General features: G+C 67.9%; 59 protein-coding genes and 1 riboswitch (2 of these 60 cut by a window edge). Of the genes, 31 read left to right on the top strand and 28 right to left on the bottom strand.

What is annotated here, in order from left to right; translation table 11 throughout:
* Positions 1–107, bottom strand: partial view of a cytochrome P460 family protein gene (locus K2X73_RS00240; RefSeq protein ID WP_294107429.1) — the start only. 511 nt of this gene lie to the left of the window's left edge; the window shows 107 of its 618 coding nt (coding positions 1–107); the start codon lies at positions 105–107; its stop codon lies off the left edge, out of view.
* A gap of 427 nt (positions 108–534) precedes the next feature.
* Positions 535–924, bottom strand: coding sequence for a VOC family protein (locus tag K2X73_RS00245; RefSeq protein ID WP_294107431.1), 390 nt, complete (start codon positions 922–924; stop codon positions 535–537).
* A 69-nt stretch (positions 925–993) separates the two neighbouring features.
* Here K2X73_RS00245 and K2X73_RS00250 point away from each other — a divergent pair, with 69 nt between their 5' ends.
* Positions 994–1,560, top strand: a complete 567-nt coding sequence (locus tag K2X73_RS00250; protein WP_294107432.1) for a TetR-like C-terminal domain-containing protein — start codon at positions 994–996, stop codon at positions 1,558–1,560.
* 8 nt (positions 1,561–1,568) lie between these two features.
* Here K2X73_RS00250 and K2X73_RS00255 read toward each other — a convergent pair whose 3' ends face one another.
* Positions 1,569–2,825, bottom strand: coding sequence for a cation:proton antiporter (locus tag K2X73_RS00255; RefSeq protein ID WP_294107434.1), 1,257 nt, complete (start codon positions 2,823–2,825; stop codon positions 1,569–1,571).
* 347 nt (positions 2,826–3,172) lie between these two features.
* Between K2X73_RS00255 and rplJ the strand changes: the two genes are divergently transcribed.
* Together rplJ and rplL are read left to right on the top strand one after the other, a co-directional pair.
* The gene (rplJ, locus tag K2X73_RS00260; protein ID WP_294107436.1) at positions 3,173–3,694 is read left to right on the top strand and encodes a 50S ribosomal protein L10; all 522 of its coding nucleotides are present in this window, start codon (positions 3,173–3,175) and stop codon (positions 3,692–3,694) included.
* Between the two features lie 48 nt (positions 3,695–3,742).
* Positions 3,743–4,126: a 50S ribosomal protein L7/L12 gene (gene rplL / locus K2X73_RS00265; protein ID WP_294107437.1), complete on the top strand. Its 384-nt coding sequence runs from the start codon at positions 3,743–3,745 to the stop codon at positions 4,124–4,126.
* A gap of 157 nt (positions 4,127–4,283) precedes the next feature.
* Here the strand turns inward: rplL and K2X73_RS00270 are convergent, their stop codons facing one another.
* The 4 genes from K2X73_RS00270 to K2X73_RS00285 form a co-directional block, all read right to left on the bottom strand.
* Complete coding sequence (locus K2X73_RS00270) at positions 4,284–5,696, bottom strand: DNA recombination protein RmuC (RefSeq protein WP_294107438.1); 1,413 nt, start codon at positions 5,694–5,696, stop codon at positions 4,284–4,286.
* Between the two features lie 139 nt (positions 5,697–5,835).
* A complete protein-coding gene (locus tag K2X73_RS00275; RefSeq protein WP_294107440.1) occupies positions 5,836–6,564 on the bottom strand; it encodes a cytochrome c biogenesis CcdA family protein in 729 nt (242 codons plus the stop codon).
* Between the two features lie 3 nt (positions 6,565–6,567).
* Positions 6,568–6,957 carry a thioredoxin family protein gene (locus tag K2X73_RS00280; protein WP_294107441.1) on the bottom strand — a complete coding sequence of 130 codons (390 nt, stop codon included), beginning with the start codon at positions 6,955–6,957 and terminating at the stop codon, positions 6,568–6,570.
* A 93-nt stretch (positions 6,958–7,050) separates the two neighbouring features.
* A complete protein-coding gene (locus K2X73_RS00285; RefSeq protein WP_294107443.1) occupies positions 7,051–7,749 on the bottom strand; it encodes an ABC transporter ATP-binding protein in 699 nt (232 codons plus the stop codon).
* A gap of 632 nt (positions 7,750–8,381) precedes the next feature.
* Here K2X73_RS00285 and K2X73_RS00290 point away from each other — a divergent pair.
* The 9 genes from K2X73_RS00290 (at position 8,382) to K2X73_RS00330 (ending at position 17,698) form a co-directional block, all read left to right on the top strand.
* Positions 8,382–9,188, top strand: a complete 807-nt coding sequence (locus tag K2X73_RS00290) for a universal stress protein (RefSeq protein ID WP_294107445.1) — start codon at positions 8,382–8,384, stop codon at positions 9,186–9,188.
* Positions 9,189–9,305: 117 nt separating this feature from the next.
* Positions 9,306–10,826, top strand: coding sequence for a PAS domain S-box protein (locus tag K2X73_RS00295; protein WP_294107447.1), 1,521 nt, complete (start codon positions 9,306–9,308; stop codon positions 10,824–10,826).
* Positions 10,819–11,427 (top strand): response regulator transcription factor, encoded by a 609-nt coding sequence (locus tag K2X73_RS00300; protein WP_294107449.1) that lies wholly within the window; start codon positions 10,819–10,821, stop codon positions 11,425–11,427. The genes K2X73_RS00295 and K2X73_RS00300 overlap by 8 nt, the downstream gene beginning before the upstream one ends.
* Before the next feature lie 183 nt (positions 11,428–11,610).
* Entirely contained in the window at positions 11,611–11,970 is a 360-nt protein-coding gene (locus K2X73_RS00305) for a response regulator (protein WP_294107450.1), read from the top strand.
* A gap of 10 nt (positions 11,971–11,980) precedes the next feature.
* Positions 11,981–12,688 carry a Crp/Fnr family transcriptional regulator gene (locus K2X73_RS00310; RefSeq protein ID WP_294107451.1) on the top strand — a complete coding sequence of 236 codons (708 nt, stop codon included), beginning with the start codon at positions 11,981–11,983 and terminating at the stop codon, positions 12,686–12,688.
* Positions 12,689–12,784: 96 nt separating this feature from the next.
* Positions 12,785–13,237: a DUF2231 domain-containing protein gene (locus tag K2X73_RS00315; protein WP_365980114.1), complete on the top strand. Its 453-nt coding sequence runs from the start codon at positions 12,785–12,787 to the stop codon at positions 13,235–13,237.
* Positions 13,234–14,538 (top strand): sorbosone dehydrogenase family protein, encoded by a 1,305-nt coding sequence (locus tag K2X73_RS00320; RefSeq protein ID WP_365980115.1) that lies wholly within the window; start codon positions 13,234–13,236, stop codon positions 14,536–14,538. Before K2X73_RS00315 ends, K2X73_RS00320 begins: the two co-directional genes overlap by 4 nt.
* A gap of 23 nt (positions 14,539–14,561) precedes the next feature.
* Positions 14,562–17,228 (top strand): phosphoenolpyruvate carboxylase, encoded by a 2,667-nt coding sequence (gene ppc, locus K2X73_RS00325; protein WP_294107670.1) that lies wholly within the window; start codon positions 14,562–14,564, stop codon positions 17,226–17,228.
* Between the two features lie 65 nt (positions 17,229–17,293).
* Positions 17,294–17,698: a hypothetical protein gene (locus K2X73_RS00330; RefSeq protein WP_294107453.1), complete on the top strand. Its 405-nt coding sequence runs from the start codon at positions 17,294–17,296 to the stop codon at positions 17,696–17,698.
* A 1-nt stretch (position 17,699) separates the two neighbouring features.
* Here the strand turns inward: K2X73_RS00330 and K2X73_RS00335 are convergent, their stop codons facing one another.
* Both K2X73_RS00335 and recF read right to left on the bottom strand, forming a co-directional pair.
* Complete coding sequence (locus tag K2X73_RS00335; RefSeq protein WP_294107454.1) at positions 17,700–18,221, bottom strand: TetR/AcrR family transcriptional regulator; 522 nt, start codon at positions 18,219–18,221, stop codon at positions 17,700–17,702.
* Between the two features lie 191 nt (positions 18,222–18,412).
* Complete coding sequence (gene recF / locus K2X73_RS00340) at positions 18,413–19,462, bottom strand: DNA replication/repair protein RecF (protein WP_294107674.1); 1,050 nt, start codon at positions 19,460–19,462, stop codon at positions 18,413–18,415.
* Positions 19,463–19,551: 89 nt separating this feature from the next.
* On the opposite strand from recF, the gene K2X73_RS00345 reads away from it, so the two are divergent.
* Positions 19,552–20,118 (top strand): carboxymuconolactone decarboxylase family protein, encoded by a 567-nt coding sequence (locus tag K2X73_RS00345; protein WP_294107455.1) that lies wholly within the window; start codon positions 19,552–19,554, stop codon positions 20,116–20,118.
* Positions 20,119–20,342: 224 nt separating this feature from the next.
* On the opposite strand, the gene K2X73_RS00350 is transcribed toward K2X73_RS00345, so the two are convergent.
* From K2X73_RS00350 to K2X73_RS00375, 6 genes are all read right to left on the bottom strand, one after another.
* On the bottom strand, positions 20,343–21,722 hold the full coding sequence (locus K2X73_RS00350; protein WP_294107456.1) for an alpha/beta fold hydrolase: 1,380 nt from the start codon (positions 21,720–21,722) through the stop codon (positions 20,343–20,345).
* 83 nt (positions 21,723–21,805) lie between these two features.
* On the bottom strand, positions 21,806–22,003 hold the full coding sequence (locus K2X73_RS00355) for a helix-turn-helix transcriptional regulator (protein WP_294107457.1): 198 nt from the start codon (positions 22,001–22,003) through the stop codon (positions 21,806–21,808).
* Between the two features lie 22 nt (positions 22,004–22,025).
* Positions 22,026–22,454, bottom strand: coding sequence for a hypothetical protein (locus K2X73_RS00360; protein WP_294107458.1), 429 nt, complete (start codon positions 22,452–22,454; stop codon positions 22,026–22,028).
* A gap of 499 nt (positions 22,455–22,953) precedes the next feature.
* On the bottom strand, positions 22,954–23,397 hold the full coding sequence (locus K2X73_RS00365) for a hypothetical protein (protein ID WP_294107459.1): 444 nt from the start codon (positions 23,395–23,397) through the stop codon (positions 22,954–22,956).
* A 10-nt stretch (positions 23,398–23,407) separates the two neighbouring features.
* A complete protein-coding gene (locus K2X73_RS00370) occupies positions 23,408–24,049 on the bottom strand; it encodes a histidine phosphatase family protein (protein WP_294107460.1) in 642 nt (213 codons plus the stop codon).
* The gene (locus K2X73_RS00375) at positions 24,049–24,246 is read right to left on the bottom strand and encodes a DUF465 domain-containing protein (protein WP_294107461.1); all 198 of its coding nucleotides are present in this window, start codon (positions 24,244–24,246) and stop codon (positions 24,049–24,051) included. Before K2X73_RS00375 ends, K2X73_RS00370 begins: the two co-directional genes overlap by 1 nt.
* A 180-nt stretch (positions 24,247–24,426) precedes the next feature.
* On the opposite strand from K2X73_RS00375, the gene K2X73_RS00380 reads away from it, so the two are divergent.
* Entirely contained in the window at positions 24,427–24,582 is a 156-nt protein-coding gene (locus tag K2X73_RS00380) for a YdcH family protein (protein ID WP_294107463.1), read from the top strand.
* Between the two features lie 118 nt (positions 24,583–24,700).
* Here K2X73_RS00380 and K2X73_RS00385 read toward each other — a convergent pair whose 3' ends face one another.
* The 4 genes from K2X73_RS00385 to K2X73_RS00400 all read right to left on the bottom strand — a co-directional run bounded on the left by K2X73_RS00385 (position 24,701) and on the right by K2X73_RS00400 (position 27,103).
* The gene (locus K2X73_RS00385) at positions 24,701–25,072 is read right to left on the bottom strand and encodes a PilZ domain-containing protein (protein WP_294107466.1); all 372 of its coding nucleotides are present in this window, start codon (positions 25,070–25,072) and stop codon (positions 24,701–24,703) included.
* A 143-nt stretch (positions 25,073–25,215) separates the two neighbouring features.
* The gene (gene dksA, locus K2X73_RS00390; protein ID WP_294107676.1) at positions 25,216–25,581 is read right to left on the bottom strand and encodes an RNA polymerase-binding protein DksA; all 366 of its coding nucleotides are present in this window, start codon (positions 25,579–25,581) and stop codon (positions 25,216–25,218) included.
* 418 nt (positions 25,582–25,999) lie between these two features.
* Positions 26,000–26,884, bottom strand: a complete 885-nt coding sequence (locus K2X73_RS00395) for a hypothetical protein (RefSeq protein WP_294107468.1) — start codon at positions 26,882–26,884, stop codon at positions 26,000–26,002.
* A gap of 12 nt (positions 26,885–26,896) precedes the next feature.
* Positions 26,897–27,103 (bottom strand): hypothetical protein, encoded by a 207-nt coding sequence (locus K2X73_RS00400; protein ID WP_294107471.1) that lies wholly within the window; start codon positions 27,101–27,103, stop codon positions 26,897–26,899.
* A 66-nt stretch (positions 27,104–27,169) separates the two neighbouring features.
* On the opposite strand from K2X73_RS00400, the gene serS reads away from it, so the two are divergent.
* The 5 genes from serS to K2X73_RS00425 all read left to right on the top strand — a co-directional run bounded on the left by serS (position 27,170) and on the right by K2X73_RS00425 (position 32,407).
* Positions 27,170–28,594 (top strand): serine--tRNA ligase, encoded by a 1,425-nt coding sequence (gene serS, locus K2X73_RS00405; RefSeq protein WP_294107473.1) that lies wholly within the window; start codon positions 27,170–27,172, stop codon positions 28,592–28,594.
* A gap of 143 nt (positions 28,595–28,737) precedes the next feature.
* Positions 28,738–29,496 carry a 5'/3'-nucleotidase SurE gene (surE, locus tag K2X73_RS00410; RefSeq protein WP_294107475.1) on the top strand — a complete coding sequence of 253 codons (759 nt, stop codon included), beginning with the start codon at positions 28,738–28,740 and terminating at the stop codon, positions 29,494–29,496.
* A gap of 37 nt (positions 29,497–29,533) precedes the next feature.
* Positions 29,534–30,583, top strand: a complete 1,050-nt coding sequence (locus K2X73_RS00415) for a LysM peptidoglycan-binding domain-containing M23 family metallopeptidase (protein WP_294107477.1) — start codon at positions 29,534–29,536, stop codon at positions 30,581–30,583.
* A 167-nt stretch (positions 30,584–30,750) separates the two neighbouring features.
* Positions 30,751–31,980 carry a tyrosine--tRNA ligase gene (gene tyrS, locus K2X73_RS00420; RefSeq protein ID WP_294107479.1) on the top strand — a complete coding sequence of 410 codons (1,230 nt, stop codon included), beginning with the start codon at positions 30,751–30,753 and terminating at the stop codon, positions 31,978–31,980.
* A gap of 109 nt (positions 31,981–32,089) precedes the next feature.
* Positions 32,090–32,407 (top strand): PilZ domain-containing protein, encoded by a 318-nt coding sequence (locus K2X73_RS00425; RefSeq protein WP_294107481.1) that lies wholly within the window; start codon positions 32,090–32,092, stop codon positions 32,405–32,407.
* Between the two features lie 5 nt (positions 32,408–32,412).
* Here K2X73_RS00425 and phaZ read toward each other — a convergent pair whose 3' ends face one another.
* Positions 32,413–33,633 (bottom strand): polyhydroxyalkanoate depolymerase, encoded by a 1,221-nt coding sequence (phaZ, locus tag K2X73_RS00430; protein ID WP_294107483.1) that lies wholly within the window; start codon positions 33,631–33,633, stop codon positions 32,413–32,415.
* A gap of 197 nt (positions 33,634–33,830) precedes the next feature.
* Between phaZ and K2X73_RS00435 the strand changes: the two genes are divergently transcribed.
* The 3 genes from K2X73_RS00435 to K2X73_RS00445 all read left to right on the top strand — a co-directional run bounded on the left by K2X73_RS00435 (position 33,831) and on the right by K2X73_RS00445 (position 37,360).
* Positions 33,831–35,627: an ABC transporter transmembrane domain-containing protein gene (locus K2X73_RS00435; RefSeq protein WP_294107485.1), complete on the top strand. Its 1,797-nt coding sequence runs from the start codon at positions 33,831–33,833 to the stop codon at positions 35,625–35,627.
* Positions 35,628–35,668: 41 nt separating this feature from the next.
* Positions 35,669–36,073, top strand: coding sequence for a hypothetical protein (locus tag K2X73_RS00440; protein WP_294107486.1), 405 nt, complete (start codon positions 35,669–35,671; stop codon positions 36,071–36,073).
* 114 nt (positions 36,074–36,187) lie between these two features.
* Positions 36,188–37,360, top strand: a complete 1,173-nt coding sequence (locus tag K2X73_RS00445; RefSeq protein ID WP_294107488.1) for a saccharopine dehydrogenase NADP-binding domain-containing protein — start codon at positions 36,188–36,190, stop codon at positions 37,358–37,360.
* A gap of 314 nt (positions 37,361–37,674) precedes the next feature.
* On the opposite strand, the gene K2X73_RS00450 is transcribed toward K2X73_RS00445, so the two are convergent.
* Together K2X73_RS00450 and K2X73_RS00455 are read right to left on the bottom strand one after the other, a co-directional pair.
* Positions 37,675–37,971, bottom strand: a complete 297-nt coding sequence (locus tag K2X73_RS00450; RefSeq protein WP_294107489.1) for a hypothetical protein — start codon at positions 37,969–37,971, stop codon at positions 37,675–37,677.
* A 284-nt stretch (positions 37,972–38,255) separates the two neighbouring features.
* A complete protein-coding gene (locus tag K2X73_RS00455; RefSeq protein ID WP_294107492.1) occupies positions 38,256–40,469 on the bottom strand; it encodes a VacB/RNase II family 3'-5' exoribonuclease in 2,214 nt (737 codons plus the stop codon).
* A 107-nt stretch (positions 40,470–40,576) separates the two neighbouring features.
* Between K2X73_RS00455 and glpD the strand changes: the two genes are divergently transcribed.
* The 6 genes from glpD (at position 40,577) to K2X73_RS00485 (ending at position 46,272) form a co-directional block, all read left to right on the top strand.
* Positions 40,577–42,097, top strand: coding sequence for a glycerol-3-phosphate dehydrogenase (glpD, locus tag K2X73_RS00460; RefSeq protein WP_294107494.1), 1,521 nt, complete (start codon positions 40,577–40,579; stop codon positions 42,095–42,097).
* Positions 42,094–42,900: a rhodanese-related sulfurtransferase gene (locus K2X73_RS00465; RefSeq protein ID WP_294107496.1), complete on the top strand. Its 807-nt coding sequence runs from the start codon at positions 42,094–42,096 to the stop codon at positions 42,898–42,900. Before glpD ends, K2X73_RS00465 begins: the two co-directional genes overlap by 4 nt.
* Positions 42,901–42,927: 27 nt before the next feature.
* Positions 42,928–43,860: a c-type cytochrome gene (locus K2X73_RS00470; RefSeq protein ID WP_294107498.1), complete on the top strand. Its 933-nt coding sequence runs from the start codon at positions 42,928–42,930 to the stop codon at positions 43,858–43,860.
* 43 nt (positions 43,861–43,903) lie between these two features.
* Positions 43,904–44,374, top strand: coding sequence for a hypothetical protein (locus tag K2X73_RS00475; RefSeq protein ID WP_294107501.1), 471 nt, complete (start codon positions 43,904–43,906; stop codon positions 44,372–44,374).
* 62 nt (positions 44,375–44,436) lie between these two features.
* Entirely contained in the window at positions 44,437–45,549 is a 1,113-nt protein-coding gene (locus tag K2X73_RS00480; protein ID WP_294107502.1) for a hypothetical protein, read from the top strand.
* A complete protein-coding gene (locus K2X73_RS00485) occupies positions 45,550–46,272 on the top strand; it encodes an ATP-binding cassette domain-containing protein (RefSeq protein WP_294107505.1) in 723 nt (240 codons plus the stop codon). It abuts the gene before it with no gap.
* Positions 46,273–46,280: 8 nt separating this feature from the next.
* Here K2X73_RS00485 and K2X73_RS00490 read toward each other — a convergent pair whose 3' ends face one another.
* From K2X73_RS00490 to K2X73_RS00505, 4 genes are all read right to left on the bottom strand, one after another.
* A complete protein-coding gene (locus K2X73_RS00490; protein WP_294107507.1) occupies positions 46,281–48,173 on the bottom strand; it encodes a S9 family peptidase in 1,893 nt (630 codons plus the stop codon).
* Between the two features lie 60 nt (positions 48,174–48,233).
* Positions 48,234–48,542, bottom strand: a complete 309-nt coding sequence (locus K2X73_RS00495; RefSeq protein ID WP_294107509.1) for a hypothetical protein — start codon at positions 48,540–48,542, stop codon at positions 48,234–48,236.
* An 89-nt stretch (positions 48,543–48,631) separates the two neighbouring features.
* Positions 48,632–48,982 (bottom strand): glycine zipper 2TM domain-containing protein, encoded by a 351-nt coding sequence (locus K2X73_RS00500; protein ID WP_294107512.1) that lies wholly within the window; start codon positions 48,980–48,982, stop codon positions 48,632–48,634.
* A gap of 79 nt (positions 48,983–49,061) precedes the next feature.
* Positions 49,062–49,448: a hypothetical protein gene (locus tag K2X73_RS00505; RefSeq protein ID WP_294107514.1), complete on the bottom strand. Its 387-nt coding sequence runs from the start codon at positions 49,446–49,448 to the stop codon at positions 49,062–49,064.
* A 311-nt stretch (positions 49,449–49,759) separates the two neighbouring features.
* Between K2X73_RS00505 and K2X73_RS00510 the strand changes: the two genes are divergently transcribed.
* From K2X73_RS00510 to K2X73_RS00520, 3 genes are all read left to right on the top strand, one after another.
* Complete coding sequence (locus K2X73_RS00510; protein ID WP_294107516.1) at positions 49,760–50,530, top strand: enoyl-CoA hydratase/isomerase family protein; 771 nt, start codon at positions 49,760–49,762, stop codon at positions 50,528–50,530.
* A gap of 17 nt (positions 50,531–50,547) precedes the next feature.
* Positions 50,548–51,165: a glutathione S-transferase N-terminal domain-containing protein gene (locus K2X73_RS00515; RefSeq protein ID WP_294107518.1), complete on the top strand. Its 618-nt coding sequence runs from the start codon at positions 50,548–50,550 to the stop codon at positions 51,163–51,165.
* A 29-nt stretch (positions 51,166–51,194) separates the two neighbouring features.
* Positions 51,195–51,402: riboswitch (cobalamin riboswitch) on the top strand.
* A 106-nt stretch (positions 51,403–51,508) separates the two neighbouring features.
* Positions 51,509–53,461 (top strand): TonB-dependent receptor, encoded by a 1,953-nt coding sequence (locus tag K2X73_RS00520; RefSeq protein WP_294107519.1) that lies wholly within the window; start codon positions 51,509–51,511, stop codon positions 53,459–53,461.
* 1 nt (position 53,462) lies between these two features.
* Here the strand turns inward: K2X73_RS00520 and K2X73_RS00525 are convergent, their stop codons facing one another.
* Positions 53,463–54,098, bottom strand: coding sequence for a beta-phosphoglucomutase family hydrolase (locus K2X73_RS00525; protein ID WP_294107520.1), 636 nt, complete (start codon positions 54,096–54,098; stop codon positions 53,463–53,465).
* A protein-coding gene (locus tag K2X73_RS00530) for a glycosyltransferase family 9 protein (protein ID WP_294107522.1) crosses the window boundary here: on the bottom strand, positions 54,095–54,896 show its 3' portion. It continues 224 nt past the right edge of the window; 802 of the gene's 1,026 nt are visible here — the last part of the coding sequence; its start codon lies beyond the right edge, outside the window — the gene reads right to left on this strand; the stop codon is at positions 54,095–54,097. Before K2X73_RS00530 ends, K2X73_RS00525 begins: the two co-directional genes overlap by 4 nt.

Here is a 54,896-nt window from a genome sequence, read left to right on the forward strand (position 1 = left end):
GCGGCGGCCCGTCCGGACGCTTCGCCGCGCGTCGATAGCGCGAGGTCGGCGACACCCGCGACGATGATCGCGCCGGCGAAGGAGGCGCTCAGCAGGATGCGACTCATAACTCTTCCTTTTCGTTTTGTTGCAAAAACTGCATATTAGAGTTGCCGACTTGGTTCTTGTCGAAATGGTGCAACAAGCATCGGCATCGGGCCGGCCGAATCAAAATGGCGGCATTTTCGTGCTTATCGCTTTGTTTTTCTGGTAAATTACTCACGACTATCCCTGGCAGGCAATGGATGCCGGCCACACCTGGCGTGCCTTAACCGCCCGAAACCGCATGGATGCGGCTGATAATTCTACAAGACGCCCTCGAGATCGCCGGCGGCCCACGGCGGCGCTCTTCCGCCAGGCTTGAAGTCGCCACGATGTTCGCGGCCGACCATGAACGAAAGCGCGACCGGCCGGCGGCGCTACGTCGGCGGATGATCGCCTAGCCCCGTCACCCTCACGGAACCCGCTGGCTCGCGACAAGCGGCGATGCCGCGATCAGCTGAGTTCGGCGAACAGATCGACGCGGTTGCCATCGGGATCGGTGAGCATCGCGTAACGCTGTCCCCAAGGCGAATCCCACGGCGCCTGCCGCCCCTGATACCCCGCCGCGACCACGGCCACGTACACCGCATCCACCTCCGCCGCGTTGTCGCAGCGACAGGCGAAGGTGACGCGCTGACCCACTGGTTGCACCCAATCGGGATAGACCTGACGCATCATCGCCTCTGTCAGGAACCCCAGCGTCGCGCCACCGGGCGTATCGATCTGCACCTGCGGCGCCTCCCCTGCCCCATCAGGTACCGCCAGCCCCAAAGCGCGATAAAAGCCGAGCGCACGCGCCATGTCGGCGACGACGATATCGATGCTATGCGGAACGACGGCCATGGTAGTTCTCCAAAAGTTGAGTCGGGATTTAGCGATACGGTAGCGTCTCACATGTCAGGGTCAAGAGTTATGGGACGCCCACGTAGCGAAACCTCGCGTCAGGCGATCCTCAATGCGGCGTTCGCGCTGCTCGCCGAGCGCGGTTATGCGGGCTTCGCGATCGAAGCAGTCGCAGCCGCCGCCGGGGTCGGGAAAACGACCGTCTATCGATGGTGGGAAAGCAAGGCCGCGCTGGCGGTCGACGCCTTTTTCCATGCGACCGAGGCCGAACTGCGCTTTCCCGAGACGGGTCGGGCCGAGAGCGACTTTCGCGCCCAGATCGGCGAGCTCGCGACACTGCTACGGGGTGCGCGCGGCCAGGCATTTGCGGCGATGCTCGGCGGCGCGCGCACCGATCCGGAGCTTGCCCACGCGCTCGGCGAGCGCTGGCTCGAGCCGCGCCGCCAATGGGGCATCGCACGGATGACGGCGGCCGCCGCGGCGGGCGAGCTGCTGCCTGAAACCGACATCGGCGCCGCGCTCGCCCTGCTTTACGGACCACTCTACACACCGCTGCTGTTCGGCGCTTCGGTGCCGGAGGCGGCGGCGGTGACGGCTTATCTCGACCTTGCCTGCCGGGCGATCTTCAAGGGATAGCGCCCCACTCAACCACCCGACGCCGCCGCATCGGGGTCGCGGCCCTGGCGGCGGTCGATCGATCGCATCACTGGCGTCACCGTCAGCCCGTGAAGCAGGATCGAGAGCAGCGCGACCAGCCCGACGATCGCCCAAAGCCGCCCGCCCTCGGCCAAGGGCAGGTGGTTCAATCCATAGGCCAGATAGTAGAATGACCCGACGCCCCGGATGCCGAAAAAGGCCAGCGTCAGCTTCTCGGTCCAATCGGCGCGCAGGCCGATCATCGCGATCAGGCCGCTGGCCGGGCGCACGAACAGGATGATCGCCAGCGCCGCCAGCCAGTCCATCAGCGTAAGCGGCGCGAGCAGCCCCGACACCAAAGCGCCGCCGAACAGCAGCAGCACCAGCATCATCGCCAGCCGTTCGATCTGTTCGGCGACATTGTGCAGCTGATGGTTGAAATCATGGTCGCGATGCGCGTGGCGCAGCGTAAGGGCGGCGACGAACACCGCGAGAAATCCATAGCCCTCGATCATCTCGGTCACGGCATAGGTGATCAGCGTCACCGCGAGCGCGATCAACCCATCACCCGTCTGAGCGAGCTTGGTTTCGGCGGGCATGTGAAAGGTGAGCCAACCGAACGCCCAACCGATGACCCCGCCCGCGGCGATGCCCGCAACCCCTTCCCACAGGACGTGATGGAGCAGCCACGGCCCAAACCACGCCGCGCCCGGCTGCGCCACCCCAAGCGCCAGCGCGAGGTTGACGAAGGGAAAGGCGAGACCATCGTTCAACCCCGCCTCCGACGTCAGGCCGAAGCGAACTTCATCCTCCTCGCCGGTCTTGGGTGGGCCTACCTGCACATCGGCGGCGAGCACGGGATCGGTCGGGGCGAGCGCCGCGCCGAGCAGCAGCGCGGCGACCAGGCTGAGCCCCAGCCCCGCCCAGCCGACCAAGGCGATGCCGGCAATACTCAGCGGCATGGTGATCGCGAGCAAGCGCCAGGTAACCCCCCAATGCCGCCAGTTGAACGGCCGGTCGATCTTCAGTCCCGCGCCCATCAACGCGATGATGACGACGAACTCCGTCAGCCGCTCGGTGATGAGCGGATAGGCAAGCGGCATCGGGCGCAGCGGCGTGGCAGGGCTCGCGAACAAGACGCCGCCAATCGCGATGCAGATGATCGGCACCGACAGCGGCAGGCGGCGCAGCGCGAGCGGCAGCCAGGCGACGAGCGCGACCAGCAGGCCGGCGCCGGTAAGCCACAATAAATAGGGAGCAGGCATCGGATACCAACCGCCGCCGCGCCGATCCGTTCATCACCCTTTTGCGCCGCGCGAGCGCTTGACTTGAGCCGGCTTTCCGCTATGTGCCGCGCCCTGACTTCGCCCCCCGGGCGAAGCCGCCGTCCGAGACGACAGGTGCGGGCTTCCCGCTTAATTTCCTGTCTAGACGGGGAATGGAACTCACCGTCCGCCGGGCCTTTGGTCCCGCGCTCGGTTTGCCGTGGCCGCGCCACTCCCATGCCCCTTTGACGGACAAACGCCGGTGTCGGCGGGTCCGCCCGCTCGCGCCGGTTCATCCGGTTCCGCCTCGGTTCACCGAGACGGGGCTTGTTTACGTGGAGAATGGCATGGATCGTGCTCAAAAGGCCGAACTCGTTGCCGAGCTGAACCAGACTTTTGCCGAGGTCGGCGTGGTGGTCGTCACCCGCAATCTCGGCATGACCGTGGCGCAATCGACGGCGCTGCGGAACAAGATGCGGGAAGCCGGCGCGAGCTATAAGGTCTCGAAGAACAAGCTTGCCAAGATCGCGCTGGGTGGCACCGACTATCTCTCGCTGGGCGACATGCTCACCGGGCCGGTCGGCCTCGCCACTTCGGTCGACCCCGTTGCCGCGGCGAAGGTAGCGGTGGATTTCGCCAAGACGACCGACAAGTTCGTGATCGTCGGCGGCGCGATGGGGGCGACCGTCCTGAACGAAGACGGCGTGAAGGCGCTGGCGACGATGCCGTCGCTGGACGAACTCCGCGCCAAGATCGTCGGCCTGCTGCAGGCGCCCGCCGCCAAGCTCGCCTCGATCACGCAGGCGCCGGCCGCGCAACTCGCGCGCGTCTTCAACGCCTATGCGGAAAAGGACAAGGAAGCGGCCTGATCGTCAGGCGTTTTATCGACAGCAATTTGATTTCATTGGAGATTTGACATGGCAGACCTGAATGCGCTGGTTGACCAGCTGAGCCAGCTGACCGTCCTCGAGGCGGCCGAACTTTCGAAGCTGCTCGAAGAGAAGTGGGGCGTTTCGGCCGCGGCCCCGGTCGCGGTGGCGGCGGTTGCCGGCGGCGCCGGCGGCGCGGCGGCGCCTGCGGTTGAAGAGAAGACCGAGTTCGACGTGATCCTCACCGGCGACGGTGGCAAGAAGATCAACGTCATCAAGGAAGTCCGCGCGATCACCTCGCTCGGCCTGACCGAAGCCAAGGCGCTCGTCGAAGGCGCGCCGAAGGCCGTGAAGGAAGGCGTTTCGAAGGACGAGGCCGAGAAGATCAAGGCCCAGCTCGAAGCCGCCGGCGCGACCGTCGAGATCAAGTAAGCCTTTTCGGCTTGCCGATTTGGGAAAGGCCGCTCCTTCGGGGGCGGCCTTTTCTTTTTGGGTTCTGGCGATGGCGCGGAGTCAGCTGGCCGGCGTAGATCCTCCCCAAGCCTGCTTGGGGAGGATTTTTGGGAGGCCTCGATAGGCTTGCCGGCGCCTACTCTGCCGCCCGCTCCTCGATCAGCGCCTCGTCCCCATAGCGTGCCAGCGCTTCGACCGGCGGCGCCTCCTCGATCTCGCGCGCGCCGGTATCGACGTTCAGATCGCGGAATTTGCGCGCCGTCACCAACGCGCGGCTTTCGAAGCTCGACACGAACGTGTTGTAATTATTCACCGCGCTCGTCAGCCCCGCCCCCACCTTGCGCAGATCGCCGGCGGCCTTCGCCAGCCGTTCATACAATTCCTTGCCCAACCGCCCGATCTCGGCGGCGTCGCGCGCGAGCTTTTCCTGGCGCCAGATCGAGGCGATCGTCTTCGCGATCGCGACCAGATTGGTCGGCGTCGCGATCAGGACGCGGCGCTCGAACGCGTCGTCCCAAAGCTTCGCGTCCTGCTCCAGCGCGGCCGAGACGAAATGCTCGCCGGGCACGAACATCACCACGAAATCGAGCGTGTCCTTGAATTGTGCCTGATAGGCCTTGTCGCCGAGCGCCTTCATGTGCGCGCGGATCGCCGCCGCGTGCGCCGCGAGCCCCGCCGCGCGGCCGCCCTCGTCCTCAGCCTCGAATGCGTCCTGATAGGCGTTGAGCGAGACCTTGGCGTCGACGATCAGCGTGCGCCCGCCGGGGATGCGGATGATGACATCGGGGCGCAGCCGCCCGTCCTCGGTGCCGACGCTCACCTCGGTCTCGAAGTCGCAATGCTCGGCGAGACCACAGCTTTCGAGCACGTTGCGCAGCTGCTGCTCGCCCCAGCGACCGCGTGCCTTTGGGGCATTGCGCAAGGCGTTGACCAGCCGCGCCGCCTCGCTGCTCACCTTTTCCTGGCCCTGGCGGAGTTCGGCGAGCTGGCCCTTCAATTGATCGAACGCGCTCGCCCGCTCGGCCTCGACCGCTTTCACCGAGGCTTCGTAGAGCGACAGCCGCTCGCCGACCGGCTGGAGCACCGCGTTCAGGTTGCGCCGCGCCAGCTCCTCGGACTCGCGAAACCGTTCATCGGCGCGCTGCAAGAATTTTTGCTGCGCGTCGTTGAGCAGCTTGCCGGCGACATCACTGAACTGATGCGCCATCGCTTCCTTGGCATCGCGGAACTCGGCGAGCCGCGCCTCGAACGCCTCGGCCTGGGCGGTGAGCTTGGCGAGCTGGGTACGCGCCGCCTCGCGCTCGTCGCGCACCGCGTCGAGCGTCTCCTGCGTTTCGGCGAGCGCCACCGCGCGCTCCTCGGCGAGCGCGGCGGCGGCCTCAGCGCGTGCCTCGGCGCCCGCCAGATCGCGGATCGCGGCGCGGAACTCCTCGGTCCGTGCATCGCGCTCGGCGGCGAGATTGGCGATATCGCGCCCGCGCAGCAGCCACCCGGCGGCAAGCCCCAGCATCACCCCCAACAGCGCCAGGCCGATCGCGATTGCGTCCACTATGCTTGCCCCCGAACAGAACGAAGCGGGAATCTACGCGCCGCATCGTTGAAGGGCAACCACGGGGTTTGCACGGGCGAACGCAAAAGCCCCCCGGCTGAGCCAGCCGAGGGGCCATTGTGACATATGGACGCGGCGATCAGATCGACGTCGTCAGGTCGGTCAGCCATTGCGGCGAGTTGGTGACGATCACGCCTTCGACGATGTGGTCGCCCCCGGTCAGGATGAGCACGCCGACCACCGCCAGCAACGTGCCGAGCACACGCTTGCCGCCCTGCCCCGCGCTTAGCAGCTTGCCGCGCATCCGGGTGAAGACGGTGCGGGTCGCAAAGGCGAGGCCCACCAGCACGGTCGCGATGCCCAGCCCGAAAAAGGCCATCACCAGCGCGACGCCGGCAAGGTTCTGCCCCTGGGCCGCGAGAACGGTCGCCGCGCCCAGGGTCGGGCCGACACACGGGCTCCACACGAGCCCGAGCAGCGCCCCGATGCCGAACTGGCCGGCAAGCCCAAACCGCTCGAGCCCCGCCTGCCGCCGCGACGCCCAATCCGCGAGCGGCGCGGCGGCATTTTGGAGCATGTACTGGATGCGCGGCAGCAGCAGCGCGACGCCGGCGAGCAGCAGCAGGACCGCCCCGGCATAGCGCACCCAATCGCCGTCAAAGCCCGAAGCCGCGCCCACCGTCGCAAGCGCGAAGCCGACGCCCGTGAACGACACCACCAGCCCCGTCGCCAGCGCGAGCGGGCCATATTTATGGCTCTGCGCCGAGCTGCCGAGCACGATCGGCACCAGCGGCAGCACGCATGGGCTGAGGATGGTGAGCGCGCCAGCCGCATAGGCCAGCAGCGGATTCAGACTTTCGGCGGCCATCGCTTAGTTGACCGCGGCGGCGAGCAGGTTGTTGATCGCGGTCTTGTCGGTCTGGAATTCCAGCCGGCTGACTTCCTTCTTGCCCTTATAGGCGATCAGCGTGCCCTGCTTGTGAACGCCGAGCGCGCGCCACGCATCCTTCTGGGTGTCGTAATCGATCTCGAAAATCGTCAGCTTGTCGAACTTGCTCGCGGCGATCGCACTCTGGATCGTGCCATGCTGCGAAGCACAGACCGGGCACCAGGGCGCCTTCACGTCGACGAGGATAGCCTTGCCCGCACCCTGCGCGGCCGCGAATTCGGCGGCGGTGAACTTCTTCACCTCGGCGGCCTGGGCGGGAACGGCGAAGGCGACGAGCGCGACGGCGGCCACCGGGAAAATCGAGCGGATCATTGGAAAGCTCCTAGTTTCGCGCGCCGCCATCGTAGCGGCGCTCCCGTCCGAATTCGCCGGCACCGCGCGAAAGGTTACAGCCGCCGTGCCCGCTCAGTCCTGTGAGCAAGGCGCCAGTTCGATGACGAGCCGGTCGCCCCCCATCCCGTCGAGCGGCCGGTAGCCTGGCCGCTGCGGCTGCGCGCGGCGGTCGCGATACGGCACGATCGTCTGGCAACGCTCCGCCTCGGCAATATCGTTGGTGGTCAACACGATGCCATGGCCTTCAGCGGCGAGCCGCTCGATCCAGCTCCACAGATCGTCGCGCAGGGCCGCATCGAAGCCCGTGGTCGGCTCATCGAGCAGGAGCAGCGCCGGCCGGTGCAGGATGGTCGCCACGAACTGGACACGGCGCGCCCAATCGCCGGAAAGCTCGCCACAGCGTTTGTCCAATATCGACCGTAACGCATAGCGCTCCACTGCCGCGGCGATGGCACGATGGGCGGCGGCAATGCTATGTTCCTCCGCGCTTTGGCTGAGAACTTCGAGCACGGTGAGCTCGGGCGACAGACCTAGCCGATTTCCCATATAACCGATGCGGGACCGCCGCAGCGCGCTTGTCGAACCCACATCCTCGCCCAGCACCTGGCCACCGCCGGCGTCGGGCCGCAACAGCCCCGCGATCATGCGCAGGGTGGTCGTCTTGCCGCTGCCTGGCGCGCCCACCAGGCCGAGAATCCCGCCCGGCTCGAGCGTCAGCGAAACGCCTTCCACGACCTGCAGCTCGCCAAATGACTTGGCGAGTTCATTCACATCGATCAGTCGCTCCCCGTGCATATCAAAGGGTGGCCTTCAATCGATCAGCATCAGCCGCGCTTGGTTTCTTAAACATCGGTCGCCATCCTCGCGTCCATGCGCAAAGGGTGCGACGGACCTGCTTGTTTCGCCGCGCTGAGCGACGCGGTTACGCTGCATTCCTCCTAGCCGATATTTATTCACACGGTCGGTGGCACGCCAAGATCAGGACGGGCGGGGACGCGCAATAAGCGCAAGGCGAGACAATTATGCGGGCTATCCATTGCCCTTGCGCACAGATCAACAGCAAGATTGTGCAAAACCGCCAAGAAAGGGCAAGTTGCCGGCGGTTAGCGCGCGCCGTCGCTTTCGAACGCACGCGTCGCGGTCAACGCCGCGCGTTGTTCGTCCGATCAGTGAGCGAGGTGAACAGCAAGCCAAGGCAGAAACTGCTCATCGCGCCGAGCACCAGCATCAGGTACGCAGTATCAATCGTCATCTTCTGTCTCCAATTCAACAGCGGGATCATCATCACCTGCGCCACCCCCACAAGAATTTGATCGCGATCAAACCCATCTTGCGAGCATTACGAATGGCAGCCCGAATGCCATCCGCGTAGCCTTGGCGCATCACCTCGAAGGGAGCTGGCCATGCGAAACATCTTGTTGCTGGTGCATGACGACGCCGGGCAGGAAGCGCGGCTTCAGGTGGCACTCGACCTCGCCCGCGCCTTTGACGCGCATCTGAACTGCCTCGACGTGTCGATCGTCCCCATGATGGTCGACGATTATGCCGGGCTCGGCGGCCAGGCGATGCTGCTCGCCGAGGAACGCGCCGCCGAGGCCGCCAACGCGGCGCGGCTAAAAGCGCGGCTCGCGATCGAAGGCGTGAACTACAGCTGGCAAGAAGCGGCCGGTGATCCTGCCTTGTGCCTGAAGGAGGCCTCCCGGCTGAACGATGTCGTGGTGCTCAACCGCGCGCTCGACAGCGCTGCTTATCCTAATATGGGCGAACTCGCGGGTGCGGTGCTGAACGAGGGGCTGCTCCCGGTGTTCGCGGTGCCGGAGCAGGCGCGCGGCATCAAGGTGGAGGGCGACGCGCTGATCGCGTGGGACGGCTCCCGCGAGGCCGAGAGCGCGCTCAAGGCAGCGCTGCCGCTGCTGACCCAAGCCCGCAGCGTGACATTGCTGCACATCGGCGCGGCGATGATCGCGGTGCCGCCGGAACAGGCCGCGATCTACCTCGCGCGGCGGGGTATTCGGGTCGAGGTGCGCCACGAACCTGGCGATTCCCGGCGGGTGGGCGTCCAGCTGCTCGCCGAGGCGGCGGCGCAGTGCGACTATCTGGTGATGGGGGGCTTCGCGCATCCGCGCTGGTTCGAAAGCGTGTTCGGCGGCGTCACCGCCAGCGCGCTCGCCGCGAGCCCCGTCCCGGTACTGCTCGCGCGCGGGCGATAGCCGCCCCCCGTCTTGATCCGCGGCGTACGCTAACCGTGTCATAAAGGACGATTAATCACCGCCGGGACTTGGCGTGATGCCGCCCATCGCGCTAAACTACCCACAATGGGCGGGGAGATGATCGACCCGGGGCTCGAGCCCGAGCGTATTGCCGACGAACTCGCGCGGTTCGTCGCCGCGATGAGCGACCGTGCGCTGATCCTGCTCGCGCCCGACGGTCGCATCGCCAGCTGGAACCGGGGCGCCGAGCTGCTCACCGGCTGGTCGCCCGCCGAGGTGATCGGCGAACCCGTCGACCTGCTCTACACGCCCGGCGAGCGCGACCAGGGCCAGCCGGCGGAGGACCGCGTCACCGCGCGGCTTGCGCCACTACGCAGCGAGGCATGGCGGCTCCGCAAGGACGGCTCCGAATTCTTTGCGGACACCACCCTCGCCGCCCTCACCGGCCGTGGCGGCATGGTGCGCGGCTACGGCCTGTCGCTACACGACATCACCCCGCGCAAGGCGGCGCAACAGGCGCTGGTACAAAGTGAACTTCACTATCGCTCGATCCTGGCGACCGTGCCCGACGCGATGGTGGTGATCGACGAGCGCGGCAAGATTCTGTCGTTCAGCGCCGCCGCCGAACGCCTGTTCGGCTATCGCGAGGCCGAACTGCTCGGCGACAATGTCAGCCGGCTGATGCCCGACGCCGACCGTCACCGACACGACGGCTATATGCGCCGCTATGCCGACACCGCCGAGCCACGGATCATCGGCATCGGCCGTGTCGTGCTCGGCCAGAAGCGCGACGGCAGCCACTTCCCGATGGAGCTGGCGGTGGGCGAAGCGCATAGCGAGGGGCACCGCGTCTTCACCGGCTTCATCCGCGATCTGACCGAGCGGCAACGCGCCGAACTGCGCCTGAAGGAGCTGCAATCGGAGCTGATCCACGTCTCCCGGGTCAGCGCGATGGGGACGATGGCATCGACGTTGGCGCACGAACTCAACCAGCCGCTCACGGCGGTCGCCAATTATCTGGAGGCCGGACGCGACCTGGTGACGCGCGACGACGCCGGCAGCCGCGCGACCGCCGCCGAGGCGATGACCGAGGCCGCGCACGAGGCACTACGCGCCGGCAGGATCGTCCGCCGCCTGCGCGATTTCGTCCAGCGCGGCGAGCTCGAGCAGCGGCCCGAGCCGCTCGCGCAACTGGTCGAAGAAGCCAGTCGGCTGGCGCTGATGGGCGGGCGCGAGCGCGGCATGCGCGGCTTCATCGAGCTCGATCCCACCGCGCCGATGGTGGTGGTCGATCGGGTGCAGGTGCAGCAGGTGCTCGTCAACCTGTTGCGCAACGCGGTCGAGGCGATGACCGACAGCCCGGTGCGCGATGTGACGGTCAGCAGCCGTGCCGATGGCGAGATGGTGCGCGTATCGGTGACCGACACCGGCAGCGGCATCGATCCCATCGTCGCGCCACGACTGTTCGCCGCCTTCTCCAGCAGCAAGGAGACGGGCATGGGCCTTGGCCTGTCGATCTGCCGCACCATCATCGAGGCGCATGGCGGACGCATCTGGGCCGATACCGGGCCGGGCGGCCGTGGCACCGCGTTCCACTTCACTTTGCCCCAAGCGCATGGCGAGGACGAACATGACTGAGCAACGCGTTTACGTGGTCGATGACGAGGAAGCCGTGCGGCGTTCGCTTGGCTTCCTCCTGCGCACCTCGGGCTATCAGGCCTCGCTCTTCGCCTCCGGCACCGAGTTTCTGCGCGAAGCCCGGGGGCTAGAACCCGGCTGCGTCCTGCTGGACGTGCGAATGCCGGAGATGGACGGGCTGGAGGTGCAGCGCGAGATGGCGGCGCGCGGTATCACCTTGCCGGTGATCGTGCTCACCGGGCACGGCGACATCACCACCGCCGTGCAGGCGATGAAGGCGGGCGCGGTCGATTTCCTGGAGAAACCCTTCGAGAAGGCCGCCTTGCTGACCGCGCTCGAGGCGGGCTTCGCGCGTGTCGATCAGGTCGGCGAAGGGGCCGATGCCGCGCGCGCGGCGGGCGTGCGGCTAGCCGCGCTCACCGCGCGCGAACGCGACGTGCTGGCCGGCCTTGCCAAAGGCCTGCCCAACAAAACCATCGCTTATGATCTTGGGATTTCGCCACGTACGGTCGAGGTCCACCGCGCCAACCTGATGACGAAGCTTGAGGTTCGCAGCCTTTCAGAGGCTTTACGCATCGCCTTCGCGGCGGGTATGGGCTGAGGGGACTTGAGCTAGTCTTTGACCTGACTTGATTTTTTATTCACATCACCTTGAGACAATCATTACCCCGCTTGTCCTTGTGCCGGTCCCCGGCTGACTGCGGAAGACTACGTAGCGACGCTGCCGGCCGCCTCTGCCATTTTCCCCCTGGGCTGAGGCGAGATAAGGTGGATGGGACAAGCTTTGGGTTCCGATAGCACCCCGCTGCAGCTGTTGCTGATCGAGGACGACGAAGAGGTTCGTCGCTCGTTCCAGCTGCTGTTGCAGGGCCATGGCTATGAGGTCCGTGCCTTCGCCGGCGCGCGATCCGCGATGGCCGGAGACCACAGCCCGTTCGACGTGATGATCTGCGACTATCGCTTGCCGGATGGCGATGGCTTGTCGGTGCTGCGGGCGATGCGCGAAGGCGGCTGGCAGGGACGCGCGATCCTGATGACGGGCTTCCCCGACGCGCGATTGCGCGACGAAGCCCGCGCCTGCGGGTTCGAGGCGGTGCTGGAAAAGCCACTGCGCGCGCGCGATCTGGTCGCCGCGCTGGGATAGGAGGGAGAGTATGCCCGGTACCGCCACGCTGCCATCGCGCTGCACCGACTGTTCGGGGCGGGCAAGCGCGATCTGCGCTCAGCTCCATCCCGATGCCCTCCATGATTTCGCTGGGCTGGGCCGGGTGCGCCAACTGCGACCAGGGACGACCTTGAGCTGGGAGGGCGAGCGGGTCACCTCGGTCGGCACGGTGCGGACCGGGCTGCTTAAGCTCAGCGCGTCGCTCGCCGATGGGCGCGAGTTGATCCTGGGCGTGGCCGGTCCGGGGGATATTGTCGGCAACCCGCTGGGCGCGCCCGCGACGCATAGCGTCACCGCGCTTGGCGAGGCGAGCCTGTGCCTGGTGCCGCGCGACGCGTTCACCGCGTTCATGGCACGCGAGGGCAAAGCGGCGCAGGCGCTGCTCGAACGGCTGTTCGGCGAGCTAGACAATGCCCGGCGCTGGCTGCTGCTGATCGGCCGCAAGAATGCCGCCGAACGGGTCGCGAGCCTGTTGCTCGACCTTGCCGACCGCGCCGGCGGTACCGAGGGCACGGCGATCGCGCTGCCGCTCTCGCGTCAGCAAATGGCGGGACTGCTGGGGCTGACCATCGAAACGGTGAGCCGCCGCCTCCATCGCTTCGCCGATGATGGCGTGATCGCGCTCCCCGACCTGCGCCATTTCGTGCTGCACGACCGCATGGCGCTCGCCGCCCTCGCGGGGGAACCAGCCGACTAGGCTGTTCGCCGTGCGCGTTGGGCCTTAACGAGCCTGCCGCCCCGCCTCGGCGACCGAACCGACGGAACCGCCCGCCGTGCCGTTCGTCCTTAGGCCATGCAGGCTCCCGATCACCCGCGCTCGACCGCCGCGTTGTTCGGTCATCCACTGCATCCGATGCTGGTCCCCTTCCCAATCGTCTGCTTCGTCGGCGCGCTGCTGACCGACATCGCCTATGCGCAGACCGCCTTCATCATGTGGTCGAACTTTTCAGCTTGGCTGATCACGGCGGGGCTCGCCACCGGCGCGCTCGCCGCCCTGCTGGGGCTCGCCGATTATGTCGGCAGCCAGTCGGTGCGTCGGCGGCGGGCCGCGCCTTGGCATATGGGGATCAATATCGTCGTGATGCTGCTCGAGCTGATCAACATCCTGGTTCACAGCCGCGACGGTTGGACCTCGGTGGTGCCCGAGGGGTTGGCGCTGTCGGCGATCTCGGTCGCGCTGCTGCTGGTGAGCGGGTGGCTGGGCCAGCATCTCGTCTATCGCCAAGGCGTGGGCGTGGCACGGTGAAGCTGCGCGCGCTTCTGTTGTCCCTGCTGCTGGCCGGCTGTGGCGAGGGCGATCGAGCCGACCAGATCGGCCCCAACCCCACCATCCACGCGCCGCGCCAACCGCTGTTCGCCTCGATCAACATCGCCAGGATCGTCGGCTGGCGCGAGGGCGAAACGCCCAAGGCGCCAGCGGGCTTCCGCGTGCAGGCGCTGGCACGCGGGCTGTCGCACCCGCGCTTCGTCTATGTGCTGCCCAATGGCGATGTCCTCGCGGTGGAATCGCGCGCGCCCGAGCCCGGCGAGCCGGTCGACCGGCCCAAGGAACCGATCCGCGGCTGGCTCGAAGGGCTTGCCTCCGGCGCCGATCCCTCGCCCGGCGCCGAGCCGAGCAACCGCATCACCCTGATCCGCGACGCGAATGGCGATGGCGTGGCGGAAGGGCGCACGGTGTTCCTTGAGCATCTCAACTCGCCGTTCGGCGTGGTGCTGGTGGGGGGCGATTTGTACGTCGCCAACACCGATGGCGTCGTCCGCTACCCCTATGTGACCGGGGAAACCCGGATCACCGCGCCCGGCACCCCGGTCGCGCCGCTGCCTGGCGGTCCCTACAACCACCATTGGACCAAGAGCCTCACCGTCAGCCCTGATGGCGCGAAGCTCTATGCGACGATCGGCTCGAACAGCAATGTCGGCGAGAACGGTATCGAGGCCGAACATGGTCGCGCCGCGGTGTGGGAAATCGACCGCGCGACCGGCGCCGCGCGCGTCTTCGCGGGCGGCCTGCGCAACCCTAATTCACCCCGTTTCTACCCGGGGAGCAACACTTTGTGGCTGGTCGCCAACGAGCGCGATGAAATCGGCCCCGATGCCTCGCCCGATTACCTCACCAGCGTTCGCCCCGGTGGCTTTTACGGCTGGCCCTATAGCTATTGGGGCCAGCATGTGGACGTGCGGGTGCAGCCGCAGCGGCCCGATCTGGTGAAGAGCGCGATCGCGCCCGATTACGCGCTCGGCAGCCATGTCGCGGCGCTCGGCCTAGATTTCTATACCGCCGGCGCCTTCCCCCCGCCCTATCGCGGCGGCGCTTTCATCGGCGAGCATGGCAGCTGGAACCGCAGCCGGCCGAGCGGGTACAAGGTCGTGTTCGTCCCCTTCGCCAATGGCCGGCCGAGTGGCAAGGCGCAGGATTTCTTGACCGGCTTCATCGACGGCGGCCGGGCACATGGCAGGCCGGTGGGGGTCGCGGTCGATCGCGGCGGTGCGCTGCTCGTCGCGGACGACGTCGGCAATACCGTATGGCGGGTGAGCTGGGGCGGTTGACCCGGCTCTTGCCGCAGCGCAGCATGGCGGGCGTGAACGACTCCGCCCCCATCGCGCAGAACCCCGATATCCGCTTCCTGGGGAGGTTGCTGGGCGACGTGATCCGCCATTATGGCGGCGACGCGCTCTACGCGCGCACCGAGGCGATCCGCAGCGCCTCGGTCGAGCGGCATCGCGGCAGCGACCGACCGCTGGGCGCCGGGCTCGAAGCGCTGAGCCTGGACGAGACGCTCGCCTTCGTGCGCGGCTTCATGCTGTTCTCGATGCTCGCCAATCTGGCCGAGGATCGCCAGGGCATCGCCGCCGAGCCCGGCGCGGACGTGCCCCAGGCACTCGCCCGGCTGCGCGCCGCCGGGGTGGATGACGCGGCGGTGACGCAGTTGCTCGATGAAGCGCTGATCACCCCGGTGCTCACCGCGCACCCGACCGAGGTACGGCGCAAGAGCATGATCGATCACCGCAACCGCATTTCCGAACTGATGCAGCTGCGCGACCGGGGTCTTGCCGAAACCGCGGAGGGCGATCCGATCGAGGCGGCGATCGCGCGCCAAATCGCGCTGCTTTGGCAAACCCGCCCGCTGCGTCGCGAACGGCTGTTCGTCGCGGATGAGGTCGATACGGTGCGCGACTATGTCGCCGATGTGTTCCTCCCCACCTTGCCCGCGCTCTATGCCCGCTGGGAACGGGCGCTCGGCAAGCGGCCCCCGGCTTTCCTGAAGCTCGGCAGCTGGGTGGGCGGCGACCGCGACGGCAACCCTTATGTCACCGCCGAAACGCTACACATGGCGTTCGCGCGCGGCGCGGAGACGGTGCTCGGCCATTATCTGGAAGGCGTCCACGCGCTGGGGGCCGAGCTGTCGGTCTCGACCGAACTCGCCCCCGTCACGCCCCAACTGGCGGCGCTGGCCGACGCAAGCGGCGACGATGCCCCGGCGCGGGCGGACGAGCCCTATCGCCGCGCGCTTTCGGGCATCTATGCGCGGCTGGCGGCGACTTATGCCGAGCTGGTCGGCCGCGCACCGCCGCGCTCCTCGCCGATCACCGCCCCGCGCTATCCCGATTGCGAGGCGTTGCGTGCGGACCTGAAAGCGCTCGCCAAGTCGCTTGGCGCCGATGGCGGGGTACTCGCCAGCGGTGGCGCGCTCGGTCGGCTGATCCGCGCGGTCGAGCTGTTCGGTTTTCAAGGCTCGACGCTCGATCTCCGCCAGAACAGCGCCGTGCATGAGCGCGTGGTCGGCGAATTGCTCCGCGCGGCGGGGATCGAGGCTGGCTACGCCGCGCTCGACGAAGCCGCGCGCGTGGCGCTGCTCCGCCGGGAACTGGCGAGCCCCCGCCTGCTCGCGACCCCGCTCGCCGACTATTCCGCCGAAACCGAAAGCGAGCTCGCGATCCTCCGCGCCGCCGCCGCCGCGCACGCCCGCTACGGCCGGCGGGCGATCACCACCTATATCGTCTCGATGGCGAAATCTGTGTCGGACCTGCTTGAGGTGCAGCTGCTGCTCAAAGAAGCGGGGCTCTATCGCCCCGGCGAGCCACCCGCGATCATGGCGGTGCCGCTGTTCGAGACGATCGACGACCTTGCCGCAGCACCCGCGATCATGCGCGATTGGCTGGCGCTGGGCGAGACCGCCGATTGGGCGCGCCAGCGCGGGCGGCAGGAGGTGATGCTCGGCTATTCGGATTCGAACAAGGATGGCGGTTATCTGACCTCGGTCTGGTCGCTTCACCGCGCCAGCGAGGCGCTGCGCGACGTGTTCGCGGCGGCGCGGGTGCCGATGCAGCTGTTCCACGGCCGCGGCGGCGCCGTGGGGCGTGGCGGCGGATCATCGTTCGCGGCGATTCTCGGCCAGCCGCCTGGCACGGTGCAGGGCCGCATCCGCATCACCGAACAGGGCGAGGTGATCGCCGGGAAATATGGCACCCGCGAAAGCGCGGCGACCAACCTGGAGGCGATCGCCGCCGCTACCCTGCTCGCCTCGCTCGACCCCGCCGCGCCCGCGCCGGCCGAGGCGGCGCGCTTCGGAGCAGCGATGGACGCGCTTTCGGCGCGCGCGTTCGATGCTTATCGCGCGCTGGTTTATGCGGACCCCGGCTTCCGTGCTTTCTTCCGCCAGGTGACGCCGATCGCCGAGATCGCGACTTTGAAGATCGGTTCGCGCCCGGCGAGCCGGACCAGATCCGACGCGATCGAGGATTTGCGCGCCATTCCCTGGGTGTTCAGCTGGGCGCAGGCACGGGTGATGCTGCCCGGCTGGTACGGCATCGGCACCGCGCTCGCCGGGGGCGACCACGGGCTGCTCGCCGAAATGGCGCGGGCTTGGCCGTTCCTCCGCGCGACGCTCGGCAATCTGGAGATGGTGCTGGCCAAGTCGGATATGGCGATCGCCGCGCGCTATGTCGCGCTTGCCGAGGATCAGGCGGCGGCGCAGACGATTTTCGGGCGGATTCGTGACGAGTGGCAACGCACGCGCGACGCGCTGTTGCGGATCACCGGCCAGGCGGGGCTGCTCGAACATAGCCCGGCGCTCGCCCAGTCGATACGGCTGCGCCTACCCTATATCGAGCCGCTCAATCTGCTCCAGATCGAGCTGTTGAAACGCCACCGCGGCGGCGAGGATGATCCCCGCATCGCCGAGGGCATCCAGCTGTCGATCAACGCCATCGCGACCGCGCTGCGCAACAGTGGCTAGTTTGTTGTAGCGCCCCTCATGCAACTCGGCTATGTAGCAACCGCTACATGTATTGGAGTCGCGTGATGAACAGCTTTGCGGTCCCCGCCAACCCTGCCCGGTCGACCCCCAGCCTTATCTTCTTCGGCCTTGTGCTCTGGGCGCTCGGCGTGCTGATCCTGCGCTTGGCCGTCGGTGGCGGCTGGCTGGACAATCCAGTGTCGCTCGCGAGCGTCTATGCGCTCACCATCGTCGGCACTTGGCCACTGATCCCGCTGCTGACGCGCCTCGCCGGCCTGCCGCGCACCGCGACCGTGGAAGCGAGCGCGCTCGTTTGCGGCACCGCCGTGACGATCGACGGGCTGGTGATCGGCTTCGCGCCGTGGATTTACGCAAGCGACATCGCCGATGCGAAGGCGGTCGCCGGCACGCTGCTCTGGGCGATCGGTGTGGCGCTGATCCTGGGGTTCGTGCGCCGCCCCGCCGCCTGAATCAGGCCATCGCCCGGGCGACCACGTCGTCCAGCCCGATGGCATTGAGCACCGCCGCGCCCTCGATCTGCTGGAACAGCCGCGCGGCGACGGTGCCGCGCTCGGGCTCCGCCAGCGCCAGGCGATCGGTGATCCAGGCGAGGAACTGGTGCCCGATGGCACTCGCCGCGGTGCGACAGCCCTGGTCGCCGCGCGCCGAAAGCGCCGCCATTTCAAGCCATACGGCCATGTAGGGCTGGAGCGACGGCGCCGCGAGCAAGCCAGGCAGCACGGCGATCAGCGCCTCGGGCGCGCGGGGCTCGGGCGGCGCGAGACCATCGAGGATCGGGGTGAACCGCTCGGCGATGCGCGCCAGCACCCCCTCGATCAGCGCCGCCTTGTCGGTGAAATAATAGAGCAGCATCCGGTCGCTGGTGCCCGCTGCCTTGGCGAGCGGGCGCAGGCTCGCCCCCGCCAGCCCCTCCGCCAGGACGTGATCGGCGAGCCGATCGAGCAATTGCGCGCGCTTGGCCTCGGCATTCATCGCGTGCTCTTACGCCCTTGTCGCGTGGCGAGGCAACAATGCGCTGTTCGCACGTTCACTTTCCGCGCGGGGGCGTGCTTGCGCCATAGGGGTTTGGCCATGCTTCCGCTCTGGATGTTTCATTTCGGCATTATGTTCGTCGCGCTGGGATGGACCTATTTCGATACTTTCCGCAGCCAGCAGCGCAACGGTCAGCCCAGGGGAAGCGCCAGCAACGTGCCGCTAACGCCCTGAAACAGCGCCGGTTCGGTGCCGGTCATCCACACCTGCCCGCGCCCCTCCAGCCGCTCGAACAGCGCGGCGCGGCGGCGGGGGTCGAGATGGGCGGCGACCTCGTCGAGGAGGAGCACCGGCGGCGCCCCGCGGCGCTCGGCGACCAGCTCGGCATGGGCGAGGACGATGCCGAGCAGCAGCGCCTTCTGCTCGCCGGTCGAACAAAGCGCGGCCGCCTGGCCCTTGCCGAGATGGGTGACGGAAAGATCGGCGCGGTGCGGTCCGTCGAGCGCGCGCCCCGCCGCCGCGTCGCGCCGCCGCCCCGCCGCCAGCCGGGCCGCCAAATCGCCCGCGCCATCCCCTGCCAGGCCGATCCCGGCCCGTGCGAAGACGCCCTCGGGCACCGCCGCGTCGCGCTCGGACAGCGCCGCGACCAGCTCGCGCCGTCCCGCGTCGAGTGCCGCGCCATGCTCGGCCATTTGCGCCTCGAGCGCGGCGAGCCACGCCGGATCGGGCCGCCCGCCCGCCGCCAGATCCGCGAGCAGCCGGTTGCGCGCGCGCATCGCCGCTTCGTAACGCGTCGCGTGCGTGGCGTGCGTGGGGAACAGCGCGAGCGTCAGCCGATCGAGGAAGCGGCGGCGCTCGCCGGCGGCCTCCACGAACAGCCGGTCCATCGCCGGGGTCAGCCACAACACCGTCAGCCAATCGGCGAGCGCGGTCGCCGCCGCCGCCGCGCCCTGGATCCGCACCAGCCGCCGCTCGGGGGCCGCCGGCTGGGTGCCGGTCGCCAGCTCGACCCCGTCGCCCAAGGTCGCCGCGACGCCGAAGCCCCCCGCCCCGCCCTGCCGCGCGACCTCGCCCAGCCGCACGCCGCGCAACCCCCGCCCGGGCGCGAGCAGCGACACCGCCTCCAGCACATTGGTCTTGCCGACGCCATTCTCGCCCGTCAGCACGACAAAGCCCGGCGCGGGCGCCAGGCTCAGCGCCGGATGGTTGCGGAAATCGGTCAAAATCAGGCGACGCAGCACGGCCCCGCTGTAGCGCATCGGCGGCGCCTGTCTCGCTTCTTTCGCATTTCGCCGCCACAAGGCGCACGGGGGAGCTTGAGGAGAACGCCATGCGCCTGCCGCTGATCAAACCGTCCGAGCTGACCGACGCGCAAAAGCCGCTATACGAGGATATGAAGGCCGGCATCGCGACCAACTTCAACGATTTCAAGACGATCGACGCGAACGGATCGCTGTGCGGGCCGTGGAATCCGTGGCTGCACGAGCCGGTGTACGGCAAGGCGGTGTGGGAGCTGACCAAGGCGATGTCGATCGGCGCCAGCCTGCCCGATCCCGCGCGCCAGATCGCGATCCTCGTCACCGGCGCGCATTTCGACGCGGCCTATGAGCTCTACGCCCACATCGCCGTCGCCGAGCGCGAGGGGATGAGCGCCGCGCGCCTGTCCGAACTCTGCGCCGGGGTGAAACCGCGCGACCTCTCGCCCGAGGAAGCGGTCGCCTATGATGTCGCCTTCGCGCTGGTGAATGGCGGCGTGCTGCCTGAGCCCTGCTACACCCTCGCGGTGACGACCTTCGGCCAGCACGGCGCGAACGAGCTGATCTATCTGGTGGGGCTCTACTGCCTGGTGTCGATGACGCTCAATGGGTTCAATGTGCCGGTGCCGGAGAGGGAATAGGGGGTGGGGGGAGCGGCTTCTGGGCCGGTTGCGGTCTGACAGGTTTTAGGTGAGCTAGTTCGCTTAGCGGAAGTTCTTTCAAAAGATGCTGGAATGTGAGGCGCTGCAAAAATGGCTGCTCCCGTAGCGGACGTTTTCGAGCCCGCCGGTTTTATTTCGCTGAAGCAGCCGCGGAAGGCATGGAGCGAACGGCCAACGATTGGCAGCACGCTGCATTTGGAGTTTTATAGGGTGGCTTGCCGAACAATCCAGTTTGCGAGCATATCGAGCGCAGCCGGCGCGATGGTTTCTTCAATCTGGCTGTATTCGCCGGGGCCGCCTGTCTGAGCGCTTTGGAATAGATGATTGAGTCCAGGAAGTTCGACCACTTCGACATGCTGATTCTTACGAAGTGCGGTACGAATAGCGGGGAGGTTTTGGGCCGCGGATACCTGCAGGTCCTTGCTACCTTGCAGGACAAGGACAGGACAGTTGACTTTGCGCAGGGTCGGCGCCGGCTCATAGTGGAGAAACTCGCGAAACCACTGGTTGTTAACCGCCACAATCGCCGCTTCAACTTGAGCTGCCGGGGCGTCGCCGGACATCAACGCGCGCAGCTTGGTTGCCGCTGTCTTGGCATCACTCTCGTTAAGAAGGATTTGAATTGTTCGCTGCCGTTGCGCTACGGCCGCCGCGATCTTGTCTGGCGCCATTCCTTCAGCGGCCAGAACGAGCTTGAGCTGCTCCAACCACACCTGAGCGCCATTCACGCCCGGGCCTCCCATCATCACAATGAAGGCTGCCGAGCGATCTTGCGCCGCCACGATCGGCGCTATCAACCCGCCCTCGCTATGGCCAATCAGCCCCACGTGGCGCGCATCGACTTCGGGACGATTCTTCAGATAGGCAAGCGCGGCCTCAGCATCGTCGGCAAAATCGCGCGTGGTTGCGGTTGCATAAACACCACCGGACGCGCCGGTCCCGCGCTTGTCGTATCGCAACACGGCAATACCATGGCGCGTGAGATGGTCCGCAATGACAAGGAACGGCTCGTGACCAAGGATTGGCTCGTTGCGGGTGTTGGGACCAGAACCGGCGACAAGAACCACGGCTGGATAAGGCCCGGCACCGCGGGGTAAAGTTAGCGTGCCAGCGAGGCGGAACGGAGCCCCGTCTTCCGAGAAGTTGATCTCCTCTTCCCGATAAGGGTAGGGCCTTTTCGGAGTCTGCGGGCGGGCGCTGACGGGCTGAACCTGGCCGGGCTGTCGACGGGTGAATATAAGCGGCAAAGTATTACTGCCCTGACGCCACTCACCCGTGAGCGTGTTACCAGTAGGGTCGAGTACTGCCTTGAAGGCTGCGTTGACGGAGGCAATCTCGAAGATCACCGCGCCAGCATCCCTGTCGATCTTGGAAATCGGGATTCCCATGGCTTGCTGATCGATGCTGTCGATGGTTCCCTTGGTGCCAGTCGCATCGGTGCGAATGTGAAGGGCTAGGCGCAATTTGATGGCGGAAACCGTCAATGTGCCATCCCAGTCGCCGTCGATGCTCTGCGCTGCTTCGGGCGCCGAGGCAGCGGCGGGGCGGCTCTGCGCGCGGGTCCCCAGAGGCAGACAGATCAACAGTAGGGTAAAGGAGAAACCCAATATTATTTTCCGCATACCGCTTCCTTACCGATGTAATCGATAGAAACTTTCAAATGAGATCACGACCGCTCATCGTCGAAGATCGCTTCGGCCGGTTGCCCGAACAAGCGGGCGATCTTAAAGGCTAGGGACAGGCTGGGATCGTACCGCCCTGTTTCGATCGCGTTGATCGCTTCACGCGATACATCAAGCAGTTTGGCGAGCGCCGCCTGCGTCAGGCCTCGCTCGGCGCGCAAGACTTTCAGGCGATTTTTCATACCCGCGAGAACCGTTCTTCGGTCACACCTCATTGCCCCAGTGCGAGAACCGCGCGCCGAAATAGCCGACCGTTAACCCTACGCACGGCAGGACAAATCCACAGGCGAACGCCATGATCAGGGGGCGGCTCATCGACAAGCCGGGATCAACAAGATCAAGGCCACCGTTGACGATGAAAAGCGAGATCGGGAATGTCATCGCCAAGCCGATGCTGCCGCCCCAATACCAAGCCGACTTTGCTCGCTGTTGCTGAAATTCATCGGAACTACGATGCATCCGCGTCGCAAACACCAGCGCCCAAGCCTCACCAACCAGCGTGGTCGCTATCACTGCCATCGCCCGGAAGCCCCCGGAGGGAGCTGCATTAAGGAATTTTGATGCAAGGACAGGCAGAAGGAGAATGAGACAACCGCCACCGATACCGACGATCGCCGACAGCATGGGCTTCAAATTTCTACGCTGAATCATGTGAGCCTCTCATCACTTTTTGTGATCTAAGCTTCACATATGGCGCCGTCAAGGGCTGAGTTGGGGGCGTCGATCGATGCGCGTCGCGACCGTCTTGCAACGGTTTGGCGGGATTGTTCACCTGGTTGGGGATCGGACAAGGCCGCATGCTGCACAGGCCGTTGCTTCGCCGACTTGCTGTCAGCGGCCGGCTATCGCTATGTCGGACCGTGCAAGCGCGCCGAGAGCATCGTCGTTCTGTTCGTGCTGTCGCTTGAGCTACTTGACATCGTCGTAACGAATCTCACGACCGGAATAGGTGCGATGCACATTGTACAGGCTATATGCGGATCACCCACCTCGATTGTTCTTCGCCTCTACCCTGCGTTGCGTTGCTGACGTGTGTTCTGGACGTCAGGTTTCCGGATGAATCTTCGGCAGGTCGAACGTCGGAAATTGAGACGCACTGCCGACACAATCCACCCCCACCCCACCCCACCCCTCACCCAGCCACACACGCCAGCGCCGCCGCGTCGATCGCGGTTGCCGCGCCGGCGAGGGCATAGACATCGGCGAAGGGGCGGCCGCTCGCGCCTTGGGCTTCCACGCTCAGGCTGCGGCCGGCGCGCATCGCGGTGACGATCGCGGCGTCGGCGCGGGCGTCGCTCGCCCAGGCGTCGCGCGCGCCGGCGATCAGCTCGAAGCGGCGGGTGCCGATGCTCAGCGTCACCCGCGCGCCCGGCGCCACCGGCGCCGACAGCCGGACATGGAGCTGCCCGCGCAGGCCCTGGCGCGGCCAGCTGCCGATCGAGACGAACGCGCGCCCCCCGCCGCCCGCGCGCACCGGCGCGGCGATCGCGTAGCAGCTCTTCGGTGGCCCGCCGCGAAACGCGCCCCAATCGCCGCGCACCGTCAGCAGCTCGGCCATCAGCGCGAGCGGGATCATGCGGCGCCGATCATGCCGGGGCGTGCCCGCCGCCAAGATGGACGACCTGCTCCACCCCGCGCTCGATCATCACCACGCTGCCCTGCGGCAGGCCGCGCGCGGCGGGCGCGCCGAGCGAAGGCCAGGCCGGCAGCCCGGTCATCACCCCGCGCAGCACGCAGCTCGATACGCCGTGCATGATCACCAGCCGGTCGCCGGGATCATCGTCGGTCTCGGCGAGCCAGGCGCGCACCCGTGCCTCGATCTCCGGATAGCTCTCGCCGTCGGGCGCGGGGCGCAGCAGGCCGCTCTCGGCGTCGATCACCGGGCCGACCTCGGCGATCACCTCGGCATAGCCGCGCCCGCCCCAGCCGCCCATGCCGATCTCGACGAGGCGCGGATCGGCGTGGCACCCGTGCCAATCGAGCTCCAGATGCTCGGCGATCACCGCCAGCGTCTGGAGCGCCCGCCCGGCGCTGGACGACCAGAGCGTCAGCGCCGGGCGCGGCCCGAGCAGCCGGCGGAGCGCCGCGCCCATTTCGTCGGCCTGGGCGAAGCCGGCGCGGGTGAGCGGGGTGTGGAGCGCCTCCCCCTGCAGCCGGCGCGCGGCGTTGAACACGGTTTCGCCGTGGCGCGCGATGAAGTCCCGGCCCTGGCGCTTTCCGCCCTGCATCAGGCGATGATATCGGGGATCAACTGATCCTCCAGCAGGGCGATCTCGTCGCGCAGCCGCAGCTTGCGCTTCTTGAGTCGCGCCAGCTGCAGCTCGTCGGCGCCAGCATTCTCCCCCAAGGCGACGATCGCCGAATCGAGATCGCGATGTTCGCTGCGCAATGCTTCCAATCGCTTGGCGATCAACCCTTGGTCCATTGCCCTATCCCGTATCGCAGCCGCCGCGCTAGCAGATGGCGGGCGCCGTTTCGATGCCAAATCCATTGGTCCGCAAAAAGCCCGATCCCGTCGCGCGGACGCTCGCCAAGCGGCCCGAGCTGTGATCTATTGGCTGGTCCCGGCTCCCCCGGGTCGGGCACGAGGTAAGGAGACTGCCCAATGAACAGCGCGCACCAGTCGGCATTGCAAGCCAAGCACGCCCTGCTCGATCGTCAAATCCAGACCGAGCTGCAGCGACCGCTTCCCGACGCGCTGATCGTGGCCGAGCTGAAGAAGCAGAAGCTTCGCCTGAAGGAGGAACTCTCCGCTCATTGAGGCACCTGGCCCGGCCGTGCGGGGGCGCGCGACCGGGCCTGATTTCAACGGCGATCCGAAGGTTTTGTCCGGCGTGGCGGAAGTGCGGGCGGACGGGTTGAAACCCGGGCCGCGCGCCTCAGCGGCGGGGCATATAGGCGACGGGTGCCGGCCCGGCCTTGGTACCCGTCACCGGCTTGCGCGCGCGTTGCGGATCGACGGGTTCGTCGAACGCGATGCCGAGTCGGCCATGCGCCGCCCAGGCGACCTTGCCCGCGACCCAGCCGATGCCGCGAATCTCGATTTCCACCGCCGCGCCGGCTTCGACCGGACGCGGCAGTTCGGCCATCAGCCCGCCGGCGGAAATGTTGCGCACCCGGCCGTCGACGGGCTCGCGCACGCCAGGCACACGGAAACGCGCCCCCAGGAACATGCTTTCGCGCAGCTGGTGGCGGACCGAACCCGGTTCTTCGTCAATATGGTCGAATCGATCGGCGGAAAGCTGGTCCATGCGACACTCGGTTGGCAGATGGGCACCTTGCCCACGCTAGCCGCCCTAGCCCCGCAACCTCTCCAAACCCTTAAACCCCCGCCCGGATCGGGGCACGCGATCGCTACAGCGCGTTCAAATGCAAACCTTTTTCGGGGCTAAACTCAATCGTCGCGCGAGACCTTCTCGTTGCGCTCATGGCGCTCCTGCGCTTCGACCGTCATCGTCGCGATCGGGCGGGCTTCGAGCCGCGCGAGCGAGATCGGCTCCCCGGTCACCTCGCAATAGCCATATTCGCCTTCCTCGATCCGGCGCAGCGCGGCATCGATCTTGGCGATCAGCTTGCGCTGGCGATCGCGGGTGCGCAGCTCGATCGACCAGTCGGTCTCGCTGGAGGCGCGATCGGTGAGATCGGCTTCGCGCAGACTGTCGATCTGCAGCTGGTTCAATGTCTCCTGCGCTTCGAGCAGGATGTCGTCTTTCCATTTGAGCAGCTTCGCCTTGAAATAGGCGAGCTGGCGAGGGTTCATGAACGGCTCGCCATCGCTTGGCCGATAGACGCCCTCGGCATCATTGGCGGCGGCGGGTTCGAATGTTTGGCCTTGAAGGCTCTTTACAACTGACGCCATCCCCACTCTCCTACGCGAAACAACTTTATTTCATTTGGCTCCACCCGGCCGCGCCTATACGCGCCCTCTCGCCCCGCGACAAGCAATGTTGACGCCGGCCGCGCGGGAATCGGCCGTGATCACGCCCCGGCGCTGGCGATCACCCCACGGCCCTCCCGCCACGACCGGCGAGTAACATTCACCTAAAACTGTCCCAGCTTGAAACATTAACCGCACCCGGCTCTCGGATAACAAGGCGATAGCCGCGTTGGGACAGGAATTGATGGTTAATATAATTGAACTTAAGCCTTTATTCTGCACTGTGCGGGATAGCCGCTCCCTACTCGTCGTGCCCTGGCACCGCGGGATGATGGACGGGCCGACAAAAAGGAAGCGTGATGTCTGTTCGGATGGCCTTGGCGAAACTGTGCGCCTGTGCATGCGGGGGCGCGGTGATCGGTGGCGGCGCGGTGCATGTGGCCGAATCGGCCAAGCCGCGCGTCGCGCACGTCAAGAAGACCAAGCGGATCGTGCGCCAGGTGGCGGTGCGCCGCGCGGCAAAGGTGCGCCGGGTGGTGACGACCACGCGCACCATCTGCCCGCCGCCCGCGATCAGCATCGCCAGCACCCCCGTGCCGCTCCCCCCGCCCTTGCCCGTGGCTGACTTCCCCGCCGGTGGCGGCGGCGCGGCGGCGGTGCCGGTGGTGATCGGCGGCACCGGCGGCTTTGGCGGCTTTGGCGGCTTCTTCGGCGGCGGCTTTTTCGGGGGCGGCAGCAGCGGCGTCGCGATCTCGTCCAACGGCGGCTCGGCCTCGTCGAGCGCGAGCGGATCGTCATCCTCGGCATCGAGCAGCGGCACCTCGAGCGGCACCAGCAGCGGCACCTCGACCGGCTCCAGCAGCACGTCGAGCGGCACGTCCAGCGGGATCACGATCAACATCTCGTCGACCTCGTCGACCGGGGGCTCCTCCACCTCGACCGGCGGCTCGTCCACCTCGACCGGCGGTTCCTCAACCTCCTCGTCCACGGGCGGCTCTTCGACCTCGTCGTCGACCGGCGGGTCGTCCACCTCGTCGTCGTCGGGCACCATTTCCTCGACCTCGTCGAGCTCGACCTCGAGCGGCGAGGTCAGCTCCACCAGCTCGTCGTCGGGCAATGTCAGCACCTCGTCCAGCTCGAGCACCAGCTCGTCCTCGTCGGGCGATGTCAGCACCTCGTCGAGCACCAGCAGCTCGTCCTACGGCTCGTCGAGCGTGGGCTGGAGCACCAGCGCCTCGTCCAGCTCGTCCTCGGCGTCGAGCGCGAGCTCGGCTTCGTCGTCGGGCAGCACCGGCAGCTCGGGCGGGCCGCCGCCGGACGGGCCGACCCCGGTGCCGGCGCCGCCGATGGTGCTGCTGTTCGGCGCCGCCGCCGCCGCGCTGGTCGCGCGCGGCCGGCTCGCCAACCGCAAGGCGCCCGCCGCCGCCGAATGAGTTGCACCGTCGTGCGGGCGCGGCCATAGCGTCGCGCCATGCACGATATTCGTTTCATCCGCGAAAACCCCGAAGCGTTCGATGCAGGGCTCGCGCGCCGGGGGCTTGATCCCCAAGCGGCGGCGCTGCTCGCGCTCGACGAACGCCGCCGCGCGCTGATCACCGAACTTCAGGCCGGCCAGGCGCGCCGCAACGAGGCGAGCAAGGCGATCGGCGCCGCCAAGGCGGCGAAGGACGAAGCCGCCGCCCAGGCGCTGATGGCCGAGGTCGCGGCGCTGAAAGAACGGCTGCCCGCGATCGAGGCCGAGGAAAAGGCGCTCGGCGAAGAGCTGCAGGCGGCGCTGGCGATCATCCCCAACCTGCCGGGCGCGGACGTGCCCGATGGCGCCGACGAGCACGGCAATGTCGAGGTGTCGCGCTGGGGCACCCCGCGCGCGTTCGATTTCACCCCGCGCGAACATGCCGATCTCGCCCCCGCTCTGGGGATGGATTTCGAGACCGGCGCCCGGCTCTCCGGCGCGCGCTTCACCTTCCTGCGCGGCGACATGGCGCGCCTGCACCGCGCGCTCGGCCAGTTCATGCTCGACACGCAGACGCGCGAGCAGGGCTATACCGAGTGCAACCCGCCGGTCCTCGTCAAGGACGAGGCGATGTATGGGACGGACAAGCTGCCGAAATTCGCGCAGGACAGCTTCGAGACAGCAGTCAGGACCGCGGGTTTTGAGGTCTTGGCCAAGACTGCGCGCGAATTGAACGCCCTACGAGGTATTGAAAGCGATTCCGTCTCTATTCGAGCAGACGATGAAGAGTTTTTCGAGGCCCTTCGGCGCAATTGGAACGAAGACACACGCCGCTGGCTCATCCCCACCTCCGAAGTCTCGCTAACCGCCAGCGTGATGGGCGAGCTGCTCGAGGAAGCCGCCCTCCCGATGCGCCTCACCGCGCTCACGCTCTGCTTCCGCTCGGAGGCCGGGGCGGCGGGGCGTGATACGCGCGGGTTCATCCGCCAGCACCAGTTCGAGAAATGCGAGCTGGTCAGCATCGTCCGCCCCGAGGATAGCGAGGCCGAGCATCAGCGCATGACCCGCGCCGCCGAGGCGATCCTCGAAAAGCTGAACCTGCCCTATCGCAAGCTGCTGCTGTGCACCGGCGACATGGGCTTCGGCGCGCGCAAGACCTATGATCTGGAGGTGTGGCTGCCGGGGCAGAACGCCTGGCGAGAGATCAGCTCCTGCTCGAACACCGGCGATTTCCAGGCGCGGCGGATGAACACGCGCTACCGTGTGGCGGGCGAGCAGAAGCGCACCGAATTCGTCCACACGCTCAATGGCTCCGGCCTCGCGGTCGGGCGCACCTTGGTCGCGGTGATCGAGAATTATCAGAACGCCGATGGCAGCGTGTCCGTGCCCGAGGCGCTCTTGCCCTATATGGGCGGCGTCACGCGGCTGGAAGCCACGGGGTAGGAGAACCTCCCCGAGCCTGCTCGGGGAGGGGGACCAACCGCAGGTTGGTGGAGGGGCGCCGGCGAAGCCGGCGAGCTGCGCTCGCCGCCCCTCCACCACGCTTCGCGTGGTCCCCCTCCCCAAATAAATTTGGGGAGGTTTTATTGCGCATCCTGCTCACCAATGACGACGGCTATCACGCCCCCGGCCTCAAAGTGCTGGAGGAGATCGCCGCCCGCTTTTCCGACGATATCTGGGTGGTGGCGCCGGCCGAGGAGCAATCGGGCGCGGGCCATTCGCTCACCCTCACCCGGCCGATCCGGGTGCGGCGGCATGGCGAGCGGCGCTTCGCCGTCGCCGGCACGCCCACCGACGCGGTGATGATGGCGCTCGCCCGGCTGATGCCCGAACGGCCCGACCTGATCCTGTCGGGCGTCAACCGTGGCGCGAACCTGGCCGAGGACGTTACCTATTCGGGCACCGTCTCCGCCGCGATGGAAGGCGCGCTCGCGGGCGTGCGCGCGATCGCGCTCAGCCAGGTTTACGCGCGCGAGGGCGCCGGGGACGACGTGCCCTTCGCCGCCGCGCGCGCCTGGGGCGAGCGGGTGCTGCGCCCGCTGCTCGATGCCCCGCTCGCGCCGCGCACGCTGGTCAACATCAACTTCCCCGCGCGCCCCGCCGAGGACGTGCGGGGCGTGCGCGTCGTCGGCCAGGGGCTGCGCGATTATGGGCGGCTGAAGATCGTCAGCAACCGCGATCCGCGCGGCTATGAATATCACTGGTTCGCGCTCGGCCCCTCAATCGCGACCCCGGCGCACGACACCGATCTGGAAGCGGTGCAGGATGGCTTTATCGCCGTCACCCCGCTCCACCTGGACCTGACACATCGCGAATCGCTCGATATGTTGCGGGCGATTTATTGAAGCGGCTTCGGGGGGAGCGATGCGACAGGGAGCGGCGATGATCGCGTTGATGCTGGGGGCCTGTGTGCCGCCCCCGATCGAACGGGCGAGCGACCGGGGGCCGCAAATCCCGCCGCCGCCGATCGCGGCGGAGGAAGCGCGCCCCGCCGATCGCGCGCAGTCGCCCGACCGCCTGCCCCCCGCCGCACCACCGCCGCGCCCGGCGTGGGAAGCGCGGCCAGTGACGCCTGACGCGCGCGAGGTCCGCGCCCAGGATTATTATGTCCGCCCCGGCGACACGCTGCGCGGCGTCGCCAATTTCACCGGCGCGGGGAGCGAGGCGATCGCGCGCGCGAACGGCCTCACCCCGCCTTATGTGCTGCGGCTCGATCAGAAGCTGGTGATCCCGGCGGGGCGCTATCATCTGGTGCGCGCGGGCGAGACGGGGATCGCGATCGCCCGCGCTTACGGGGTGCCCTGGGCGCAGGTGGTGGAGGCGAACGCCCTCGCCGAGCCCTATGTGCTGCGCGCCGGACAGCGCATCCTGATCCCGCGCGGCGGCCCGATGACCCCGGCCGAGCGCGCCCGCGCCTTCGCGGTCGATATCGAGGATATCGTGACCGGCGGCGAACCCGCGCTCGCGGCGAACGCCAACCCCGTCGCCCCCGCCCCCACCGCGCGGCGCGTGCTGCCGCCCGAGGCGAGCGTCGCCGCGCCCACGCGCTTCGTCGGCGGCTTTGGCTGGCCGGTCGAGGGGCGGATCGTCAGCCGCTTCGGCCCCGGCGCGAGCGGCGAGCGGCAGAACGGCATCAAGATCGCCGTGCCGTTGCGCACCCCGGTACTCGCGACCGCCAACGGGGTGGTGAGCTATACCGGATCGGGGGTGAAGGGCCTGGGCGGCATCGTCATCGTCCGCCACGGCGATGGCTGGAGCAGCATCTACGGCCATGTCGGCGAGATTTTGGTCCAGCGCGGCCAGGCGGTGAAGCGGGGCCAGGCGGTGGCGCTGTCGGGCGACAGCGGCTTCGCCGACCAGCCCGAGCTGCATTTCGAACTCCGCAAGGGCCGCGTGCCGGTGGACCCGGTCGCGGAGTTGCCGGGGCGGTAGGGCGAAGACCACCCTCACCCAAACCCTCTCCCGCCAGCGGGAGAGGGCTTTACGGTTGAGCCTGGAACGTTCCGAATAGCCCTCTCCCGCTCGCGGGAGAGGGTTGGGTGAGGGCCTTCAACGCTGAACCCTTCCCTCGACCCCAACACCCATTCTAAAGCCCCTGCATGACCTACACCTCCACGCTCCTCCGTACCCTCGACGAACGCGGCTATATCCACCAGGCGACCGACGCCGCCGCGCTCGACGCGCTCGCGCTCAAGCAGAGCGTCCCCGGCTATATCGGCTTCGATGCCACCGCGCCCTCGCTCCATGTCGGCAGCCTCGTCCAGATCATGATGCTGCGCCGGATGCAGCAGACCGGGCACAAGCCGATCGTGCTGATGGGCGGCGGCACCACCAAGGTGGGCGATCCTTCGGGCAAGGATGAAAGCCGCAAGCTGCTCGACGATGCCGCGATCGACGCCAATATCGCCTCGATCCGCCGGGTGTTCGAGCGCTTCCTGAACTTTGGCGACGGGCCGAGCGACGCGGTGATGGTCAACAATGCCGAATGGCTCGATGGCCTGGCCTATATCCCCTTCCTGCGCGAGGTGGGGCGGCACTTCACGATCAACCGGATGCTGAGCTTCGATTCGGTGAAGCTGCGGCTCGATCGTGAGCAGCCGCTGACCTTCCTCGAATTCAACTATATGATCCTGCAGGGCTATGATTTCGTCGAGCTCGCGCGCCGCCAGGGGTGCCGGTTGCAGCTCGGCGGATCGGACCAGTGGGGCAATATCGTCAACGGGATCGAGCTCGCCCGGCGGCTGGAAGGCGCCGAGCTGTTCGGCCTCACCAGCCCGCTCATCACCACCGCCGATGGCGCCAAGATGGGCAAGACGGCGGCGGGCGCGGTGTGGCTGAACGAGGATGCGCTGCCGGCCTATGATTATTGGCAGTTCTGGCGGAACACCGATGATCGCGATGTCGCGCGCTTCCTGCGGCTGTTCACCGATCTGCCGCTCGACGAGATCGCCCGCCTCGAAGCGCTGCAAGGCGCCGAGATCAACGAGGCGAAGATCGTGCTCGCGAACGAAGCCACCGCGCTGTGCCGGGGCGCGGAGGCCGCGACCGCGGCGGCCGAGACCGCGCGCCGCACGTTCGAGGAGGGCGCGGCGGGCGATGCCCTGCCCCGCGTCGCCGCCCCCGCGCCGCAGATGCCGCTGGTCGACGCGCTGGTGGCGCTCGGCCTCGCCGCCTCCAAGGGAGAGGCGCGGCGGCTGATCAAGGGCGGCGGCGCGCGCGTGGATGGGGAGAAAGTGGCCGACGAAGCCGCGATCGTCCATATCGGCGCGGCCCCGGTAAAAATCTCGGCGGGCAAGAAGCATCACGGCCTGCTGCTGCCACCCGTATAAATTCGGCCCGGTATAACCACCGGAAACCAATTATTTACGCTGTTTCTATCGAGCCAGTTCACGCCGGCCTGCCTATCCCTAGCCGATCACGGGCCGCAGGGAATTGGGCATGGCCGGAACCGTTTTGGCATTTCACGATCAGCGCGGCGCGCCGCGCGACGAGGTTTTTCATCGCACCCGCGCGACGCGGTCGGACGGCGCCACCATCGTGCTGCTGATCGTCAATTGCTCGGCGATGGGGCTGATGGCGCGGTGCGAGGCAGAGCTTGCGCCGGGCGAGCGGCTGAGCATGACGCTGCCGGTGGTCGGCACGCTCACCGCCGAGGTGCGCTGGGCGCTGGGCGGACGGATTGGCTGCGAGCTCGACCGGATGATCCCGCTCGCGGCCTATTATGACCTGCTGGCGGCGCTGCTGAAGAGCCGCTAAGCTCCTTACCCGTTATGCGCGGCGATCCATTGCTCGACCACGGGCGCGATCCGCGTGCGCCATTTGCTGCCGTTGAAGATGCCGTAATGGCCAGCGCCCTCGGCCATCAGATATTGCTTCTTGTCGGCGGGCAGGTTGGCGGCGAGCGTCAGCGCCGCCTTGGTCTGGCCGAGCCCTGAAATATCGTCGCGCTCGCCCTCGATCGCCAGCAGCGCGACATCGGTGATCGCCTTGGGATCAACCGGCACCCCCCGGTGCAGCATCTCGCCCTTGGGCAGCGCGTGGCGCTGGAAGACGAGATCGACGGTCTGCAGATAGAATTCGGCGGTCATGTCGCACACCGCGCGATATTCGTCGTAAAATTCCTTGGTCGCCTCGGCGCTTTCGTCGTCGCCCTGGACGAGATGTTTGAACATCTCCCAGTGCGACATCATGTGATTGCCGAGGTTCATCGTCATGAACCCGGCGAGCTGCAGGAAGCCGGGATAGACCTTGCGCCCCGCGCCCGGATAAGTGAGCGGCACGGTCGCGATCACGTTCTGCTCGAACCAGGCGTGCGGGCGCTGCGTCGCGAGCGTGTTGACAGCGGTCGGCGCCTCGCGCGTGTCGACCGGGCCGCCCATCATCGTCAGCGTCCTGGGCCGGCAGGGATGCTTGGCAGCGCTCATCACACAGGCGGCAGCGTAACAGGGCACCGAGGGCTGGCAGACCGCGAGCATATGCGCCCCCGGCCCGATCGCCTCCAGAAAGGCGATGACGTAATCGACATAATCGTCGAAATCGAAGCCGCCATCGCTCATCGGTACCAGCTTCGCGTCGCGCCAATCGGTGATGTAGACATCGGTCGAGGGCAGCAACCGCTCAACCGTGCCGCGCAGCAACGTCGCATAATGGCCCGACATCGGCGCGACGATCAGCAGCTTCGGCCCTCCCTCGACGCCTTCGCGCACGAAATGCTTCAGCTGGCCAAACGGGCGACGCAGCACGATCTCCTCAAGCACCGCGACGCGCCGTCCATCGACGATCGTTTCGTTGAGCCCGAATTCAGGCTTGCCGCGCGGGGCAGCGGCATGGGCGAACACTTCGAGCGCCGAGGCGAAAACTGGACCGCCGCCGAAATAAGCGAACGGATTCGCAGGATTTTGCAAGAAGCCAGCGCCCATATTGGCGATAGCACTCGCACCCGCGAGCATCGAGCGCTGGAATTCATAGGCGTCGTACAGCATCGGCGTTCCTATAGCATGACAGCGTTTACCGCCGCCTTAACCAGGGCATAACAGGATACGCCGTGGCGACAATGCGCATTAACCGCACGAATTGCAATCGCGCGGTCCCACGCTTGTCCACCATGGCGGTAAGCGGCACAGTCCCGGCTGCTCAACAGCGTTGAGCCTCCATAACGCGCCTGCTACGCCTTTGTGTCATGGCCGATCCCATTTCCCCCGCCGCCGATACTGCCACGCCCCGCGCGAAGCGCAAGCTTTCGAGCCTGAACCTCGTCTGGTCGCGGGTGCGCCGCTATCCGGTGCAGCTCGCGCTGGCGATGATCGCGCTCGCCGTCACCTCGGCGGCGACGGTCGCGATCCCCTATGGCTTCAGCCGGGTGATCGACCGGGGCTTTGGCGGGGTGGGCGCGCCGGACGCCGTCGCCGCCTCCTTCCATTATCTGCTGATGATCGTCGTCGTGCTCGCGCTCGGCACCGCGATGCGCTTCTACTTCGTCTCGTGGCTCGGCGAGCGGGTGGTCGCCGATATCCGTACCGAGGTGCAGCATCACCTGATGCGGATGGCGCCGCGCTTCTTCGAGGAGAACCGCCCGAGCGAGATCGCCTCGCGGCTGACGAGCGACACCGCCCAGGTGGAAATCGTCGTCGGCACCACGGTTTCGGTCGCGCTGCGCAACGCGCTCACCGGCATCGCGGGCATGATCTATCTGTTCGCGATCTCGCCCAAGCTCGCCGCGCTGCTGGTGATCGGGATTCCGGTGGTGATCCTGCCGATCATGATCCTGGGGCGGCGGGTGCGGACGATGTCGCGCAGCTCGCAGGACCGGATCGCCGATGTCGGCACGCTCGCCACCGAAACGCTCGCCGCGATGAAGATCGTCCAGGCGTTCGGCCAGGAACGGCGCGAGGGGCAGCGCTTCGCGGCGGCGGTCGACGCCACCTTCGAAACCGCCAAGCGCCGCATCCTGTGGCGCGCGACCGTGACCGCGCTGTTCATCGGCGCGATCTTCGGCTCGATCACGATGGTGATGTGGGAAGGCGCGATCGACGTCGCGGCGGGCCGGCTGACGGGTGGCGCGATCGCCGCGTTCGTGGTGACGGGTGGGATCGTCGCCGGCGCGTTCGGCGCGCTGACCGAGGTTTATGGCGATCTGCTGCGCTGCGCGGGCGCGGCCGAGCGGCTGAGCGAATTGCTCGCCGCCGAGCCCGAGATCGCCGCCCCGCCCCACCCGGTCGCGCTTCCCACCCCGCCGCGCGGCGCGATCGCGTTCGAGCGCGTGACCTTCCGCTATCCGACGCGGCCCGAACTCGCCGCGCTCAACGATTTCTCGCTCACCGTGTCGCCGGGGGAGACGGTGGCGGTGGTCGGCCCTTCGGGCGCGGGCAAATCGACCTTGTTCCAGCTGCTCCAGCGCTTCTACGATCCGCTGGCGGGCGCGGTGCGAATCGACGGCGTCGCCCTGCCCGAGGCTGACCCGGCCGATATTCGCGCGCGGATAGCGATGGTGCCGCAGGAAACGGTGATCTTCGCGGCCTCCGCGCGCGACAATCTGCGCTATGGCCGGTGGGACGCCGACGATGCGGCGCTCTGGGCGGCGGCGGAAGCCGCCAACGCCGCCGAATTCCTCCGCAAGCTGCCCGAGGGGCTCGACACCTTCCTGGGCGAGGGCGGCGCGCGGCTTTCGGGCGGGCAGCGCCAGCGCGTCGCGATCGCCCGCGCGCTGCTGCGCGACGCGCCGATCCTGCTGCTCGACGAGGCGACCAGCGCTCTGGATGCGGAGAGCGAGCGGCTGGTGCAGGAAGCGCTCGAACGGCTGATGGCCGAGCGCACGACGATCGTGATCGCTCACCGCCTGGCGACGGTGCGCGCGGCGGACCGGATCATCGTGATGGACGAAGGGCAGATCGTCGAGGAAGGCACCCACCAGAGCCTGATCGGGCGCGGCGGGCTCTATGCCCGGCTGGCGAGCTTGCAGTTTAGTGAAGCTGCTTGACCCCGATTGATTGAAGGTGGCGATGAGTGAGTCTCGGTGGCATGATCCGACTTATTTTGATGATCGCATCAACCGCGCTACTGGCCGCCGCTGCGCCGAAAACCTCCAGCACTTGGATCAAGTCAGGAAGGGCGAAGTGCATTTTCGAGGGCGATTATCGGAAAGTGAATTGCATACATTATTATAAGATAATCAAACATTATGTGGGCAATAATAGCTGGGACGAATATATTCATCGCTGGGTCAGCGATCGCGGCCGTGACGTTCGATATACGACTAGCGACGGCATTCTAGGCATCAGCACATACACGATCGGTCGCGTCTTTGACGCGCATCGAAAATGGGGAGCCGCAGGCGCGCGGGCAGTGTCGTACTCGGCAGACCGGGAATCGCTGAACATCGGTGTCCCCGGCGACGACTATGAATTTCGGACTAATCGCTTTTGACGCCCAGAACCCGCACCGTCGCAGCGCCGTGGCGCTCGTGACCCACTGACCATAGCGGGCGCCCTTGCTCGCGGCGCCGACGCCGTCCATGCTGCCTCCGAAGGGGAGTGATCCATGTCAAACCGCGATTTCGATCTGATCGTCTATGGCGCCACCGGCTTCACCGGCCGGCTGGTCGCCGAATATCTGGTGCAAGCCTATGCGGGCAAGGACCGCCCGCGCTGGGCGATGGCGGGGCGTTCCGAGGCGAAGCTCGCCGAGGTGCGCGATCTGATCGGCGCGCCCGCCGACACCCCGTTCGTCATCGCCGATGCGAGCGATCCGGCGAGCCTTAAAGCCATGGCCGCGCGCGCGACCGTGATCCTCACCACGGTCGGCCCCTATCAGCTTTATGGCAGCGATCTGGTCGCGGCGTGCGTCGCGGCGGCCACCGCCTATGTCGATCTGTGCGGCGAGCCGGGCTGGATGCGCGAGATGATCGACGCGCATGACTCGCGCGCCAAGGAAACCGGCGCGCGGATCGTGTTTTCGTGCGGGTTCGATTCAATCCCGTTCGATCTCGGCGTGTTCACCCTGCAGGAGGCGGCGCGCGAGCGTTATGGCCGCCCCTGCCCGCGGGTGAAGGGCCGCGTCCGCGCGATGAAGGGCGGCTTCTCGGGCGGCACCGCCGCGAGCCTGAAGGCGACGCTCGCCGCCGCCGCGCGCAACCCCTCGCTGATCGCGCTCCTCACCAACCCGTTCGCGCTCACTCCCGGCTTCCAGGGGCCGGGCCAGCCGATGGGGATGATCCCCGAATATGATCGCACGATCGAGGCCTGGGTCGCCCCCTTCATCATGGCGCCGATCAACACCAAGAACGTCCACCGCACCAATTTCCTGCTCGGCAAGGCTTACGGCGCCGATTTCGTCTATGACGAGATGATGGTCGCCGGGCTGGGCGAGATGGGCAAGGCCGCCGCCGAGGCGATCGCCAAGATGAACCCGCTCGCCAGCGACAAGGGCCCCAAGCCCGGCGAAGGCCCGAGCAAGGAAGAGCGTGACAGCGGCCATTACGACCTGCTGTTCGTGGGCGACATGGGCGGCGGCGTACGCCTTGACGCGGTGGTGACGGGGGACAAGGACCCCGGCTATGGCTCGACCAGCAAGATGATCGCCGAGGCGGCGCTCTGCCTGATCGAGGACGTGCCCGAGGCGGCGGGCGGGGTGTGGACCCCGGGCGCGATCATGGGCGCGCCGTTGCGCCAGCGGCTGGTGGAGCGCGCGGGGCTGACGTTCAACGCGGGGTGAGAGGCGATAGAGCGAAGGTCTCGGGCTGAAACGGGCGAACCCCGATCAAGCACATGGTGCATAGCCCCGGCATTGAGCCGGGGCCGGACTTCTTCTTCTCCTGTCGCGAGGCGACCAGAAGCGAAATCATGTCAGCGCGCTCCTCCTCCGCTTTAGGGGAGGAGGCTGGGAGGTGGAGGCGATATGCGGCGCGCAGCACTCATTGACCGCCCCCACCCCAACCCCTCCCCTTAAGGGGAGGGGCTTTCATATGCTCCATCTAGTGATCACGCTCTAGCCCCGGCTCAAGGCCGGGGCGACGTGGGTTCGGGGAATCACGCCATTAGTGCCACCGCCGCCGCCCCGGCGGCCGCGAGCGCGCCCATGAACAGGCCGACCCGGCGCCGGCGTTGCCGCGAATATTCATCCCAGGCGGGCACATCCAGATAATAGCGCCCGCCCTCGGCCCAGACGAGCACCTTCGCCGCCACGAAGCGATCGAACATCTGGTTTTCCAGCCGCCGGTTGGAGACGAACGCGATCGCCTTGTCCGGCGTCACCGCGTTCTGCGTCATGAAATAGGAGATGACGTGGCGTCGCGCGCGGGCGACGAGCGCTGCTGGTCCTGCCATGATTGCGTCCTTTCGCTGTTCGTGGAACGACCTATGCGCCGCCCCGCGTCGAGGCTCAACGCTTTCCTATGCCCCTCCCCGGCAGGGAGGGGCTAAGCGGAACTCGTGGGGGCCGGTGGTCGCAATCGCGCACCTCTCCCCTCCCTGCCAGGGAGGGGTTGGGGGTGGGTGTTTCCCTGGCGCGCGGCAAGATCAGCGAACGCCGGTGGCGATACCGAAAGGCACGCGGTAGCGCCCGGCTTCCACCCACCCCAACCCCTCCCTGGCAGGGAGGGGCTACGCTGCTAGCGCCGACGCCCCTGGTGGCGGATGTTCGCCGGCCGCCCACGCCGCTTGACGATGCGCGCCCGCGGCGGCGGCGCGCCGCCCTCGACCAGTTCGAAGCGCAGCGCGCCCGAAACTGGATTCGCCTCGACCAGCCGCAACTCAAGCTTCTGCCCGCTTTCATAGCGCGTGCCGGTCTCCTCGCCGATCAGCGCGCGCGCCGCCTCGTCATAGCGGAAATATTCGCGCCCCAGATCGCGGACGCTCACCAGCCCGTCACCGCCGACCCCTTCGACGGTCGCGAAGAAGCCGAAGCTCTGCACGCCCGTGATCCGCGTCTGCAGCACCTGGTCGACATGTTCGGCAAGATAGGCGGCGACATAGCGGTCGATCGTCTCGCGCTCGGCCTCCATCGCGCGGCGTTCGAGCATCGAGATCGACTCGCCGATCCGCTCCATCGCCGCCGCCTCGCCCTCGGTCAGCCCGCCCTCGCCGAGCCGGTAGGCGCTCACCAGCGCGCGGTGGACGATGAGATCGGCATAGCGCCGGATCGGCGAGGTGAAATGCGCGTAGGAACCGAGCGCGAGCCCGAAATGGCCCATGTTCGCGGGCGCGTAATAGGCCTGGGTCTGGCTGCGCAGCACCTGCTCCATGATCTGCGGGCGGCTGTCGCTCTCCGCCACCTTGTCGAGGATGGCATTGAAGGTCGCCGGGCGGATCACCTGGCCGAGCGCGAACTCGATGCCATGCGTCTTCAGAAATTCCTTCAGCGCGACCAGCTTCTCGCGCGCGGGCGGCTCGTGATCGCGGTACATCACCGGCGCCTTCTTGGCCTCGAGCGCCTTGGCGGCGGCGACATTGGCGGCGATCATGAAATCCTCGATCAGCCGGTGCGCGTCGAGCCGTTCGCGCGGGGCGACCGAAAGGATGCGGCCCTTCTCGTCGAGCACCACGCGCCGCTCGGGCAGATCGAGTTCGAGCGGCGCGCGCTTCGCCCGGGCACGATCGAGCGCGCGCCAGCAAGCCCATAGGGGTTTCAGCGCCTCGTCGACCAGCGCCGCGTCCCACTTGAACGCGGGCGCGGCATCGGCGTTGATCGCCGCCTGCGCTTCCTCATAGGCGATGTTCGCCCGGATGCGCACCACCGCGCGGGTGAAGCGGAAGCCTTTGAGCGCGCCGGCCTTGCCGATCTGGAGATGGCAGACGAGCGCGGCGCGGTCCGCCCCCTCCTTCAGCGAAGATATATCCGCCGACAATTCCTCAGGCAGCATCGGCACCACCCGGTCGGGGAAATAAACCGAATTGCCGCGCTGGCGCGCCTCGCGATCGAGCGAGGAGCCGGGGCGCACGTAGAAGCTCACATCCGCGATTGCGACGACCGCGCGCCAGCCTCCGGCATTGTCAGGATCGTCATCGGGTGCGGCCCACACCGCGTCGTCATGGTCGCGGGCATCGGCGGGGTCAATCGCGACGATCGGCAGATGGCGCAGGTCCTCGCGCCCCTCGCCAAGCGGTTGCCGCGCCACCGAATGCGCTTCCTCGATCGTCTCGGGCGCGAAGACGTGGGGGATGCCATGCTTGTGGACCGCGATCATCGAGAAGCTGCGCGGCGCGAAGGGATCACCCAGCCGTTCGGTGACGCGCGCGGAAAAGCGCGGCGGGCGCCCGGCCTTTTCCGCGAGCACCAGATCGCCCGGCGCCGCGCCGCCCAAATCAATCACCGGAAATTCGCGCCGTTCCTTCTTCTCGACGCCCTGGAGCCAGATACGCCCGCCTTCCTCGCGCAGCACCCCCAGGATCAGTTCCTCGCCGCGCGCGAGCCGCTTCATCGGATGCGCGATCCAGCCCTGCCCCGCTTCCTCGGTGCGCGCGAGCAGACGGTCGCCGATACCGAGCGCGCCGCGCCCGCGTTCGCGCACGCGCAGTTTGGGGGGCGGTACGCCTTCGGCCTCCCAGCGTTCGGGGACAGCCCAGGCGATGCCGTCATCGGTCACGTCGACCACCCGCAGCACGGTCACCTTGGGCACGCCGCCCATCTGGTGGAAGGCGCGGCCCTGATGATCGATCAACCCCTGATCGGCCATGTCCTTCAGCCGGGCCTTCAGCGCGATCTTCTCCTGCGCGGAAAGCCCGAAGGCACGCGCGATCTCGCGCTTGCCGACAGGCGCATCGGCGCTCGCGATGAAATCGAGGATTTGGCGCTCGCTCGGCAAGCCGGGCTGGGGTTTCTTCATGGTGCCAAGCCTTAGGCGCATTGCGCGAAGAACCCAAACCGCGCGGCGCCGCATCCGCGTCCAAGCCAACGCGTCTGCCCCGGCCCGCGCCGGGCAAAGTACGACGCATGACTGAGATCGCCCGCAAGCCGCCGATCACACTGGAAAATTCGATGCCACCCCCCTATCCGACAGCGGTGACATATGACCTGCTCATCATCGGCGGCGGCATCAACGGCGCGGCGATCGCGCGCGAGGCGGCGCTGGCCGGGCTGAAGCTGCTGCTGGTCGAGCGCGACGATCTGGCGAGCCATACCTCGAGCGCCTCGACCAAGCTGATCCATGGCGGTCTGCGCTATCTGGAATTCTATGAATTCAAGCTGGTGGCAGAGGCGTTGCGCGAGCGCGAACGGCTGGTGAAGGCGGCGCCGCACCTCATCCATCCGATGCGGTTCGTGCTGCCGCATGACGGCGCGCGCCCTTGGTGGATGCTGCGCGCGGGGCTGTTCCTCTATGATCGGCTGGGCGGCCGGATGTCGTTGCCGCGCTCGCGGGGGCTGGGGGCCGGCGATGCCGCGCTCACCGCGCCCTTGAAGAGCACCCGCCGCGGCTTCGTCTATTCGGACGCCTGGGTCGATGATTCGCGGCTGACCCTGCTCAACGCGATCGACGCGGCGAACGCGGGGGGCGAGATCGCGACGCGCACCGCGCTAGTGTCCGCGCGGCGTGAGGACGGGCTGTGGCGCGCGACGCTCTCGGACGGGCGCGAGGTTGCCGCGCGCGCGCTGGTCAACGCCGCTGGCCCCTGGGTGGGCGAGGCGCTCGGGCGGCTCGGCGTCAATGCCCGCGCGGGGGTGCGGCTGGTGAAGGGCAGCCACATCGTCGTCCCGCGCCTGTTCGAGGGCGACCAGGCCTATATCCTCCAGCAGCCCGATGGCCGCATCGTCTTCGCCATCCCTTATCAGGGCGCCTTCACCGAGATCGGCACCACCGATGTGCCGGTCGACCGCCCCGAGGACGCCCGGATCGACGCGGACGAGATCGCCTATCTCTGCGCCGCCGTGAACCGCCATTTCACCCGCCAGATCACCCCGGCGGACGTGATCAGCGATTGGTCGGGCGTGCGCCCACTCTATGACGATGGCGCCAGCGAAGCGCGGCAGGTGACGCGCGATTATGTGCTCGAACTCGACACGAGCGGGCCGCCCCTGCTCTCGATCTTCGGCGGCAAGATCACCACCGCGCGGCATCTGGCCGAGGAGGCGGTCGGCAAGCTCGCGCAGCCGATGGGCTTCGCCCACACCCCGCAAACCCGCGCGCGCCCCTTCCCCGGCGGCGACATGGCCGATTTCGCCCGCTTCCTCGCCAATGTCCGCCGCACCTGGCCGTTCCTGGGCGATGCCCGCAGCCTGCGCATGGCGCGCGCTTATGGCACCATGTTGCACGATATGTTGCGCAGCATCTCGCGCGAGGCGCAGCTTGGGCAGGCGTTCGGCGGCGGCTACACCGAGGTCGAGGCGCGCTGGATGCACGAGCGCGAATGGGCGCGCAGCCCCGCCGACGCCCTCGAACGGCGGAGCAAGCTGGTGCTGCACCTGAACCCCGCCGAGCGCGCGCTGTTCAGCGATTGGTGGGCGCGCACCCTGTGATCCGCGTCGCCGCGCTTTATCGGTTCACGCCCTTCCCCGATCCCGCCGCGCTGATCCCCGCGATCGAGGCACGCGCGGCGGCGCTCGGCATCAAGGGCACATTGCTGTTCGCAACCGAGGGGATGAACGGCACGATCGCCGGCGGCCCGGGAGCGATCAGCGAAATGATCGAGACGCTGCGCGCGCTCCCCGGATGCGCCGCGCTTGACGTGAAGTTCAGCGACGCGACCGCGATGCCCTTCGGCAAGCTGAAAGTACGGTTGAAGCGCGAGATCGTGACGATGGGCGTACCCGGCATCGATCCCCGCGCCGCCGCCGGCCGCTATGTGCCGCCGGCTGAATGGAACGCGCTGATCGACGACCCCGAAACCCTGCTGATCGACACGCGCAACGCTTATGAAGTGGCGATCGGCAGCTTCGCCGGCGCGGTCGATCCGGGGACCGCGACTTTCCGCGACTTCCCCGCCTGGTTCCGGGCCAACCGCGACACGTTGATGGCGGGCAAAAGCCGGGTCGCGATGTTCTGCACCGGCGGCATCCGCTGCGAGAAGGCGACGGCCTTCGTGCGTGGCGAGGGCGTGGGTGAGGTTTATCATCTCGAAGGCGGCATTCTGCGCTATCTGGAGGAAGTGCCGGCCAACGCGAGCCGCTTCACCGGCGAATGCTTCGTGTTCGATGAACGCGTGGCGGTCGGCGCGGGGCTCGCGCCCGGCAGCCACGCGATGTGCCGCGCCTGCGGGCACCCATATCCTGTCGGCCAGCGCTGCGCGTGCGCGGTGGACGCGGGTGAAGCGGCGGCTTAAATCGGTGGCGCAACGAAGGGGGCGGCGATGCGGCGATGGGCCTGGGTAGCGTTGTTGTGCCTGGGGGCGACCAAGGCCGAGGCACCGCCCGCGTGGCTTTATGTCTTCGATCCGCCGGCGCAGCCCCTCCGTCTTGACGATCAGGAACGGCGCACGCTGCCCGGCAGCACGGTGCAACTGACCGAGGCCGAATATCGCAGCGTCTTTCGCGTGGCGGATTGGTACCCGCAGGATCATCCCCCCGCCCCGCCCGCGGTGACGCAAGGCGAGCGGCCCGAGCGGCGGGCTTGCGGTTCGTGCCACTTGCTCACTGGCGGCGGCAGGCCCGAAAATGCCTCGCTCGCCGGGCTGTCGGCCGATTACATCGTCGAGCAGATGCGCCTGTTCGCCTCGGGCGAGCGGATCAACACCCCGCACAACCCGGTATCGATGACCGCTACCGCGCGCGCGATAAGCCCCGCGCAACTCGCCGAGGCCGCCGGCTATTTCGCCGCACTCAAGCCGCGCCGCTTCGGGCGGGTGGTGGAGGCGGCGATCATCCCGCGCGTCCGCACCGCCGGCAATCTCTGGCGGCTGGACGAGGCGGGTGGCACCGAACCCCTGGCCGGCCGGCTGATCGAAGTGCCCGACGATTTCGCCCGCCACGAAATGCGCGATCCGCGCCTCGGCTATACCGCCTATGTCCCGCCCGGCAGCATCGCGCGCGGCGCCGCGCTCGCGCGGAGCTGGGGCGGCGGCGGGGCGATGGCGTGCGCGAGCTGCCACGGCCCCGATCTGCGCGGCGATATCGGCCCGCGCCTCGCTGGCCGCTCGCCCAGCTATCTCGCGCGCCAGCTCTATGACTTTAAAAGCGGCTCACGCGGCGGCGCGGCGAGCGCGGCGATGGCGGAGGTGGCCAAGAAGATGACGCTCGCGGACATGGTCGCGCTTTCGGCCTATCTCGGCAGCCGCGCGCCCTGAAGCTACGAGCGGAACCAGCCGCGCGGGGGCTGGTTCTTGCGTCATGGTTGAAACCGATACCCCCGACGCGCTGCTGACCGCCGCGATCCAGGATCTGCGCGCCGCCGCCGATCTGCTCGGTGAGCGGCTGGGGCCGATCGGTCGGCAGGTGACCGATCCGGGGCTGTGCCACGCGCTCGGCGAGCTGATCGTCCAGGCGCGCCACGCCTCCGCGGCCTTGGTCGCGACGGCGCGCGGCGCGGGCGGGCCGGAGAATGTCTGGATGAAGGGCGCGCTTGATGATGCCACGCGCGACGCCGAGCGCGTGCTGGCGGGTCCGCTGCTCGATCAGGCGCTCGCCGGCGCGGTGCGCAAGGGCCTGGCGGCGAGCGTCACCGCTTATGAAACCGCGATCGCGCTGGCCCGCGCACAGCGGCAGGACGACCTGGCCGGCGAACTCGACCAACTCCGCGCCCGCGATGTCGCCGCGCATGGCGAACTGGGCGGCCTGATCGAACGGCTGGCGGGGGTTTAGCCGCCGGACGGCCGCGCGCGGCCATTGACTTTGCCGCTCATCGCACCGCCTAGTTTCGAGCGATGCCGCCGGCCACCGACACCCTCCATAGACCTGTCCGCGCCCGCACTTTGTTTGCCTATGAGCTCCAGCTGCTGCGCGGCGCGCTCGCCCTGTCGTTCCCGCGCCCGACCGACTGGGCGATGCTGCTTATCGTCGTGCTATTGGGGGTCGCCTTCCTGCACGCGCAGCTGCTCGCGCTCGCCGGCGCGATCCGCCAGTGGATGCCGCTCGCGGGCTTGGGCGTGGGCTTGGTTTCCGGCATCGCGACCACGCGGTTCGCCCGGCGGCGGTTGAACGAAATCGCCGAAACCGGGATCCTCCTGCCGGAAGCGCTCGATCGCGCCGCCAGACGGGCCTATCTGCGTGCCCTCCAGCTGCTGACGCTGGCGGCGCTGGCGAGCGCGACCGGCTATGTCGCCTGGCACGCGAGCACCCTTCCCGATGTCGCTTACCTGGCGACCTCGCTAGCCGGCTTTGCGGCGGGATCGGCAGCGGCGGCGCTGCCCGATACCCTGCCCGCGCGCCTGTCTGCCCCGGGCGCGGCGGCCAGACCCAGAGCGTCGAGCCACGTTGCGCTCGATTATCCTGCGATCGTGCGCCAACTCCAGATCCGGCCGCTGCGACCGCGCTTGAGCCCGATCGGCGTCGCGATCGGCATTGGTCTGATCACCGTCTTGGCGAGCGTCGCGGCTGCTTCAGTGGCGGGCCGGATGGCGGGGCTCGCGGTTGACACCCTCCTGCTCGGCCCCGCCGCCTGGCTGCTGAGCCGTGCCGACGACCAGCTGCTCCGCTTCGGCCGCTTCGCCGGCGTCGGAGTGGCGCGGGGCGTGGGAAGCCATCTAATCCTCGCGCCGATCGCGTGCCTGGTCGTGGCCGCGGGCGCCGCGCTGGCGGACCCGGCTCTTGCGATCGTCGCCCTTGCTATCGGCCTGATCATCGTCTGGGTGCGCACCCTGATGCTGCTGCTCGCCACGCTGCATTCCAGGCGCGTCGCCGATGTGCGCGTGCAGGTGGAGATCATGGTGGCGGTCGTTCTAGGCTACTTCTTGCCGCCGCTCGGCATTCTTGTCGCGATCGGGCGACCGATCCAATTCTATCATCGTTCCATGCAGCGACGCTGGGACGCGATCTGAATGATCCTGGCTCAGGCTATTTCGGTCGCCGTGCGCGGCCGAACAATCATCCCCGCACTCGATCTCGCCTTCGAAGGTCCGGGTTGGCTTGGGATCGTTGGCGCGAATGGCTCGGGCAAGACGACATTGCTTCGCGCGCTGTGCGGCCGATTGCCGATCGAGGGCGGCAGCTTGATGATCGATGGCGACGATCTCACCCATGATCGCGCCGCGCGCGCCCGGCGGATCGCGCTCGCCCCCGAGGGGCACCGCCTGCCCGACAGCATCACCGGCGAGCAGCTGCTCGCCATCGCCGCCGGTACGCCGGGATGGCGGGACCGGGAGGGCGGGCTCGATCCGCTTTACCGGGCGCTGGGGCTGGAAGCCTTCATCCACCGGCGGATCGGCACCTATTCCGCCGGGATGCGTCAGCGGCTGGCGATCTTCTGCCCTTTCGCCACGGGGGCGAGCACCATCATCCTCGACGAGCCGTTCAACTGGCTCGATCCGGTCGCCGCCTTCGACGCCAAACAAGCGCTGCGCGCGCTATCGCGCGAGCGCCACACCCTGATCACGGCGCTCCACGATCTGCCCTCGCTGTATCATTTGTGCGACCAGGGCATATTGCTCGCCGGGGGCCTGGTGCGGCTGCGGCTGGCGAAGGACCAGCTCGCCGCCTCGGGCCGGGGCGCCGAGCAGTTCGAGCAGGACGTGATCCGGCATCTGCGCGGCGCCGATAGCTGATCCGCGCCCTATTTCAGATACTTCCCGAACCACCCCAGCACCCGGGTCTGCACGTCCGCCGCGTTGACCGGGTTGCGTATGCCGTGCCCTTCCTCGGGGTAGATCACCAGGCTGGCCGGCACCCCATGCGCCTTCAGGCCGTTCCAATATTCCACCGACTGGGTCGGCGGCACCTCGATGTCGCGCTCGCCGACATAGATGAAGGTCGGCGTCTTGGCCTTGGCGATCTGGTAAATGGCCGACGGCGCTTCGTACGCCTTGTAATCCTCGTACATCGGCTTGCCGAAGAACGGGACCATCCAGGTGTTGATGCCGTTGGTGCCGTAATAGCTGATCCAGTTGGAGAGGCCCGCCGCCGCGACGATCGCCTTGAAGCGGTTGGTCTGGGTATTGGCCCACATCGCCATGAAGCCGCCATAGCTGCCGCCCATCAGCCCCAGCCGTGCGTCGTCGATCGGCGCCACCTTCTCCGCCGCGTCGATGCCGGCGAGAATGTCGCGCAGGTCGCCGCCGCCGAAATCGCGCTTGTTCGCGGCGACGAACGCCTCGCCCTGGCCATAGGAGCCGCGCGGATTGGGGAGGAACAGATAATAGCCCGCCTTAATGAGCGCCGCCGTCTGCCCGCCGGTCACGAAGCCGGGCACATGCGCCGCCGAGGGGCCGCCATGCACCACGGTGATCATCGGCGCCTTCTTCGCCGGATCGGCGTCCACCGGCGCGAGCAGCCAGCCCTGCGAGGTGAAGCCGTCCTGCGTCCAGCTGATGCTCCGGGCGGTGACGATCGGCTTCTCGCCGTCATTGTCGTGCGTCAGCTGCTTGGGCGCACCTACCGGGCCGGCGACGATCGCCGGGGCCTGGGTAAAGCTCTGGGTGACGGTCGCCATTACCCGCGCGTTGCCGCTGAGCGCGACGCGGCCATCCCCGGCCGAGAGCGACAGCGGCCCGCCATAAAGCGGCGCGGAGAAACCCTTGTCGCTTACCGCCACCAGCTCCATCCGGTCACCGCGCAGCACCACCGCGCGCAGGCCGCCCTCGGTCCAATCGAGCGCGGTCGCGGTCGCCTTCTGGCCCTCGGTCAGGTTGCGCGGGCTGCCGCCGGCGACCGGCACCACCCACACATCGCCGCCGACCGAGCCGAAATCGCTCATCAACCCGCCGATGAACGCGACCTCGCGGCCATCGGGGGAGACGCGCGGATAATTCATCTGCAGCGGCGGCTTGGCGATGGTGGTGACGGTGCCGCTCGCCGCATCGATCCGGTCGAGCGTCGCGACCCACCAATTGGCGTCGCCATTGCCGAGCACCGAGGTCGCGACGACGCCGCTGCCATCGGGCAGCCAATCATATTCATAGACATAGCGCCCGGCGGGGCTGATCGGAGTCACCGCCTCGGGCGCGATCGGGGCGCTGGCGCGATCGAAAATGGCGAGGCGCTGCTCGTCATTCTTCTCGCCGATCTCGCCGACCTGGCGCACCCCGGCCTGGGCCGCGCCGGCTTCCTTGGCGGCGCCGATCGTCACCAGCAGCGCGATCCGTTTGCCATCGGCGGCGAAGCGCGGCGTCTGCGCGATGCCCTTCACGGTGGCCAGCGCGCGCGTCTGATCGCCTTCGTTCAGTTCGAGCGTCACCGTGCCCGCCTTGCGATCGCGCGCCAGGAAAGCGAGCGCGCCATCGGGGGCGAAGGTCAGCCCCGAATAGCTGCACACCGGGCAGGGATCGAGCGTTCCGATCGCGGTGCCGTCGATCCGGCGCAGCACGATCTTGGCGTGGCCCTCGCCCTCGACGCTGGCGATCCTGTCGCCTGCCGGGCTCAGCGCGAGGCCGCCATATTGCTTGGGCGCGGCGAGCGCCGGTTGCGCGACGCCCGCCGCCAGGATGATGCCGATCGCCCACGCCTTCATGCTGTGCCTCTCCTTGATTTTGGAGCGGCGTTTAGCAGCCCGGCGCGGGCGAGCAACCGATTAGCGCGCCTGCCGGTCGTGCTTCTGGACATAGACGCGGCGGCTCAGCCGGTCGAAACGGCGGTCGAGATCGCGCCGCTCCGCCATGTTCAGCCCGCCACTGGCGCGATAGCGGTCCTCGAGCCGGGCGATTTCGCGATATTGCATCCGCAGCCGTCGCGCCTCTGGGCGAGTCAGCGCACCGCTGCGCACGCCCTGATCTATCCGGGTCGCGAGATTGGCCTGGCGCTGGTTGATCGGCACCCACTGCGCCTGCGCGGCCGCGGGCAGCAGCGTCGCGATGGCGGCGGCGAGAAATAACTTACGCATAACGTCCTCCTCATGCCCCCTCACGCCCGGGGGTAGAGCAAGGGCGTCGCGCGATTGTCTCGCGCGACGCCCGGAATTGTCGCGAAAGATCAGCGGCAGCGAACCTGATCGCGATCGACCGAGTTGCCGATCGCGGCGCCACCCGCCGCGCCCAGGATCGTGCCGAGCGTCTTCGAGCCACCCGGGGCGATGATGTTGCCAAGCAGACCGCCCGCCGCGCCGCCGACGATCAGCCCGGTGGTGCCGTCGTTACGGCGGCAATAATAGCGGCCATCGCGGCCACGATAGACGCGGTCGTTGCGGCGCAGCGCGCGCTCCGAATAGCCGGGTCCATCCCGATAATAGCTGTCCGCGTAATAGGGCCGGCCATAACCGTCGCCATAAGTCGAACAGCCCGAGACGACCACGGCCGTCGCCGCGGCGAGCAATAATTTCCGCATCACGCACCTCCTTGATTGATGCTGGTTAAATGACCCAAGCGGGCGGTTGGTTGCGCCGGCGCGGCATCAATGCGGGGAGTCAGGACTTTCGGGTCTTGTCGGGCAGCATCCGCCCGGTGGTCTGGTCGAGCCCGCGCGCGACGAAGATGTCGAGCGCCGTCGCCGCGACGACGAAGCCGAGCGCGCCCCAGCCCCAACCATTCCGGGGCGACCGGCGAAGCGCCGCGCCAACCCCGACGAGGTCGAGCGCATCCCCGGCGACGCGCGCCCAGACCCCGGTGGAGACGGCCGGCGCCGCCACGAGCGCCGCGCCGGCGGCGAGTTCACGCGCGCCGAACGCCTTCACCAGCCCCTCGCTTCCCTCCGCCTTCAGCGCGCCCGTAACGCGCTTGGCGGCGAATAGCTCGGTCAAGCCCAGCGCGATCGAGAACAGCCCGAGACCCAGGCCCAAACGCTTGTAGATCATGCCGCAACCTCCTTGGGGTGATACCAAGGGAAGCGCCGTGCCGCGCGCCGGTTCCGCACCCAAACTGGCGCGCTGGACCGTCAGAGCCCCCGGCGGGCCGGGTCGTGCCACCGGGCCGCTCGCGAAGCGATAAGCGGCGCGCATCGGATCGTTGCGACAGGCCGTGCGGTTTGCGTCCCTTTTTCGCCATGCGCCGCCGAGCCATTCCGCCGGGGAATAGGCTTTATCACAACATGGTACAATCTCATCACCGCCACGGTGCGCTATCTGATCCCTCGGCCCGGAAAGTAGTCGGGCCGATGGAGGACATGATGGCCAAGTTCGCAACCTATCAGAACGCCTTCCCGCACGCGAAGCTGACGCGCAAGGACAATGGTGTGCTCGAAATCGCGCTGCACACGAGCGGCAGCAAGCTGGTGTTCAACGGCCACACGCATGAGGAGTTCGTCGAGCTGTTCCACCAGGTGGGCGAGGATCGCGATAACCGGGTGGTGATCCTCACCGGCACCGGCGACGCTTTCATGGACGCGATCGACCCCGAAGGCTTCGATTTCTTCACGCCTGAGGGCTATGACAAGATCCTGCGCGAAGGGCGCAAGGTGCTGTCGAACATCCTCGACATCGAGGTGCCGATGATCACCGCGCTCAACGGGCCGGTGCTGCTGCACAGCGAATATGCGCTGCTGACCGACATCATCCTCGCCACCCCCGAAACCGTGTTTCAGGACAAGCCACATTTCGACTTCGGCATCGTCCCCGGCGACGGCATCCACCTGCTGTGGCCCGAGGTGATCGGCTCGATCCGCGGGCGCTATTTCGTGCTGACGCGGCAAGTGCTCGATGCCGAGACCGCGAAGGATTATGGCGTGGTGAACGAGATCGTCGCCGCCGACCGGCTGCTCGCCCGCGCGCATGAAATTGCCGATGGCATCGCCGCGCTGCCGCCGCTCACCAGCCGCTATACCCGGATCGCGCTGACCCAGAAGCTGCGCCGGGTGATTGATGAAGGCACCACGATGGGGCTCGCGCTCGAAGGCATCAGCGCCGCCGAAGTTGCGCGGCGGATGGCGGCGCAGGGCTGAGACCGGGAGGAACGATCATGCTGAAAGTCTATGCTTTTTCCACGCCCAACAGCGTGAAGGTGCCGATCGCGCTGGAGGAGATGGGGCTCGACTACGAGCTGCACGGCGTCAACATCCGCAAGGGCGAGCAGAAGGCGCCCGAGTTCGTCGCGCTCAACCCCAATGCCAAGGTGCCGGTGCTGGTCGATGGCGATCTGGTGCTGAGCGAAAGCGCGGCGATCCTGGTGTATCTCGCCGAAAAGAGCGGCAAGCTGCTCCCGGCGAGCGGCCCGGCGCGGGCGCGCACCTTCGAGCAATTGTTCTTCAACGCCGCCGGACTTGGGCCGGCGTTCGGCAATGCCGGCTTCTTCCGCAAGTTCGCGCCCGAGCCGATCCCGCTCGCGATCGATCGCTTCGGCAATGAAGCGGTGCGGATCGTCGGCGTGCTCAACGATCTGCTCGCGACCCAGGAGTTCGTCGCCGGTGACGCGCTGACGATCGCCGATATCGCCCATTTCGGCTGGCTGTGGCGCCGCCAGTTCGCCGAGGTGCCGATCGACGGGGCACCCAATGTGCAACGCTGGTACGACGCCCTTGAGGCGCGCCCCGCCTTCCAGCGCGCGATCGAACGCACCACCGCGCTCGCGAGTGGTTGAGCGGCTTGCCGATCACGGCAAAGCGGCTTAACACCACCCCTGCGGCAGGTTCCCAGCGATGGGATTGAAAGGGAACCCGGAACTAGGCGCAATCCTATAGTCCGGGGCTGCCCCCGCAACTGTGACCGGCGAGCCTTGCTCCCTTCGCGTGCCACTGAACCCCGTGCGGTTTGGGAAGGCCGGAGCCAAGGCGCTGACCCGGGAGCCAGGAGACCTGCCTGCCGCGGTCGGTCCTTCGCGTGGACGGGGTGTGCCAGGCGAACGGGGTTTTTCCTCGCGTGACGACATCGCTCGGTGCGTGGCCTCGTGCCTGCGCATCATGGTTGTAACGCGGGGAGGAACCATGAACCGCTTTTCATCACTGATCCTGGCGCTGCCGTTGGCGGCCGCGCCCGCTTATGCTCAATCCACCGACACCAAGGACAGCGCGGCGCCCGCCGCGGCGCAATCGAACGGCGCGCTCGAACAAGCCCAGGCGAGCGACGCCGAGGTAACGGTCACCGCCGGCCGCCTCGTCCAACGGCTCGATACCGTCGGCCAGGCGGTGACGGTGCTCGACAGCGCCGAGATCGCCCGGCGGCAGTCCGCGATCGTCAGCGACCTGCTGCGCCAGACCCCAGGCGTCACCGTGATCCGCAATGGTGGCGCCGGCACCGTCACCTCGGTGAGCATCCGCGGCGCGCAGAGCGACCAGACGGCCGCGCTGATCGACGGCATCAAGCTCAACGATCCCTCGACCCCGGCGGGCGGGTTCGATTTCGGCCAGCTGCTCGTCGGCAACATCGCCCGGATCGAGGTGGTGCGCGGCGCGCAATCGGTGCTGTGGGGCAGCCAGGCGATCGGCGGGGTGGTGAACATCATCACCCGCCAACCGACCGAACAACTCGCTCTCAACGCCCGGGCCGAAGGCGGCACCTATGGCACCGGCCAGGCCTTCGCCAATGTGTCGGGCAAGGCGGGGCCGCTGCGCGCGAGCATCGGCGGCGGCTGGTATCAAACGAACGGCATTTCCGCCTTCGCCGGCGGACGCGAGGCCGATGGCTTCCGCCATTATGCCGGCAATGCCAGCGTCAACCTGGCGCTCACCAACACGCTCTCGGTCGATCTGCGCGGCTTCTATGCCGACAGCCGCACCGATTTCGACGGCTTCGCCCCGCCGACCTTCGCCTTTGGCGACACGCCTGAATATAGTGTCGCCAAACAGGCCTTGGGCTATGCCGGGGTCAACTGGGCGACGCTGGGCGGACGGCTGCGCAACCGCATCGGCTATGCGCTCACCAATATCCGCCGCCGCAATCTCGACCCAAGCGGCGGGGGCTTGCGCGAAACTTTCGCCAGCACCGGGCGCAACATCCGCTTCGATTATCAGGGCGTGCTCGACCTTGGCCGCGTGACCGCGACCTTCGGCGCCGAGCGCGAGATCAGCCGCTACGCGACCGGCACCACCGGCGGCCCCATCAGCCGCGCCCGCGCCAGCATCGACAGCGGCTATGGCCAGTTGCTGGTGAGCCCGCTCGCCGGGCTGAACCTGACCGGCGGCGTGCGCTATGATTCGCACAACCGCTTCGGCGGCATCGTCACCGGCGCGGCGAGTGGGGTCTATACGCGGCGCGGCACGACGCTGCGCGGCAGTTGGACGCAGGGCTTCAAGGCGCCGAGCCTGTTCCAGCTGCAAAGCGATTTCGGCAACCCGCTGCTACGCCCCGAAACCTCGGAGGGCTGGGACATCGGCCTCGCCCAGCGGCTGCTCGGTGGCAGGATCGAGGCGAGCGCGACCTGGTTCAGCCGCACCGCGCGCGACCAGATCATCTTCGTCTCCTGCCCGCGTCCGCTGACCGGCGTCTGCACCGGACGCCCGTTCGGCACCTATGACAATGTCGCCCGCGCGAGCGCCGAGGGGCTGGAGGCGACGCTCGCGCTGCGGCCAACCGACGCGCTGACGCTGAGCGCGAGCTACAGCTATATCGACAGCCGCGCCCGCGCGGGCGCCAATGCCGGGCTGCGCCTGCCCAACCGCCCGTCGCAGAGCTTTACGCTCAACCTTGATCATCGCTGGCGGTTCGGGCTGGAGACGGGGGCGACGCTGGTGAATCTCGGCCCCAGCCTCAACGACGGCGCCAACCGGGTGCGGCTGGCGGGCTATACCCTGCTCGATCTGCGCGCCGCCTTTCCGGTCACACGCGGGGTTCAGATCTACGGGCGGGTCGAGAATGCGTTCGACACCCGCTATCAGACGATCAGCCAATATGGCCAGCCCGGTCGCGCCGTTTACGGCGGGGTGCGGGTGGGACTGTAATTCAGCCCGGGGTGGCGCGGCCCAGTTCGGTCAGCGTCACCCCGGCAAGGCTCTCGAAATGGCACGGCGAGAGGCGTTCGGGGCCGACCGTCACCAGCGCGAAGCCGCCGCGAAGCGCGGCCTCGGCGCCGGCCGCTGAGTCCTCGATCACCAGCGCCTCGGCCGGCGGCACGCCGAGCGCACGCGCTGCGAGCAGGAAGATGTCGGGCGCGGGCTTGGGCGCGGCGACGCTCGCCCCATCGGCGACGAAGGCGAAGGCGTGGGCGAGCCGCAGCCGGTCGAGCACCGCCCGGGCGTTGCGGCTGGACGAGGCGAGCGCGCAGGGCATCCCCACCCGCGTGGCTTCGGCCAGCAGATCGCGGACGCCGGGCAGCGCGTCGTCCGGGCTCATCCGCACCAGTTCATCAAGGAAGTAGCGCTGCTTGCGCGCCAGCCAATCGGTGCGCTGATCCGCGTCCAGCACGCGATCGCCGAGGAACACGGTGAGCGAATCCTCGCGCGTCAGCCCCAGCAGCGCGCGGGCGGCGTGATCGTCGAACGCCACGCCCTCCTCGCCCGCGAGCCGTGCCCAGGATCGGCGATGCGCGGCGGCGCTGTCCGCGACCACGCCGTCGAGATCGAAGATCAGCGCCTTCATGCCGCCAGCCGGAGCGCCGCCAGCTCGCGCGCGGCGGTCGCGACCTGATCGGGCGCGACTCCCTCCAGGCAGAGATGATGCCCGGTCTTGCAGACCGAGGCATAGCACCATCGGCACGCGACATCGCGCCACAGTACGCGGTGCGGCACCTGCCAGGGCGTGTGCTGCGGGTTGGTGAGCGCGTAGAGATCGACCAGCGGCGTGCCGACCGCCGCCGCCAGATGCGCCGGGCCGCTATTGTTCGCGATCAGCACCGGCGCCGCCGCGATCACCGCCGCCAGTTCGGCGAGCGACAATTGCCCGGCGAGCGATTGGCCGGCGCCGGCGGCGGCGATCACGGCGTCGACGATCGACGCTTCCTCGCCGCTGCCGGTCACCAGGAACCGCCACCCCTCCCCCGCCAGCTGGCGCAGCGCCGCGCCGAACAGCGCGGGCGGATAGCGGCGCGAGGGCGCGCTGGCCCCTGGCGAGACCGCCATCCAGCGCCCCGGGGGAAGCAGCGGCGCGACCCGTTGCCGCGCCGCTTCGGGCACCGCGATTCCCAGCCGCGTATCGTCGCTCCGCCAGCCGAGGCTCGCGACCAGATCGAGCTGGCGCTGCGCCTCGTGACGGATGCCGCGCTCGGGCTCGGTCTCGTCCACCGCGTCGCTCACCAGCTTATAGGCGCGCTCGCGGACATGCGCGGCGATCCGCGGGATACCCGCGAGATGCGCGAGCATCGCCGCCGGGAACGGCGTCTGGCTGAACACGGTGAACACCACCGCGATATCGAATTGCTGCGCGGCAAGTCGTTGGACA

This window comes from Sphingomonas sp. (assembly GCF_019746665.1).
GTDB lineage: Bacteria > Pseudomonadota > Alphaproteobacteria > Sphingomonadales > Sphingomonadaceae > Sphingomonas.

Coding starts and splice junctions, on each gene's coding strand:
- K2X73_RS00245 (WP_294107431.1), bottom strand. CDS start 924: ATGGCCGTCGTTCCGCATAGCATCGATATCGTCGTCGCCGACATGGCG.
- K2X73_RS00250 (WP_294107432.1), top strand. CDS start 994: ATGGGACGCCCACGTAGCGAAACCTCGCGTCAGGCGATCCTCAATGCG.
- K2X73_RS00255 (WP_294107434.1), bottom strand. CDS start 2,825: ATGCCTGCTCCCTATTTATTGTGGCTTACCGGCGCCGGCCTGCTGGTC.
- rplJ (WP_294107436.1), top strand. CDS start 3,173: ATGGATCGTGCTCAAAAGGCCGAACTCGTTGCCGAGCTGAACCAGACT.
- rplL (WP_294107437.1), top strand. CDS start 3,743: ATGGCAGACCTGAATGCGCTGGTTGACCAGCTGAGCCAGCTGACCGTC.
- K2X73_RS00275 (WP_294107440.1), bottom strand. CDS start 6,564: ATGGCCGCCGAAAGTCTGAATCCGCTGCTGGCCTATGCGGCTGGCGCG.
- K2X73_RS00280 (WP_294107441.1), bottom strand. CDS start 6,957: ATGATCCGCTCGATTTTCCCGGTGGCCGCCGTCGCGCTCGTCGCCTTC.
- K2X73_RS00290 (WP_294107445.1), top strand. CDS start 8,382: ATGCGAAACATCTTGTTGCTGGTGCATGACGACGCCGGGCAGGAAGCG.
- K2X73_RS00295 (WP_294107447.1), top strand. CDS start 9,306: ATGATCGACCCGGGGCTCGAGCCCGAGCGTATTGCCGACGAACTCGCG.
- K2X73_RS00300 (WP_294107449.1), top strand. CDS start 10,819: ATGACTGAGCAACGCGTTTACGTGGTCGATGACGAGGAAGCCGTGCGG.
- K2X73_RS00310 (WP_294107451.1), top strand. CDS start 11,981: ATGCCCGGTACCGCCACGCTGCCATCGCGCTGCACCGACTGTTCGGGG.
- K2X73_RS00315 (WP_365980114.1), top strand. CDS start 12,785: ATGCAGGCTCCCGATCACCCGCGCTCGACCGCCGCGTTGTTCGGTCAT.
- ppc (WP_294107670.1), top strand. CDS start 14,562: ATGGCGGGCGTGAACGACTCCGCCCCCATCGCGCAGAACCCCGATATC.
- K2X73_RS00330 (WP_294107453.1), top strand. CDS start 17,294: ATGAACAGCTTTGCGGTCCCCGCCAACCCTGCCCGGTCGACCCCCAGC.
- K2X73_RS00335 (WP_294107454.1), bottom strand. CDS start 18,221: ATGAATGCCGAGGCCAAGCGCGCGCAATTGCTCGATCGGCTCGCCGAT.
- K2X73_RS00345 (WP_294107455.1), top strand. CDS start 19,552: ATGCGCCTGCCGCTGATCAAACCGTCCGAGCTGACCGACGCGCAAAAG.
- K2X73_RS00355 (WP_294107457.1), bottom strand. CDS start 22,003: ATGAAAAATCGCCTGAAAGTCTTGCGCGCCGAGCGAGGCCTGACGCAG.
- K2X73_RS00365 (WP_294107459.1), bottom strand. CDS start 23,397: ATGATCCCGCTCGCGCTGATGGCCGAGCTGCTGACGGTGCGCGGCGAT.
- K2X73_RS00370 (WP_294107460.1), bottom strand. CDS start 24,049: ATGCAGGGCGGAAAGCGCCAGGGCCGGGACTTCATCGCGCGCCACGGC.
- K2X73_RS00375 (WP_294107461.1), bottom strand. CDS start 24,246: ATGGACCAAGGGTTGATCGCCAAGCGATTGGAAGCATTGCGCAGCGAA.
- K2X73_RS00380 (WP_294107463.1), top strand. CDS start 24,427: ATGAACAGCGCGCACCAGTCGGCATTGCAAGCCAAGCACGCCCTGCTC.
- K2X73_RS00385 (WP_294107466.1), bottom strand. CDS start 25,072: ATGGACCAGCTTTCCGCCGATCGATTCGACCATATTGACGAAGAACCG.
- dksA (WP_294107676.1), bottom strand. CDS start 25,581: ATGAACCCTCGCCAGCTCGCCTATTTCAAGGCGAAGCTGCTCAAATGG.
- serS (WP_294107473.1), top strand. CDS start 27,170: ATGCACGATATTCGTTTCATCCGCGAAAACCCCGAAGCGTTCGATGCA.
- K2X73_RS00415 (WP_294107477.1), top strand. CDS start 29,534: ATGATCGCGTTGATGCTGGGGGCCTGTGTGCCGCCCCCGATCGAACGG.
- tyrS (WP_294107479.1), top strand. CDS start 30,751: ATGACCTACACCTCCACGCTCCTCCGTACCCTCGACGAACGCGGCTAT.
- K2X73_RS00425 (WP_294107481.1), top strand. CDS start 32,090: ATGGCCGGAACCGTTTTGGCATTTCACGATCAGCGCGGCGCGCCGCGC.
- phaZ (WP_294107483.1), bottom strand. CDS start 33,633: ATGCTGTACGACGCCTATGAATTCCAGCGCTCGATGCTCGCGGGTGCG.
- K2X73_RS00435 (WP_294107485.1), top strand. CDS start 33,831: ATGGCCGATCCCATTTCCCCCGCCGCCGATACTGCCACGCCCCGCGCG.
- K2X73_RS00440 (WP_294107486.1), top strand. CDS start 35,669: ATGATCCGACTTATTTTGATGATCGCATCAACCGCGCTACTGGCCGCC.
- K2X73_RS00445 (WP_294107488.1), top strand. CDS start 36,188: ATGTCAAACCGCGATTTCGATCTGATCGTCTATGGCGCCACCGGCTTC.
- K2X73_RS00450 (WP_294107489.1), bottom strand. CDS start 37,971: ATGGCAGGACCAGCAGCGCTCGTCGCCCGCGCGCGACGCCACGTCATC.
- K2X73_RS00455 (WP_294107492.1), bottom strand. CDS start 40,469: ATGAAGAAACCCCAGCCCGGCTTGCCGAGCGAGCGCCAAATCCTCGAT.
- glpD (WP_294107494.1), top strand. CDS start 40,577: ATGACTGAGATCGCCCGCAAGCCGCCGATCACACTGGAAAATTCGATG.
- K2X73_RS00470 (WP_294107498.1), top strand. CDS start 42,928: ATGCGGCGATGGGCCTGGGTAGCGTTGTTGTGCCTGGGGGCGACCAAG.
- K2X73_RS00475 (WP_294107501.1), top strand. CDS start 43,904: ATGGTTGAAACCGATACCCCCGACGCGCTGCTGACCGCCGCGATCCAG.
- K2X73_RS00480 (WP_294107502.1), top strand. CDS start 44,437: ATGCCGCCGGCCACCGACACCCTCCATAGACCTGTCCGCGCCCGCACT.
- K2X73_RS00485 (WP_294107505.1), top strand. CDS start 45,550: ATGATCCTGGCTCAGGCTATTTCGGTCGCCGTGCGCGGCCGAACAATC.
- K2X73_RS00490 (WP_294107507.1), bottom strand. CDS start 48,173: ATGAAGGCGTGGGCGATCGGCATCATCCTGGCGGCGGGCGTCGCGCAA.
- K2X73_RS00495 (WP_294107509.1), bottom strand. CDS start 48,542: ATGCGTAAGTTATTTCTCGCCGCCGCCATCGCGACGCTGCTGCCCGCG.
- K2X73_RS00500 (WP_294107512.1), bottom strand. CDS start 48,982: ATGCGGAAATTATTGCTCGCCGCGGCGACGGCCGTGGTCGTCTCGGGC.
- K2X73_RS00505 (WP_294107514.1), bottom strand. CDS start 49,448: ATGATCTACAAGCGTTTGGGCCTGGGTCTCGGGCTGTTCTCGATCGCG.
- K2X73_RS00510 (WP_294107516.1), top strand. CDS start 49,760: ATGGCCAAGTTCGCAACCTATCAGAACGCCTTCCCGCACGCGAAGCTG.
- K2X73_RS00515 (WP_294107518.1), top strand. CDS start 50,548: ATGCTGAAAGTCTATGCTTTTTCCACGCCCAACAGCGTGAAGGTGCCG.
- K2X73_RS00520 (WP_294107519.1), top strand. CDS start 51,509: ATGAACCGCTTTTCATCACTGATCCTGGCGCTGCCGTTGGCGGCCGCG.
- K2X73_RS00525 (WP_294107520.1), bottom strand. CDS start 54,098: ATGAAGGCGCTGATCTTCGATCTCGACGGCGTGGTCGCGGACAGCGCC.